This is a genomic window from Cellulomonas sp. H30R-01, from assembly GCF_010119915.1.
Taxonomy (GTDB): Bacteria; Actinomycetota; Actinomycetes; order Actinomycetales; family Cellulomonadaceae; genus Cellulomonas; species Cellulomonas algicola.
The window spans coordinates 749,730-807,106 of the sequence record NZ_CP048210.1; the positions used below are offsets into that span (position 1 = coordinate 749,730).

A 57,377-nucleotide genomic window follows, 5' to 3' on the forward strand; every position below is an offset into this window, starting at 1 on the left:
CATCACGGTCGCGACGACGGCGTGCAGCAGGAGCAGCCCGAGCACCCACGCGGCGGCACCGGCAGCGGCCGCTGCGACGTCCGCGGACGGACCTCGCAGCAGCGTGGGCGACCCGCCGCGCAGCACGCCGAGCAGCCCGGCCAGGCACCCGACGACGAGCAGCTGCACGACCCCCGCGGTGGCGAGCAGCCCGACGTTGCGGCGCCCCGCCCAGAACGGGCTGAGCGGGTTCGCGATGCGGCGGCGCAGGCGGCGCGACACGTCCTGCGCCGGGTGCGTCGGCCCGACGCGGTCGAACGGCGTTCCCGGGGTGTCCTTGGTGCGCATGCGCGACGCGGGCGGCGGCAGGACGAGGTGGTCGACGAGCTGGTCGGTGTCGCCGAGGTAGGCGCCGCCGAGCCCGCACGTCACCGCCTGGACCGCGCGCGGGTCGACGGCGTCGACGGAGCCGACGGAGCCGACGGAGCCGACGGTGCCGGCCGCCCCCGCCGGCCCGACGGTCCCCGGCGCCCGCGACGCGTACCGGGAGTAGACGTGCTGGTCGCCGCTGAGCCACAGCCGTACGCGCGCACCCGTGTCCTCACGCTCGCGCCGCCCGGGCACCTGCCGGTACCGCACGACCTCACGCTCGAAGAAGTGCAGCTGGTTGAACGCGTCGGGGTCGTGCCCCGCCTTCGCCCACGCGGGCTCGGCGGCGCAGACGACGACCGCGTCGCCGGGCCGCAGGTGCGCGGTGACGTGCGTGCGGAAGTAGTCGAGCTGCGGCTCGTCGATGTACTCGTCGAGCTGCGAGTCGAGGCCGAGCAACCACCAGCCGGGTGCCAGGCGCAGCGCGAAGTACGACCGTCGCTGCACGGTCCGCCACGCCCCGACGCTCGCACCGCGCGTGAAGACGCGCAGCCACGCGGTCAGGCCGTCGTACCAGTCGTGGTTGCCGGGGATCGCGAGCAGCGTCGGCTCGGTCGTCGCGTCGAGCACCGCGCCCGGACGGGGTGCCGGGAGTGCAGCCCCGTACGGGCCCGTCGTGCGGTGCTCGTAGCCGCGCGCGGACGCGGCCGGGTACACCTCGTCGCCGCCCATCACGAGCACGTGCCCGCGCGGCAGTGCGAGCGGCCCGCCGGGTCCCGCGACCTTGAGCTCGGGCTGCGCGAGCAGCGTCGCGACGGTGTACGTCGCGTCGAACCCGTCGCCCAGGTCGGCGACGAAGTCGAGCCACAGGTCGCCGTCGGGTCGGTGCGCGGGCTCGACGAGGCCGCCGGGCAGGGCGGCCTGCACCTCGCGACGGTCGCCGTACGTGGTGAAGACGGACGCGAGCACGACCTTGAGGGCGGTGCGCGCGAGCTCGGGCGGGTCGAGCCAGCGCACCTGCGGCTGCGCGACGAAGCCCAGGTCGCTGCTGCGGGGCACCAGGTCGCGACGCCTCATCGGCCGGCCCTCGCGGCGGCCCGTGCCGGAGCGGCGCGGCGCCCGGAGAGCTTGTCGGCCACGTACACGTCCCACAGCTCGCCGAGGAACAGCCGGCCGAACTGCGCGAGCGCGGCGGCACCGGCGTCGCCGTCGGTGCGGAACGTCGTGAGCTGCTTGGCCAGGTCGAACGGCTTGATCACGAGCACGCCCGCGCCGATCGTCCCGTCGGGCACGTCGTCGTCGCGCATCCGGTCGAGCACCGCGAGCGCCTGCGCGTGCGACGTGGCCTCGGGCGGTGCGACGTGCCCCGACAGGACGCGCACGAACAGCGTCGTGGTGTCGGCCCACACGTCGAGCCCGCGGTCGTCCTCGACCTCCTTGGCCCCGACGAGCGTGAGCGGCGAGCCGGCCGCGTCGCGGAGCCACAGCCGGTAGAGCATGCGGCGTCCGGGCGTGCCGCCGGGGTGGACGAACAGGTTGAACCAGCCGCGCTCGACGTCGAGCCGTCCGCCCAGGACGTTGCTCTCGACGAACCCCGTCGCGTCGGCGCGGTGCAGCGGGTCGGCGACGAACGCCGCGATGTCGGGTGCGGTGATCGTGAGGACGAACTGCAGGTGGTCGCCGAGGCTGCGGGCGATCTCGGCCCCGTGCCGCGGGTCGGTCTGGTCGAGCGTGAACGGCCCGACCATCCGCTCGGTGAAGGCGACCGAGGTGGCGCCGGGTGCGCGGGCGGCGAGCGCGCGTGCGGGTGCGGCGATGTGCGTGCGGCGGGGCCGCGACCAGTCCTGCTCGAGCATCCGGGTGGCCGCACGGTCCGCCATCGCGGCGATCGTGAGCGACGGGTTCGCGCCCACCGGGCCGGGCATCGCGGCGCCGTCGACGACGTGCAGACCCGGATGCCCGCGGACCTCGCCGTACTCGTCGCACACGCCCTCGCCGACGTGCCGCCCGATCGGGACGCCGCCGAGCGGGTGCACGGTGATGACGCGCTTGGCCCACCACAGCGGGTTGTCCTGGAACCGGGCGCCGAGCTGCTCGCCGACGCGCTCCATCGTCGAGCGGACGTCGTCGAAGTAGGCGCGCGAGGTCGACGTCGTCCAGCTCACCGCGAGCCGCCCGTCGTGCAGCGACATCCGTCCGTCGGGCACGTCGCGACCCATGCCGAGCAGGGGGAGCGACCCCGCGGACAGCCGCCCGTCACCGAGCAGCGCGGACAGGTCGGCGGACACGTTGGACCGGCCCTGCGCGAGCACGCGGTTGCGCACGACCTGCCACGCGAACGCCGCCGCGCGCCGGGCGGTCGAGCGCAGCTGCGCGGTCTCGACGAGCCACCCGAGGAACCCCGGGAAGCCCGCGTCCTCGACGTAGTACCCGCGCCCGGTCCAGCCGTCGCCGTCGAGCGCGTCGGGCCGCCGGATCGCGGTCGTGATGACGGGTCCGTTGCCGCCGTCGACGGGCAGCGCCTCGCCGTCGCGCGTGCAGTCGAGCAGCAGGGTCAGGAGGTCGCCGTTGCCGGAGAACCGCGTGCCGAGCGCCGGACCGAGGCCGGGCAGCGACGCGCGGCTGCGCAGCAGCAGGAACGTCGTGCCGAACGTGCCGGCGCCCAGGATGACGCGTCGGGCGACGATCGACCGCTCCGGCAGCGCGCGGGTGCGGGTGTCCGTGTCGCCGCGCGCACCCTCCGGGTGCACGACGTACCGGACGAGGTACCCGCCGCCGTCGAGCGGCCGCACCGCGCGCACCTCGTGCAGCGTCCGGACGTCGGCGCCGTGGTGCGCCGCGGAGGAGAGGTACGTGTGGTCGAGCGTGTTCTTCGCGCCGACGTTGCAGCCGATGTCGCACTCGCCGCACAGCGTGCAGGTCCGCCGGTGCGACCCGGGGTGCACGGTCCCGTACGTGGCGGCGGGCAGGTCCAGGCCGGGCGCGGCGTCCTCGTCGGGCCGGGCGAACGTCACCGCGAGCGGCGGCCGGATGGTCGGCATCCCGAGCGCGGCCGCGGCCTGCTCGACGGCCTGCGTCTTCGGGGTGTCGTCGTACGGGTAGGGCGTCGCGCCGAGCATCTTCTCGACGACGTCGTAGTGCGGGTCGAGGTCCGCGCGGCTGATCGGCCAGTGCTCGTAGCCGCCGCCCGGCAGCGGGGAGTCGTGCACGAACCAGTGCTCGTCCTTGCGCAGCAGCACGTTCGCGTAGATGAGCGAGCCGCCGCCGAGCCCGCTCGACACGAGCCCCTCCAGCCCGCGGAACGACCACGCGTCGAACAGCCCGTAGAGCTTCTCGCTGGGGTCCCAGAAAGCGCGGCCCATCTGGGCGGGCGTCCGCGCGAAGTCCCCGGGCCCGTAGCGCCTGCCGCGCTCCATGACGACGACCTGCTTGCCCGCCTCCGCGAGCCGCTGCGCCGCGACCGCGGCACCGAAGCCCGAGCCGACGACCACTGCGTCGACGACCTCGAGGCCGCCGTTCCGGATGTCCATGACGTCTCCCCGCCCGCGCGCGAACCCCGACTGCGCCCCCTGCACGGACAAGAGGTGTGATCTGGGCCACAGATACACGGCCCGTAGGCTGGGGGACCGTGCAGTGCCCCTACTACGACGCGGAGCGGTGCCTCTCCTGCACGTGGATGGGCCGGCCCTACGGCGACCAGCTCGCCGCCAAGCAGGACCTGTGCGTCGACCTGCTCGCCGCGCACCACGACCTCGTCTGGCTCGACCCTGTGGCCAGCCGCGAGGAGGGGTTCCGCAACAAGGCCAAGATGGTCGTCGGCGGGACCATCGACGCCCCGACGCTCGGCATCCTCGACGCGGCCGGCGTCGGCGTGGACCTCCAGGGCTGCGGCCTCTACCCGGCCTCCCTGTCGGCGACCTTCCCGGTGCTGACGGCGTTCGTCACCCTGGCCCGGCTCGAGCCCTACGACGTCCCTGCGCGTCGCGGCGAGCTCAAGCACCTGCTCCTCACCGAGTCGCCCGACGGCGACCTCATGCTGCGGTTCGTGCTGCGCTCGCAGGAGGCCGTCGCCCGCATCCGCAAGCACCTGCCGTGGCTGCGCGCGCAGCTCCCGCGCCTCGTCGTCGCGTCCGTGAACCTGCTGCCCGAGCACAAGGCCGTGCTGGAGGGGGAGCGCGAGATCCTGCTGACGTCGGACGAGACGCTGCGGATGCGCGTCAACGGCCTCGACCTGCACCTGCGCCCGCAGAGCTTCTTCCAGACGAACACCGACGTCGCCGCCGCGCTCTACCGGCAGGCGGCCGCATGGGTGTCCGAGAGGGCGCCCGCGTCGGTCTGGGACCTGTACTGCGGCGTCGGCGGGTTCGCGCTGCACGTCGCCGACGGCTCGCGCGACGTCGTCGGCGTCGAGACGTCCGCCGAGGCCGTCGCGAGCGCGACCCTCACCGCGCGCGACGCGGGCCTGACCCGCACCACGTTCCGCGCCGACGACGCGACCGCCTTCGCGCTCGGCGCGTCACCCGCCGACGTGCCCGACCTCGTCGTCGTCAACCCGCCGCGACGCGGCATCGGCCCCGACCTGGCCGGCTGGCTCGAACGGTCGGGCGTCGGGACGGTCGTCTACTCGTCGTGCAACGCCCGCTCGCTGGCCCGCGACCTCGCCGCCATGCCGTCCCTGCGTCCCGTCCGTGGCCGGGTCCTCGACATGTTCCCCCAGACGACCCACTACGAGGTCGTCACGCTGCTGACCCGCGAGAGCCGAGCGAGCTGACGTCGATCGTCACCGGTGCTCGGCCACGAGCGCATCGGTGATCACGTGGCCCTCGACGGGCATGAACGTCGGGAAGCCCTCGCGCACGGGGAGGTGGCCGGCCGAAGGCAGGCCGCGTCGTGGCAGCTCGTCGACGGCGCGAGCGAGCGTGATGTGCTCGTGCTGCGCGAGAGCGCGCGGCTGCTATCACGTCCTCGCCGAGGTCCGCGGTCGTCCTCATGACGGCATCCTCGCGCAGGCGGAGCTTGGCACCGCTTCGCGCGGGGATGCGGCGCCGCCAGCGGCTCGTGACCGGTCGGTGTCGGCGGATGCTGCGACGATGCCGGCATGACGGACCGGCCGGCGTACGAGTTCGACGCGCCGCTGTGGCGGTGGGACGCCCGCAAGACGGACTCGTGGGTCTTCGTCAGCCTGCCGACCGACGTCGCCGACGACGTGCTCGAGGTGGCGTCCGGGGTCACGCGCGGGTTCGGGTCGGTGCGGGTCGAGGTGACCCTCGGCGGTTCCGTCTGGCGCACGTCGGTGTTCCCCGACGACAAGGCCAAGACCTACGTGCTGCCGCTCAAGAAGGCGGTCCGCCGGGCGGAGTCGTGCGACGTCGGCGACACCGTGCGGCTGCGCGTCGTGCTGGTCGACGTGGGCGCCTGACGGATCGGGGCGTCAGCGGGACGGTCGTGTGAAGTCGACCTCGCCGGTGACGGGCGAGCCGGGCGTGCCGTCGGGCTGCTGCGGCACGACGTCGAACCGCAGGGACTCGAACCGCAGGGTGATCGTGTCGACCGGCAGGAAGTCCTCCGCCGTGACCGCGTAGCCCGACACGACGACGTCCTGCAGCCGCCACCGCAGGAACGGGCGTCCGCCGTTCTCCCCGGCCTGCACGACCTCGAGCTCCGCGACGTCGAACCGCTCGTTGCGCGCGCACGCGACCATGAGGCGCGGCGAGGCGACGCTGACGTCGGCGGTCACGACGAGGGGGCTCGCGGTGACGCGGCCGGACACGGCGGCATGCCCACCGGCGCCCGCGCCCGACGTCTCGGACCAGGTGAACGAGCGCACCTCGATCCAGCCCTCGTGATGCCGGTCCGTGGAGCCTCCCTCGACCGACTCGATCCGCACGTACGCGTGCGCGCTCATGGCACCCTCCCGACGACGCCGTCACCAACGAGTCTGTCACCACGCGTCCGCCGCGCGAACGACGTCTGGCGTCCCCGGACCAAGAATCGAACCGGATGGCTGACTCGTGGCCTTGCCTCGACACCCCGCCGCGTGGCACACGTCGACCGTCGCGCGTTGCTCCGTACTATGCCGACCGCTTACGATGAAGGTGTCCATCGCAGTAGCGGTGGGAAGTGGGCCCAAGACCCTGCCGGACGGCGGTGGCGCTTGGGCCTCGCGCTTTCTGGCTACAGGTCGCGTACGTCGACTACGACGTCTTTGGTCAGTGCCCGCCACGTCCCGCCCTTCGCGAATGCCCACGCGATCGCGTCTGGGACCACCAGCAAGGGCTCGGTCGTCGCCTTCTCGTGCCGGTAGAGCAGCCGGTCCTGGGCGCCGGCGGCGCGGATCGCGGCGTACATCAGGCGCAGGTCCCGGGTGACGAGCGTGTCGTCTCGGTCCAGGCACAGGTGTTCGTGGCCGGCGGCGGCGCAGTCGGCCACCAGCGCACGTAGGCACGCCTCGCGCCGCACCAGCTCGGTGCGACCGTCTCGAGGGGCACGGTAGATCGTCACCTGCGGGCGCAGAGCCATCACGGCGGCAAGGATCGTCTTCCTGCGCGCGTCGCTCGCCTCGTGCATGTGTGGCGCCGCCTCGCGTGACCTCCCCACTGCTTCCTGCGCAGGTGCAGCGGGGACGCGACGAGGCCCCAGGGCGTGCCACCCCGGGGCCTCGCGCGTGGTCGCGGTCGCGTCAGCCGACTGCGGCGGCGCCCACGTCGGGGTGGTCCGTGAAGAAGCCGTCCATGCCGGCGCGCAGGAAGGTGCGGATCTCGCCCTGCAGGTCGCCGTGCGCGTTCGGGTCGGTGCCGACGCGGAACTGGGTGGGCAGGAACTGGTTCTCGGCGCGGAAGGTCCAGCCGTGCACGGTGAGGCCTGCGCGGTGGGCGTCGCGGATCACGGGGGAGGGCTTCAGGAGCGCCCCTGACGCGTCGCGCGGGATCAGCACGTCCTTGCAGACGCCGACGCCGTCGGCGTAGCGGGCGATGTCGCGCAGGCCCTCGCGGGTGACGAGGTCGGCGTAGGTGCGGGTGTCGCCTGCGGCGACGAGGTCCCACGGTGCACCGGAGCAGTTGACGAGCTGCGCGAGCGGCAGCTTCGTGCGCGTCGACAGCTCGCGCAGGTTCGACGTCTCGAAGGACTGGATGATCACGGGCGCGCGGCGACCGTCGAACCCGTTGGCCGCGAGCGTGGCGAGCAGCGGCTCCTCGAGGGACAGGCCGAGGCCGTCGAAGTACGTCGGGTGCTTGGTCTCCGGGTAGACGCCGACGGGCTCACCCGCGCAGGTCCGGGAGTTCCGCGCGAGGTCGAGGACCTCGTCGAACGTCGGCACCTGGTAGCGGCCGTCGAACGCGGTGTTGCCCGGGCGGACCGCCGGGATGCGCTCCTTCGCCCGCAGCGTGCGGAGCTCGGCGAGCGTGAAGTCCTCGGTGAACCAGCCCGTGAGGCTGACCCCGTCGATCGTCTTGGTGGTCCGGCGCGACGCGAACTCGGCGCGGGCCGCGACGTCCGTCGTGCCGCCGATCTCGTTCTCGTGCCGGGCGACGAGCACGCCGTCCTTCGTGCTCACGAGGTCGGGCTCGATGTAGTCGGCGCACTGCAGGATCGCGGTCTCGTACGACGCGAGCGTGTGCTCGGGCCGGTAGCCGGACGCGCCGCGGTGGCCGACGACGAGCGTGTCGTCAGGCTTGGCCAGGCGCGCGCCGCGCAGGTCGACGACCACCATCTCGGTCGCGTCGGGGATGCCGGGGACGCGGGCGGCGTTGCCGGGGTAGTTGTTGTCGTTCGCGAGCAGCAGCCGGTCGCGGCCGAGCGGCACGATCGTCTCGAACGACTGGACCGGGAAGGCGAACGGGTCGCCGGTGCCGTAGCCGCCGCCGGTGCTGACGCCGCGCGGGTCGGCGATCTTGAGGGCGTCGAGGACGAGTGTCTTGCGGACGAACCCGTCGCGGTCCGTCGTCGACAGGTCGACCTCGTAAACGCGCTTGATGACGGACGCGGCGCCGTCGAAGTCGTCGCGCTCGATGAGCCACAGCCGGTCCTTGCCGACCCACTGCGCGTCGCCGATGACGTTCGCCTCGGCGTCGGTCTGGTACGGCCACGTGCGGCCCGTGTACTGCTGCGTGCGGGTGTCGAACTCGTAGACGAACCGGCGGCGCTTGTCGGCGTCGTCGGTGAACGCACCCTCGACGATCGGGTAGAGGCGGCGGCCGTCGGGCGACGCGGCGAGCGCCTCGAAGCCACGGCTGCTCGCGACGCGCGGGGTCTCGCCGGGCGCGAGGTACGGGTTGGCGGGCGACTTCCCGTCGGGGAACGGCACGGGCGCGGACAGCAGCACGCCGTCGGCGCTGAAGTGCAGCAGGAACGGCCCGAACTCCTCGCCGACCCAGAGCGTGCCGTCCTTGGCGCGCTGCACGGACTCGACGTCGAAGTCGGCGCCGGTGAGCACGCGGTCGGGGCGGGTCAGCGGGAAGTCGATGCGGTGGTCGGGGTCCTGGAACGAGATGTGCCGGCCGACCTGGATCGTCCCCGACCGCCAGTCGGGCGTGACGAGGTACATCCGGAGCAGGAAGTCGGCGGAGTTCGTCTTGCTGCCGAAGCCGTTGTCCGGCAGCCCCCAGAACGAGCCGTCGCCGTTGGCGAGGGCCCCCGAGAAGCCGGGGATCACCTGCCCGGCGAACGGGCCGGTCCGGCCGTTGGCCGGCGTGACGGCCGCACCCGACGGCGGGCCGTCGGCGAGGAAGTCGGCAGAGAGCGTGGCGCGGGAGACGAGGGCGGGACCGCGGTCCGCCGACGGGCCGTGGCCCGGGGACCCGCCGGCGGCGGCGGGGAGCGAGGCGGCGACCGATCCGCCCAGCACGGCGGAGACGGCGACGAGAGCGAGCGCGACAGCGCGACGGGTTCGCATGACGGCCAGTCGACCGCGTCCGGTTGGCCCCCGCATGTCCGGTCGGTCGACGCCGCGTGACCGCGCGGGGAACACCCAGGTCGCGCCTAGGATCCGCAGCATGGACGCCGTCGAGGTCGCCCACCGCCGCCTCCACCGCCAGCACCTGTCGGGCTCGCCGCTGCCCGACTGCGTGGCCGTCGTCCGCCACCTGGGAGCGTCGCAGGCGCAGGAGGTGCCGATGTCGCGGTGGTCGCTCGGCATGCGCAGCGGCACGGACGACGCGACCGTCCTCGCGGCGATCGACGACGGGCGGATCGTCCGCACGCACGCGCTGCGCGCGACCTGGCACTACCTCGCCGCGGAGGACCTGCGCTGGGTCCAGGCGCTGACCGGCCCGCGCGTCGTGCAGGTCAACCGGTCCGTCGAGCGGCAGGTCGGCATCGACGACGAGGCGGTCGCGCGGACGCACCGCGCCGTCACCACGGCGCTGCGCGGCGGCGAGCACCTCACGCGCGGGGAGCTCGGCGACGTCCTGGCGCGCGCCGGTGTCGAGGCGTCCGGCCTGCGGCTGGCCTACCTGCTCATGCGCCTCGAGCTCGACGCCGTGATCGCGAGCGGCGCGGTCCGCGGCGCGCAGCAGACGTACGCGCTGGTCGACGGGCGCGTCGCCGAGGGCCCCGACCTGCGGGGAGACGACGCGCTCGCGGAGCTCACGCGGCGGTTCTTCACCGGGCACGGGCCTGCGGCGGAGAAGGACATGGCGTGGTGGGCGACGCTCACGCTCACGCAGGTCCGGCGCGGGATCGCGCTGTGCGAGGGCGAGCTCGTCGAGGACGAGGTCGACGGCGTGCGGCTGTGGTCCGCGCCCGGGCCGGTGCCCGCCCGGGACCCGTCGCCGACCGCGCACGTGCTGCAGGGGTACGACGAGTACGGCGTGGCGTACACCGCGAGCCGGTTCGTCACCAACCTCGCCGGTCTGAGCATCGCGCCGCCCGGCTCGAACACGGTCATCGCACCGCTGCTCGTCGACGGGCAGGTCGTCGGGTGGTGGCGACGCGTGGTCGCGCGAGACGGGGTGGTCGCGCAGCCGCGCCCGGCCCGCGCCCTCACCGACTCCGAGCGAGCCGCCGTCGAGACGGCGTTCGCGTCGTACGCGCGGTTCGCGGGTCTGCCGGTCCGCGTCGACTGGGACGCCTGAGACCGGCCTGCGCGGGCGGGCGACGAGCGGTCTGGCTACCGTCGAACGGGTCGGTCGCCGCCCGTGCGACCCACCGAGGAGGACGCATGGACGTCGCCGACCTGCTCGTCGAGGCCCTGGGCCGCGTCGGACCCGTGCTGCACGGCACCGTCGACGGCCTGCCGCCCGAGGCCCTGACGTACCGGCCCGACCCCGGCGCGAACTCGATCGCGTGGCTCGTGTGGCACGCGGCACGCGGGCAGGACGCGCAGATCGCGCACGTCGCCGGAGTCGAGCAGGTGTGGACGGCTCGCGGCTGGGCCGAGCGGTTCGGGCTGCCGTTCACCGCCCGGGCGACCGGGTACGGGCAGTCGCCCGACGACGTGGCCGCGGTCGACGTGCCCGGTGACCTGCTGCTCGGCTACTACGACGAGGTCGCCGCGCAGACCGTCGCCTACCTCGAGCGCCTTCAGCCGGACGACCTCGGCAAGGTCGTCGACGAGTCCTGGGACCCGCCCGTGACGCTCGGCGTCCGGCTCGTCAGCATCGTCGACGACGACGTGCAGCACGCCGGCCAGGCCGCCTACGTGCGCGGGCTGTGGGAGCGCCGCACCGGCACCTGACGGCGGGTGAGATCCGCGGGCGCACCTACCGGCGTCGTCCGCCGTCGCCCTAGCGTGACGAGCGGGCGGGAGCATCCGCAGCGGGGAGGTGTGCCGTGGACGATCGCGTGGGCCCGGACGACCTGCTCGTCGTCGACGGGCTCGACGTCACGACCGGCACGTACCTGACCCCGCCGACCGCGCTCGGCGACCTCGCGGCGGCGCTGCGGGACGCACCGGTGCCGGGCGGTGGCGACGAGCGGCGGCTGCGGCGGCGGAGCCAGGCCGACGAGCGGCACCTCGGCGTGACCGTCGGCTTCGACGCCGAGGACCTCGGCTCCGTGGGGTGGGGCATCGTCACCGCTCCCGACGTCGACGCGGCCGTCCTGGCGGCGCTCGAGCCGCTGCTGGCTCGCCGGCGGCAGCAGGCCGGCGACCGGTACCGGCACCTCGTCGTCGAGGACGGGGAGGACGCCGACACGTTCCTCGTGCGGCACGGCGCGACGCCGACAGTCGTCGACCCCCGCGTCGTGCCGTACTACCTGCTGCTCGTCGGCGGGCCGGGCCCGCTGCCGTTCGACCTGCAGCACCAGCTCGGTGTCGCGTACGCGGTCGGCCGTCTGGACCTGCCCGACCCGGCCGCGTACGCCGCCTACGCCGCGTCGGTGCTCGCGGCGGAGGACCGGGACGCGGCGGCCGGCCCCGCACCGCGCGGCGCGCGTTCCGCGCGGCTGTTCGGCCCCCGCAACCCCGACGACACCGCGACCGAGCTCAGCAGCCGCCTCCTGCTGACGCCGCTGCTCGACGAGGTCGGCCGGTCGGCGTCGGCGTGGTCGGTCGCGGCGGACGCGGGCGAGCCTGCCACGAAGCAGCGGCTGCGCACCCTGCTGCACGCACCCGACGGTCCCGACGTGCTGTTCACGGCGAGCCACGGCCTCGGCGGCCCGCAGGCGACAGCGCTGGGCCTCGGCGGCGCGCTCGTCTGCCAGGACTGGCCCGGGCCCGTCCAGCAGCGCGGGCCGCTCACACCCGCCCAGTACCTCGCCGCGGGCGACGTCGACGCCGCCGCAGCCGTCCGCCCCCGCGTCGTCCTCGCGTTCGCCTGCTACGGCGCGGGCACGCCCCGGTACAGCGACTACCCGGCCGGACCCGGTGCGACACTCGTCGAGATCGCCGCCCAGGACGCCACGGCGCCGCTGCCCACGCGGCTGCTCGGCCACCCGGCGGGCGGTGCGCTCGCGTTCGTCGGGCACGTCGACCGGACCTGGTCGTGCGCGTTCCTCTGGCACGGCACGACCGCGCAGACGGGGGCGTTCCGGGGCGCGCTGCTCGGCCTGCTCGACGGGAGGCGCGTGGGGCACGCGCTCGAGGACCTGACCTCGCGGTACGCGTCGCTCGCGACGCTCCTGACCGCGCGGATCGACGCGTCCGAGCGGCTCGGCAGGCCGTTCCCCGACGCCGACCTGGTCGCGCTCTGGACCGCCGTGCACGACGCGCGCGGGCTCGTCGTGCTCGGGGACCCCGCCGTGCGTGCGGCTCCGCCGGGGGCAGGTGGTCTGGTCCCGCTGTGACCGGGCGACGGCGGCTCCCCGCGCCGACGGTGCGCGCGGTTCAGCCCGTCTCGACGAGCCGCGACGCGACCCGGTCCACCAGGCCACGGTCGTCCAGCGGCACCTCGACGACCTGGCCGCCCCAGAGCGTCACGACGACGTCGCCCGCGCGCCCCGACACGGTCGCGACGTCGAGCCACGTGCTCGACGGGATCTCCCGCACGACCCGACCGCGCCGGGCGTCGACGACGTCGATGCCACGCTCACCGGTCGCCACCACGAGGCCGTCGCTCGTGAACGCGAGCGCCTGCGGCCGCAGGTGCGGGAGCGACGTGCTCCACAGGAGCCGCCCGGTCGTCCGGTCGAAGAGCCCGAGCACGCCGGCCTGCGTGGTGACGGCGACCTGCCGCGCCCCGGAGCCGACCGCCACGTCGGACGGGGCGTCGCCGCGCGCCATCGGCATGCGCAGCCGCACCGGGATCCCGCCTGCGGTGGGCAGGACCTCGCCCACCTCCGCGACGGACGTCGCCGGGTCCGTCGAGGGGGCCGCGGCGTAGGCGACCACGGCCGCGGAGCCGTCCGGCAGGAGCTCGACGTGCCCGGCGTCCTCGGCCGGCTGGAGGGCGCCCACAGCTGCGCCGGTCGCGACGTCGACGAGCCGCACCTCGCCCGCGACCGCCAGCGCGAGCAGCCCGCCCGCGACGCTCGCGTCGTCCACGAAGGGCTGGTCGGGCCCGGACGGCACCTCGTGCAGCAGCGCCCCGGTCGTGGTGTCCCAGACGCGCGCGGTGCCGTCGGGGTTCACGGTCGCCACGCGGGCGCCCGGCTCGTCGGCGTCGATCGTCCACGGGCTGTCGGGTGCGACGACGGGCGTCGCGGTCGCGATCCCCGTGTCGTCGCTGTGGACGACGGTGCCGTCGGCCCGCACGCCGTAGGCGACCCCCTCCGACACGTCGACGGCGCGCGCGTCCCCGTCGTCGCCGAGCTGCCACACGCCGGTGCGCCCGTCCGACGCGAGCACGAGCGCCTGACGCGGCGTCGTCTCGTCGGGTAGCACGCCGCTCACGCCCGTGCCCGGCAGGAACGCCGTGCCGTCCCGCGCGCCGGTCGCGACGTCGAAGCGCTGCACGGCGCCCCACGAGGCGGACGCGAAGACGGTCGTCAGGTCGGGGCCGAACACGAAGCCGGTGAGGCCCGGGTCGGTCACGGTCGCGGACTTCGCGCCCGTCGCGACGTCCCACACGACGGCGCCGGAGTCGTCGGACGTGCCGAGCGTCGCGGCGCCGGGGCCGAACCGCAGCTGCTGCACGGCTCCGCCGACCTCCAGGCGCCGCAGGAAGCGGCCGGCCGCGACGTCCCACAGCTGGACGGTGCCGGAGTCGTCTCCCGTGGCGAGGGTCCGGCCGTCGACGCTGAACGCGGCCGTGAGCGGCCAGGCGGTCGCGGCGTCGGCGTCGCCGGCCTGCGCCGCGGTGACGTCGAGCACGCGGTGCCGGTCGGCGCGCCGGCCGCCGTCGACGGTCCACAGGGTGGCCGACGTGCCGGGTCCCAGCGACACGAGCGCGCGGCCGTCGGGCGCGGCGACGACGGTGTGCAGCCCGGCCGGACCCGCCCAGCGCGTCGTGGACCCGTCGGCCCGCTCCCACACGACGATCGTGCCGTCCTCGAGGCCCGCGACCACGACCGAGCCGTCGGCGCTCACGTCGGCGGCGACGGGCGACTCGCCGTCGAGGATCGTCGCGGCACGCTCGAACGTGGTGCGCCCGGCGTCGTCGACCTTCCGCGCCCAGACGGTCACGGCGGAGTCGACGGTGACGACCGTCTGCCCGTCGAGGGACTCGACGAGCACGTCGACGGGTCCGTCGGTGTCGAGCAGCGCCACGACGGGCGTCGACGTCGCGGCGAGGTGGAGCAGGTCGCGCGTGTTGGACCCCAGCGGCTCGTCGCCGCTCAGGTCGTCGCGTCCGACGTCGACGGCCGCGCGGGCGGCCCTCTCCGCGTCCTGGTCCAGGTCGGCGAGGGCCGTGAACAGCGTCCGCTCCCGGGCCCGGTCGGCCTTCGCCGTGTCGAGCACGCGTTGCGTCTGGCCGTAGAGCCCGATCGCGGCGACCAGGAGCACCGCGAGCGCGAGGACGAGCACCCGCATCCAGAGGCGTCGCCGCCGGTCGCGCCGCCGGTCGGCCTCGAGCGCCTGGGACGCCTCGAGGAACTCGCGCTCGTGCGGCTGCAGCGGTCGGCGCCGGGTGGCGACGTCGGCCGTCGCGGACGCGAGGTGGGAGCCGGTGAGCAGCAGGCGGCGCTGCCTCCCGTTCTCGTCCCACAGCGCGGCGGCCTGCTCGAACCCCGTGAGGTGCTGCGCGCGCCAGCGCGCGTTGCTGCGCCGGACGGGTTCGATGAACCGGTCGTGCGACAGCTCGTACCAGGTGGCCTGCCGTCGGGTCTCCGGGCGGATGAGGTGCTCGAGCTCGCGCAGGATCGGCCCGTCGGCCTCGGCGGTGCCGAGGGGGCCCTCGAGCACCTGGCCGCGCAGCCCCTGCGGCGTGATGAGGCGACGCTCGAACCAGTCCCGGATGACGTCCTCGCGCACGTCGGTGACGCGTGCGGCCTCGGCGACGCGCCGGTCGTAGTAGTCGGCGAGCGCCTGCTCGACGGATCCGCCGGCGACGCCGTCGGCCGTGGTGATCTCCGTGCTGCCGGGGTCGCGTCGCGCCCAGATGGTGGTGCACGCGAGCTGGAGCTGGACGGGCTCGACGTACGCGCCGAGGACGTCGACGGTGCCGTCGAGCCGCTGGGCGCGGACCTGGCGGAGGTCGTCGACGAGCGCGTGCGCCGCCTCGGCGCGGAACTCGACGCCGGCGTCCTGCGCGGGACGCACGACGGCGTCGAACGCCTCGTCGGCGGTGAGCAGGTCGAGCCGGTAGCGCGTGCGCAGCCGGGTCGGGACCGCGCGCAGGTAGGGCTCGAGCGCGGCGAGGTGGTCCTCGCGGATCGCGAACAGGGCCCACAGCCGGTGCGCGCGCAGCGCCTCGCCGACCTGCGCGAAGAACTCGCGCTTGGCGTCCTCGTCGGTCGGGTCGAGGCTGAGGACCTCTTCGAACTGGTCGAAGACGAGCACCTCGTTGCCGGGGATGCCGTCCTGGTCGGGCCGCTGCTCGAGGTACTCGGCGAGCGTCAGGTCGCGCAGCCGGTCGAGCGGCACCTGCTGCTCCTCGGGCACGTCGGACTCCAGCGACATGAGCGTGCTCATGAGGTACCGGTTGCGTGGCGGCGGCTGCATGGTCGCGACGTGCGGCGTGTTCACGCGCACGACGGGCAGCACCTCGAGGCCCTCGCGGTTCAGCTCGGGGATCAGGGCGGCGTTGATGAGCGACGACTTGCCCGCGCCGGAGGGGGAGTAGAGCAGCACGATGCGCTCGGCGACGACGAGGTTGAACAGCGTGTCGAGCGCGACGGCGCGCCCGTACAGGTGCTGCCCCGCCCGGAACGACTGCGGCCCGACGTAGGGGTTGCCGGTCTGCACGTCGGGCAGGACGCCCGTCACCGGGACCCCCACTGGTCGTGCAGCTCCTTGACGAACCGCTCGGTGCTGCCCCAGTAGAGGCTGACGCGCGCGCCGTCGCGGAAGTAGCCCTCGAGGTACGCGCGGGCGCGGGCCGGGTCGCTGGTCGAGCCCTCCTCGGGGTCGACCTGCACCGCGACGTGCGTGTGGTCGTTCGCCGACTTGCCCTCGTAGTTCATGACGCTGCGGTACAGGACGCGGAAGTCCCACTCGTCGAGCCGGAAGCCCACGAACATCAGGGCGGTCCGGGTGAGCGCGCCGCGGACGTGCCGGGGGACCAGCTCGCGGTTCTGGGTGACGCCGATGAGGTAGTCGAAGTAGTCGTCCTCGGTGAGGACCAGTGACTCGGGCACCTCGAGCAGCCCGAGCAGGTGGTAGACCAGCGGTCGCTGCACGCTGGGCCGGTACCCGGGCTCCCGCTCGTACACCGACTCGGGCCACTCGATGTCGTCGTTCCAGCGGCACAGCTCGACCTCGGGCTGCTTGCCGGCGGCTGCCAGGGCGTTCGCGAGCAGCCGGGTCGGCTGCGTCGTGATGTAGACGGGTGCGGTGAGGTCGGCGAGCACCGAGTACGGCTCGATCGCGCCGCGGTCGCGCAGCGCGTGCCAGCCGGCCGCGAGCACGTCCTCGATCGGCGGGCGGCCCGTGCGCAGCGGCTCCGGGATCTCGTCGCCGAACCGCTCGATCACGGTCCGCCGCACGTGCTGCTCGAGCTCGGAGCGCGGGAACGACCGGCTCTGGTTGATCGCCAGGTACTGCGCGACCTGCGGGAGGCTCTCGCGGTTGTGCGGCGCCATCGGGAACCGGTACCGGTTCGCCCACGCGCGCGCGACCTCCTGCCGCGACCCGAGCAGCAGGTCGCTGATCCCGGGCCCGATGATCGGCGTGCACTTCTCGTCCTCGATGTCGCGCACGACCGACGGCCACTTCTCGAACAGCCCCTGCGGGCCGCCCGAGTCGTACCACATGCGCCCGCTGCGCAGCCGCATGAACAGCGTGGGAACCCACCAGTCGTACCGGTCGCGCACGGCCGCCCGCCCGACCGCGCACGCGCGGTCGACGAGCCCGTCGCTGTCGAGGCTGCGGAAGAACGCGGACGCGAACGTGCCGGCCGTCGCCATGGTCACGTCGCCCTGCATCGCGACGACCGCGGGGACGCCCGCCGCGGCGAGCCGCGGACCGAGGGCCGCGAGCACGCCCGCGTCGTCGGACCGCGCGTCCTCGCCCTCGCCCGCGCTGCGGCACGACGCGAGGAACACGAGGCCGGGCGTCCGGGACAGCTCGCCGAGCTGCTGGACGAGGTCGCTGCCGAGCATCGGTGCGCCCGCACCGTCGTCGTCGACGAGCAGCAGCACGGGCTCGTGGTGCTGCAGGTAGCCGTGGCAGACCAGGTAGACGATGTCGTACCCGCGCCGGAGCTCCGCGACGACGTGCGCCGCCGTCGGCGTCGCCTCCCCGGGCAGCACGGTGACGGCCATGCCGCCGAGCGCCGTCCGCGCGCGTTCGACCTCCTCCTCGACGTCGAGCGGTGCGAGCGCACCCCGGCCCTGCGGTGCGTACTCGCCGACGTCCGTGGGCGACGCGACCACGACGAGCGCGCGCAGGTCGCCGCGCGAGCGCGGCCGCACCGGGCGCCAGTCGCGGCTGCCGAGGAACCGGGAGAACAGCACGTTCTCGTCCGTGAGGAGCGTCCGGTCGTCGTCGGGGTCGCGCAGCGTCTCCCAGCGCACGCCGTGCAGGGCCGCGGCCTCGGGGGCCGGGTCGACGACGAGCCGCACGCGCAGCCGCACCCCGTTGCTGGACGCGGTCTGCACCGCCTGGCGGAACGCGGCGCCGAACCCGCCGCCGAGCAGTCCCTTGCCGAGCGCACGGCCGTACTCGGTCGGGTCCAGGTCGCGCAGCGCGTCGGGGTCGATGTGCGCCACGAAGCCCGCGCCGTCACCGTCGAGCCGCGCGTCCGCGTCGCTGCGTGGCAGCGTGAGGGCGGGCCAGATGCCGTAGGTGACGTCGTCCTTGCGGTACAGCTGGATCTCGAGATCGGCGTACTCGTCCATCACGGGCCCCCGCGCGGCCAGGTGGTCGGGCCCGGCGACCCCGCCCCCATGAGAGGCGCCGGCGTTCACCCTGGAAGGTGCTCCCCGCGCGGGCGCAGATACCGGGCGCCGGTGCCACGATCGACGCGTGGTCCCGGGCGGGACGCGGAAGGGGGAGCGGGATGACGCGCGTGGCGCGGCACGTGGTCGTGCACGGGTTCGTGCAGGGGGTCGGCTACCGGTGGAGCGCGGCGCGCGAGGCCGCGCGGCTGGGCGTCGTCGGGTGGGTGCGGAACCGGTCCGACGGGGCCGTCGAGGCGGTCGTCGAGGGCGACGCGGACGCGGTCGAGTCGTTCGTCGGCTGGGCGCGGCAGGGACCGCGCGGGGCGTCCGTGACGTCGGTGGACGTCACCGACGAGGCGCCCGGCCACCGGGCGTCGTTCGAGATCGAGCCCTGACCGTCGCGTCGGCGGCGCCGGTCGGGCCGGACGTGCGCGGGGTCGGCCGGACGCGCGGGACCGGGCACCGCGTGGCACCCGGTCCCGGTCGGGCGTCAGGGCACGAGGTGCGGCGTGGGCTCCTCGGCCATCGCGCGGAGCAGCTCGATGACGACGGCCGCCGAGCGGTCCGCGGCGTCGTCGACGTGCGTGAGGAAGTCGTCGTTCGCGACCGGACCGCACAGGTCGGAGATGCCGCGCACCGACAGGAACGGCACGCCGTACAGGTGGCTCGTGTGCGCGAGCGCCGCGGACTCCATGTCCGTCGCGAGCGCGCCCGGGAACGACGACCGGATCGCGTCGACGCGCGAGGCGTCGATGAACGCGTCGCCCGACAGCACGGTGCCGGACAGGACGCGCAGGTCGACGGTCGCGGCGGTGGCCGCGTCGTGCAGCGCGTGCTCGGCGGCGTAGACCTCGGGCATGCCGGGGACCTGGCCGAGCTCGTAGCCGAACGCGCGTGCGTCCGCGCCGGAGTACACGTACTCCGACCCGACGACGACGTCCCCGACGCGCACCTCGACGCCCACCCCGCCGGCGCTTCCCGCGCTCACCAGGGCGCGCGGGTGGGTGGCGTTGATGGCCACGGCCGCGGCGGTCGCGGCGTTGACGAGCCCGATGCCGCTGACGACGAGCAGGACCTGCCGTCCGGCGAGCGTGAGCATGCGGTGCTGCGCGTGGCCCACGCGCGTGACCGGCCCGACGAAGTCGGCACGCGCGACGAACGGTGCCGCCTCGTCGGCCATGGCCGTGACGACGACGGCGTCGACGGCGATCACGCGGTCACCGTGCTCCAGCCGGCGCGCTCCGCGAGGAACCCGCGCGCGGCCTCCTGGGCACCCTCGAGCGTGTGGTTCGCGCCCCACCCGCACTGCACCTCGTTCGCGGCGGGCACCTCGGTCGCCTCGACGACGTCCTCGAGCGTCGACTGCACGAGGCCGAGCACGTCGTCGTAGTCCCACTCGCCCTGCAGGATGAGGTAGAAGCCGGTCTGGCAGCCCATCGGCGAGAAGTCGATCACGCGGTCCGAGTGGTTGCGCGAGTGCTCCGCGAACAGGTGCTCGAGCGAGTGCACGGCCGGCATCTCGAGGTGGCCCTTGTTGGGCTGCGTGAAGCGCACGTCGTACTTCTGGATCACGTCGCCCGCGGGCAGGACCTTCTGGTCCGCGAGGCGCACGTACGGCGCGGCGACGGTGCGGTGGTCGAGGTTGAACGACTCGACGTTCATACGAGGCTGGTTCACGGCACGCTTCCTGTCGGACGATGCGGAGACACCATTGTCAACCGTCCGGGCACCGTGCTGCTTCCGGCGGTCGCGGGCGTCCCGCGTCGTGGACGCCCGCGACCGCACGAGGTCAGGACGACACGTCGGCCGTCGTGAAGCGCGCCCACGCCAGCGACGCGAACACCGCGACCCACGCGGCCTGCACCCCGAGCCCGCCGAGCACCACGCCCCAGTCGGGGGAGAGGCGCAGCAGCTCCGCGAAGTCCAGCCAGTGGTGCGTGAGCAGGCCCGGCCGGATCGCGTCGAGCGCGGGCAGGGTGTCGAGGACGCCGGACACGATCGCGACGACGACGGTCGCCGCCATCGCGCCGACCGGGACCTCGGTGAGCGTCGAGAAGAACAGCCCGACCGCGACCAGGCCCGTCATGGACAGCCCGACGAACGCGACGATGCCCGCGACCCGCAGCGCGCCCGCCGCGAGCGGCACGGTGTCGCCCGAGAGCAGCACCACGTCGCGCAGCCCGAAGAGCAGCGCGCCCGCGACGAGCCCGACGACCGCGATCGCCAGCACCGCGGCCGCGACGAACGCGAGCGCCCCGATCGCCTTGACGACCAGCAGGCGGCTGCGACCGACCGGCGTGACGAGCAGGTAGCGCAGCGTGCCCGTCGACGCCTCGCCCGCGACCGCGTCGCCCGACGCGATGCCGACGGTCAGCGGCAGCAGGAACGGCAGGCAGACGAACACCGACGCGACGACGAGGAACAGCCCGTTCTCCGTGACACGGCCGATGAAGCCGGGCCCTTCGCCCGCCATCGCCGTGTCGCGCGTGAAGAACACGACGAGACCGAGCAGCAGCGGCACCGCGCCGAGCCCGGACAGCAGCACGAGGTTGCGGCGGCGGCCCAGGACGAGCCGCAGCTCGCTGCGCAGCAGGCGGCCGAACGCGCCGCGCACGGCTCGCAGCGGCGGTGCGGCGGTCGCGACGGCGGCCGCGGCGGTTCCCCCGGCGGATGCGACGCTCGGTCGCGGGTCAGCGTGCGACATCGAAACCCTCCCCGGTCAGCTCGACGAAGATCTCCTCCAGGCTGGGGTGCCGCACCTCGAACCCGACGAGGTCGACCCCCGCGGCGACGAGCGCCGCCGAGACCTTCTCGGGCGCGGTCTCACCGAGCAGCGCGTCGACCTGGAGCCCGTCGACGGTGACCTCGTCGAGCCCGAGCGTGTCGAGCACGCGTGCCGCGGCCCCCGCGAGACCGGTCGTCGTCGTGACCCGCAGCCGCGACGCACCGCGCGCGACGAGCACCGACCGGTCGCCCTGCAGGACCATCCGCCCCGCGCGCATGATCCCGACGTGCGTGCAGACCTGCTCGATCTCGGCGAGCAGGTGCGACGAGACGAGCACGGTCGTGCCCGCGTCGGCGAGCTCGCGCACCAGGTGCCGCACCTCGCGCGTGCCCTGCGGGTCGAGGCCGTTCGTCGGCTCGTCGAGCACCAGCAGGTCGCGCGGGCGCAGGAGCGCGGCGGCCAGCCCGAGCCGCTGCTTCATGCCCAGCGAGTACTGCCGGTACCGCTTGTCCGCCGCGGCGCCGAGCCCGACGCGGTCGAGCGCCTCCGCGGCGCGGCGGTCGGCGGTCCGCGGGTCGGCGGTCGCGTCGGCGGCCTCGAGCCGGGCCAGGTTGTCCCGCCCGGACAGGTACGGGTGGAACGCGGGCCCCTCGACGAGCGCGCCCACGCGCGGCAGCACCGACGCGGACGCCTCGGGCACGGGGGCGTCGAGCAACCACGCGGAACCCGCCGTCGGCCGCACGAGTCCCAGCAGCATGCGGATCGTCGTCGTCTTGCCCGACCCGTTGGGCCCGAGGAAGCCGTACACCGCGCCGCGCGGCACGCGCAGCGCCAGGTCGTCGACCGCGACCTGCCCGCCGCGGAACCGCTTCGTCAGCCCTTCCGTGCGCACGGCCAGGGGCCCGGCGTCGTCACCGGACCCCTGGCCGACCCGCGCGGGGTCGAGCACGGTCGTGCTCACGCCAGCCCTTGCAGCGTCTCGGGGGACACCGCGCCGACCAGCACCCGGCCGTCGTCGGTCAGCAGGACGCTGAACAGGTCGGAGGTGACCACGCGCCCGCCCGGGACGGGCTTCGCGATCGAGTCGAGCAGGGCCGACGGGTCGATCTCGCCCATGTTCGCATTGTCCGACGGGTCGCCGCCGAAGTCCTCGAGCAGCGCCTGCGCGCTGTCCGACCCGATCGTCGGCTCGTGCTCCTCGAGCTCGGCCAGCGCCTGCGGGTCGCCCGCCAGCGCGCCGGTCACGTCGACGCCGCTCACCTCGACCACCGTGTCCCAGCCCTCGCCGTGCACGGTGACGCCCTGCGGCAGCGCGCCGTCGGTGTGCTCCGCGTGCGCGGCCGCCATCTCGGCGTCCGTCGGCAGCGGCACGACGACCTCGCGGACCTGCGCGCCCGCGGGCGGGGAGAACGTGAGGACGGAGTCGGACGGCGTGGAGAACGACACGTCGGTGAACCCGACCTCGAGCGCGGGCTCGGTGTCGTCCGACGCGCTCCACACCTGCACGCGCAGCGGCGTCCACTCGGTCGCGTCGACCGCGACCACGACGCGCCCGACGAGCGTCGTCGTGCTCTTCGGCGTGACGACGAGCTGGTAGGCGTCGCGCCCGGCGACCGTCGTCTGGCCGTCGACCGACACCGTCGAGAGCTCCTGCGCGTGCGCCAGAGCCTGCTCGGCCGCGTCCTGCGGCGTGGGCAGGTCGCCCTGGACGGCAGGCCCCTCGGTCGCGAGCTTCTCGAGCGTCGCGGCGTCCGCCGGGTCGACCGTGTAGTGCACGACCTCGTCGTCGTCGCTCGAGTACGTCCACGCCTGCGTGCCGTCGTGCACGACGGAGTACTCGGACGCGGCGCCGAGCAGCGCGACGCGCGAGCGCTGCTCGCCGTCGGACCACAGGCGCAGCGTCGACGAGCCGGACATGAGGTTGACGGGGTCGGCGCTCGCGCCGCCGGGGCCGAACGGCAGCGACGGCAGGCCGAGGCGCGCGGTGTAGACGACCGTGCCGGACAGGGCGGGGGCGTCCTTCTCGACGACCTTCGCGACGAGCTGCTCGGGCGTCACGGGCGGCAGGCCGTCGTCGCCCGCGCTGGCGAACAGCGGCGGGCCCATCACGGCGGCGCCGACGGCGACGGCGGCCACGGCGGGCACCGCCCACCGGGCTCGGGGGGACAGGGACCGGCGTGCCGGGGCCGCCGGTTGCGGGGTGGGCTGTGTCTCGGTCATGAGACCACTGTGCGGCACGGCCCCTGTGGGCATCCTGAGACGCACTCCGTCCGCCGCGCGGCCCCCGGCGTGCGGCGGGTGGCATGCTGCCGACGTGCGGGTACTCGTGGTGGACGACGAGCGCGGGCTGACGAGCGCGCTGCACCGCGGCCTGTCCGCGGAGGGCTTCGCGGTGGACGTGGCGCACGACGGCGAGACCGGTCTGCGCATGGCGCTCGACCACGAGTACGACGCGATCGTCCTCGACATCATGCTGCCGCGGCGCAACGGCTACGACGTCGTCACGGCGCTGCGCGCGCAGGACGTCTTCACGCCCGTGCTGCTGCTGTCCGCGAAGGACGGCGAGTACGACGTGGCCGACGGGCTCGACGTCGGCGCCGACGACTACCTGACGAAGCCGTTCGCGTTCGTGGTGCTCGTCGCGCGGCTCCGTGCGCTGCTGCGTCGCCCGCCGCAGGTGCGGCCCGCGGTGCTGACCGTCGGCGACCTCGTGCTGGACCCGTCGGCCCGGACCGTGACACGCGGGGGTGCGGAGGTCGTCCTGACGGTCCGCGAGCTCGCGCTGCTCGAGTACCTCATGCGGCACGCCGACCGTGTCGTCGGCAAGGTCGAGCTGCGCGACCACGTGTGGGAGGGGACCGGCGAGGACGTCAACGTCGTCGAGGTCTACGTCGGGTACCTGCGCCGCAAGCTCGGCCGCGACACCGTCGCGACGGTCCGCGGTGCCGGGTACCGCGTGGCCGGCTGACGCCGTGGCGCGCCGACGGGTCTGGCGCGGGTCGCTGCGGACGCGGCTGACCGCGCTCACCGCGGGGCTGCTCATGGTGACGCTCGCGGTCGGGGCGGTCGTGCTCACGTCGGTGCTGTCCGCGGGCCGGGTGTCCGCGCTCGACGAGACCGTGCGCGACCGCGTCGACACCGTCGCCGACCTCGCCGACGCCGACCGCGTGCCCGACCCGCTGCCCGTCGCCGAACGCGGCGAGATCGCGCAGCTCCTCGACGCCGACGGACGGGTCCTCGCGACCTCGGCCAACGCGTCCCGCACCCTGCCGCTGCTGCCCGCCGACACCCTGGCGGCGCTGCGGCCGCACGGTGACGAGGTGATCGTGTCGACCACGACCGACAGCGGCTACGACCCCGACGCGCGCGTCGCGCTGCGCAACGCCACCTACCGCGGCGAGCCGGTCGTCGCCGTCGCGACCGTGCCCCTCGACGAGGTCCGTGGCCTCGTCGGTGCGTTGCGGCTCGCGCTCGTCGTCGTCGTGCCCGTCCTCACCGTGCTGCTCGCGGTGACGATCTGGGCCGTCATCGGCCGTGCGCTGCGCCCGGTCGACGAGCTGCGCCGCGCCGCCGCCGACGTGGCCCGCACCGGCGGCTCCGGGTCGCTGCCCGTGCCGCCGGTCGACGACGAGCTCGCCGCCCTGGCCCGGACGCTCAACGACATGCTCGACCGCCTCGAGACGAGCGCCGCGCGCCAGCGGTCGTTCGTCGCCGACGCGGCCCACGAGCTCCGGTCCCCGCTCGCGTCGCTGCGCGCAACCCTCGACGTCGCGCGCGCCCACCCCGACGCCTACCCCCAGGCGGAGGTCGTCGCCGACGCCGAGCGCGAGGCGGCGCGTATGCAGTCGCTCGTCGACGACCTCCTGCTCCTCGCGCGCGTCGGCTCCGCACCGCTGCGCACGGAGGACGTCGACCTGGCCGCGCTCGTGGCCGACGTGGTCGACGGCGAGACGGCGGCGTTCCCGGCGGTGACGGTCGAGGTGCACGGTGCCGGGCACGCGCGGTGCGACGCCGTCGCGACCGGGCGCGTCGTGCGCAACCTCGTCGGCAACGCGCTGCGGCACGCCGCGTCGCGCGTCGTCGTGACCGTCGCCGACGGGTCCGTCGTGGTCGAGGACGACGGCACGGGTGTCCCGCCCGAGGACCGCGAGCGCGTGTTCGAGCGGTTCGTGCGCCTCGACGACGCCCGCGAGCGCGAGGCGGGCGGCAGCGGCCTGGGCCTGGCCATCGCCCGTGAGATGGCCCGTGAGCAGGGAGGCGACGTCGGCCTGGCCGACGCGGTCCTCGGCGGCCTGCGCGCGGAGGTCCGCCTGCCCGGCTGACGTCCTCGCGCTGCGCCCGGGGCGGGCCGGAGGGCCCACGACAGGGCAGGCCCGGACCGGACGGGGGTCGGCTTCCGCGTCCGGTCCGGGGGCGTGGGGTCAGACGCGGGTCGGGACCGCGTCGTCGGCGGGGTTCGCCTGCTGCGGGAGCAGGGCCCCGGTCGGGTCGTCGTCCGCGGCCGCGTCGTCGTCCGTGGCGGCCACGCCCTGGGCGTCGGTCGGCGTCGCGCGCGACTCGATGCGCATGCCGTAGAAGGACCGGTGCACGAAGTAGGTCGACGCGAGGAAGAACACCCCGGCGAGCACGAGCACGAGCGTGTGCCGCCCCTGCCCGGACAGCTGCACGGCGAGGTCGACGGCGAGCAGGCCGAAGAGCGTCGTGAACTTGATGACCGGGTTGAGCGCGACGGACGAGGTGTCCTTGAACGGGTCGCCGACGGTGTCGCCGACGACGGTCGCGTCGTGCAGCGGCGTGCCGTTGGCGTGCAGCTCCGTCTCGACGATCTTCTTCGCGTTGTCCCAGGCGCCGCCCGCGTTGGCCATGAAGATCGCCTGGTAGAGGCCGAACAGCGCGATGGAGAGGAGGTAGCCCACGAAGAGGTACGGCTCGACGAACGCGAACGCGAGGGTCGTGAAGAACACGCCGAGGAACATCGTGAGCATGCCGCGCTGGGCGTACTGGGTGCAGATCTCGACGACGCGGCGCGAGTCGGCCTCGCTGGCCGCGGCCGTGCCGTCGAGCCGGATGTGCGTGCGGATGAACTCGACGGCCCGGTAGGCGCCGGTGGTGACGGCCTGCGTCGACGCGCCCGTGAACCAGTAGATGACCGAGCCGCCCGCGACGAGGCCGAGCAGGAACGGCGGGTGCAGCAGCGAGAGGTTCTCGAGGCCCGTCGTGAGCCCGTCGGTGAGGCCCATGATGATCGAGAAGATCATGGTCGTGGCGCCGACGACGGCGGTGCCGATGAGCACGGGCTTGGCGGTCGCCTTGAACGTGTTGCCCGCGCCGTCGTTCTCCTCGAGGAGCTGCTTGGCGTGCTGCCAGGTCGGTGCGCCGCCGAGCTCCTCGGCCAGCGCGTGCTCGTCGACCTGCTCGATGCCGGACAGCTCGTACACGCTCTGCGCGTTGTCGGTGACCGGGCCGTAGGAGTCGACCGCGATGGTCACGGGACCCATGCCGAGGAACCCGAACGCGACGAGACCGAACGCGAACACCGCGGGCGCGTGCATCACGTCGGCGAGCCCGAGCTCGCTCACGAGGTAGGCGGCGCCCATGAGGACGACGATCGCCATGCCGAGCCAGTACGCGGAGAAGTTGCCGGCGACCAGGCCGGACAGGATGTTGAGCGACGGGCCGCCCTCGCGGGACGACGCGACGACCTCGCGCGTGTGCCGGCTGCCGGTGCTGGTGAACACCTTGACGAGCTCGGGGATGAGCGCGCCGGCCAGGGTGCCGCACGAGATGATCGTCGCGAGCTTCCACCACAGGCCGGGCGTGCCGTCGGCGAGGACCAGCCACGTCGTCGCGAAGGTCGCGGCGATGCAGACGGCGGACGTGAGCCAGACGAGCGACGTGAGCGGCTTCTCGAAGTCCATGCGCTCGGCACCCGCGTACCGGCGGGACGCCCACAGGTCGTTGACGGTGTAGGAGACGCCGGACGCGGCGATCATCACGGCCCGGACGACGAAGATCCAGACGAGCAGCGCGGCCTGGACGCCTGGGTCGGGCACGCCGAGCAGCACGAACGTCACGAGCGCGACGCCGGTGACGCCGTACGTCTCGAAGCCGTCCGCGCTGGGCCCGACCGAGTCGCCCGCGTTGTCGCCCGTGCAGTCGGCGATGACGCCGGGGTTGCGGGCGTCGTCCTCCTTGATCTTGAACGCGATCTTCATGAGGTCGGAGCCGATGTCGGCGATCTTGGTGAAGATGCCGCCCGCGATGCGCAGCGCCGCCGCGCCGAGCGACTCGCCGACCGCGAACCCGATGAAGCACGCGCCCGCCAGGTCACCGGGCAGGAACAGCAGGATGACCAGCATGATCGCGAGCTCGAGGCTGATGAGCACCATGCCGATCGCCATGCCGGACCGCAGCGGGATCCGGTGCAGCGGCAGCGCGCGGCCCCGCAGCGCCGCGAACGCCGTGCGGGAGTTCGCGTAGGTGTTGACGCGGATGCCGAACCAGGCGACCGAGTAGGAGCCCGCCATGCCGACGAGGCTGAACGCGATGACGACCGCGACGCGTCCCCAGTCGAACCCGACGAGGACGCGGTAGTAGACGACGATCACGGCGGCGATGAAGCCCCACAGCACGAGCAGGAAGCGTCCCTGCTGCACGAGGTACGCCTTGCACGTCGTGTAGATGAGCTCCGACACGGCCCGCATCGACCCGTGCACCGGCAGCCGCTTGAGCTGCGCGACGACGGTCACGCCGAAAGCGAGTCCCAGCGCGCACACGACGAGGCCGACGCCGAGCCACACGCGCCCGGGAAGCCCGGCGATCGTGACGGTCCCGAGGTCGGGGAGCGCGAGGCCGGCCTCGCCGCCGTGCGGCGTGGCGTCCTCGGAGCCGGTGGAGGTGGTGCCGGCGCACCCGGACAGGAGGGCGACCAGGGCGGCGAGGGCGACCCAGCCGGCGGTCGTCGTGGCGGTGCGGGCGCGGCCGGCCGTGCGAGCCGGGGGAGGGGTGTGTCGTGCGACGGGACGGGCGACGGGACAGGTGGTGGTCGCGCTGTCGCGCGACGGTGTTGTGGACACGGTCTTCCTCGGCTCGTGCGGAAACCCTTTGCTCGTTCTTCGAACGTAGAGCGGTGGGTCTTGGCGCACGTGTGACCAAAGTCTCGGGCGCTCGGCCGTGCGGGGGAGCCCGGGCAGGCTCACTCGGCGTGTCGGTCGGGACACGCCGTCTGCGCAGGTCAGCGGGTGGGTGCGGACGTCCAGTGCGTGGGACGCGGCACGCGGCCGGGCAGTCGTGTCGTCGCGTCGCCGCGCGCCGCGGCGGCCTGCGGGCCCGTGACGAAGAGCGCGTCCGAGAGGTCCGCGCCGCGCAGGTCCGCGCCGCGCAGGTCGGCACCGACGAGGTCCGCCAGCCGCAGGTCCGCACCGCGGAGGTCCGCGCCCATGAGCCACGCGCCGCGCAGGTCGACCGTGCGCAGGTCCGCGTCGCGGAGCCGAGCACCGGCCAGGTCGGCCCGTCGCCGGTCGCGTCGAGGTCCGGGCAGGGACCGTCGTGCGGCGCCCCGGACCGCCGCGCTCACGCGGCCGAGCACGTCGACGACACGTCCGTGCAGGTCGTCGACGTCGTCCCGCACGGGCGCGTCGGGCGCCGCGTCGGCGACCGCGGTGACACGGGCGAGCAGCGCACGGGCCTCGTCCTGCAGCGCGGCGTCGACCGGGCGGTCGACCGCGTCGACGAGGTACCACGCGAGCTCGTGCAACCGCCGCTGCACGCCGAACGCCGCGAACATCGGCCCTGCGACGTCGGGGCCGTCGCGCCAGTCCCGCCCGACGAACGCGGCCGTGACGTGCTGCCCGGCGCCGAAGCAGTCGAACACCGTGCACCCGGCGAACCCGCGCTCGCGCAGCTGCGCGTGCACACCGCACCGCAGGTCGTCGCGCAGGTTCCGGCACGGCATCCCACCGGGCTTGTCGAACGCGAAGTCTGCGGACCGCTGGAACGGCAGGCTCACGCAGCACAGCGCCACGCACCGCGCGCAGTCGGCACGGAGCTCGAGGACGGCCCGGCCGTCGGGCGTCGCCGCCATCGGCGTCACCTCCCTGTCGTCCGACCGCGCGAGCCTACTCGTGGACCCGCCGCCGGCCGGGGTCGGTCGTGCTGCGGGAGGGCGGTGCCGGTCGCACGATGGGAAGGAGACCGGTCCACGCGAAGGAGCCGCACCGTGCCCAAGACGAAGCGCAACGGCGAGCCGATCCCCGACGAGCTGCCCAGCACCCTGCAGCGCTCGGACGACAAGGCGCAGCGGACGTTCGCGCACGCGCACGACGCCGCGCTCGAGCAGTACGACGGCGACGAGGAGCGGGCTTACCGCGTCGCGTTCGCTGCGCTCAAGCACACGCACGAGAAGGTCGGCGACAGCTGGCGGCCCAAGGAGGAGTACGGGCCTTCGGACGCGCGCGCCGAGGAGGGCGGGCGCGACAGCGACGCCCCGACCGCCGGGGGCGTCGACGCCCACGCCTCCAAGGCGCACCTGTACGACGTCGCGACCGAGCTCGAGGTCCGCGGGCGCTCCCGCATGACGAAGGCCGAGCTCGTCGACGCGATCCAGCGCGAGAACGACCGCCGGTCGCGCGCCGCCCTGCGCTGACGGCCCGCGCGGCCAGCCCGACCAGGGCGTCGGGCGCACGGTTCGCCACCGGCCGCGACGGCGGCTGACGGTGCCCGCTCGCCCGGACGGCCTCCGCACAAGGGTGGAGGCCGACCCGCCCGACGGCTGACCTGCGCCGCGGGTGCCGCCTCTACGCTGGCGGCATGTCCTCCGTCGTCGCCGCGCTCCCGACGCCCGACGTCTGGCTGCACCCACGGTGGCGGGGGTGGTCGCGCGCGTGGCGGTACCTCCTGGCCGCGGGCCTCGGCGTCGCGCTGTGGATGGCGCAGGTCGTCGCGCTCGCCATGCCCGAGGCCGTCGGCGAGACCGCGTCGCCGCCGCCCGACGAGGTCGTCGGCGGCGCGATCGTGCTCGACCTCGCGCTCGGCGTCGTCACGCTCGCGCTCCTGCCGCTGCGGCGCCGCTACCCGCTCGCGATCGCGGTGGCGACCACCGCGGCGACCGCCGTCTCCGTCGTGGCCGTCGGGCCCGCGACCTTCGCGATCGTGTCGCTCGCGACGTGGCGCCGCGGCCGCTGGCTCGTCGTCGCCGGCCTGACGTGGCTCGCCGCGACCCTGTACTCGACGTTCGTCCACGTGCCGCGCGTGTGGGCGACCAGCACGTCACCCGTCACGCACCTCACCGACGTCCTCATCGGCGTCCTGGTGCTCGCCGTCACGATCGGCACCGGTCACGGGATCGCGACCCGCCGCGAGCTCGTCGCGTCGCTGCACGCCCGTGCGCAGGCCGCCGAGCGCGAGCAGGCGCTCGCGGCGGAGGTCGCGCGCGAGGCGGAGCGCACCCGCATCGCGCGCGAGATGCACGACGTGCTCGCGCACCGCATCTCGCTCGTCGCGCTGCACGCGGGTGCGCTCGCGTACCGGGACGACCTCTCGCGCGAGCAGGTCGTCGAGACCGCCGGCACGATCGCGGCGGCGGCGCACGCGGCGCTCGCCGAGCTGCGCGACGTGCTCGGCGTCCTGCGGGACCCGTCGCAGCCCGAGGCGGTCGAGCGGCCGCAGCCGACGCTCCAGGAGATCCCGGCGCTCGTCGCCGAGGCGCGCGAGGCGGGCGCGGAGGTGAGCCTCGACACGGATGCCCTCGCGCCCGAGGCGACGCGCGACCTGGCCGCGTCGGTCTCCCGCACGGCCTTCCGCGTCGTGCAGGAGGCCCTCACGAACGCCCGCAAGCACGCCCCCCGCCAGCCCGTCGAGATCGTGCTCGCGGGAGCGCCGGGCGGCGCCCTCGCGGTCGAGGTCCGCAACCGTGCGCTGCTCACCGTCGGCGCGGGGCACCGGCCCGGCGTCGGGCTCGTCGGCCTCACCGAGCGTGCGACGCTCGCGGGCGGCGAGCTCGAGCACGGCTACCGGGCCGACGGCACCTTCGTGGTCCGCGCGCGGCTGCCGTGGCCGGCATGACGGCGACCGTCCGGGTCGTCGTCGTCGACGACGACCCGCTCGTGCGCACCGGGCTCGGGCTCATCCTCGGGGGCGCGCCCGACCTCGAGCTCGTGGGCGAGGCGGCCGACGGTCAGCAGGGCGTCGACGTCGTCGTCCGGACCGCGCCCGACGTCGTCCTCATGGACGTCCGGATGCCGCGCATGGACGGGCTCGCGGCGCACCGGCGGCTGCGCGACCTCGGCTCGCGGGCCCGCGTCCTCGTCCTCACGACGTTCGACGCCGACGACCTCGTCCTCACCGCGCTGCGCCAGGGGGCGGCGGGGTTCCTGCTGAAGGACACCCCGCCGCCCGACCTGGTCGCCGCCGTGCGGCGCGTCGCGCAGGGCGAGCCCATGCTGTCGCCGAGCGTGACGTCGCAGCTCATCGCCGCCGTGACCGCAGCGCCGGTCGGCGACCCGCCCCGGGCGCGGGCGCGCGCCCTCCTCGCGACGCTGACCGAGCGCGAGCGCGAGGTCGCCGAGGCCGTCGGCGCGGGCATGTCGAACGCGGAGATCGCGCGGGCGCTGCACCTCGGTGTCGCGACCGTGAAGACGCACGTCGGGAACGTCCTCACCAAGCTGGACGCGACGAACCGGGTGCAGATCGCCCGCTGGGTGCACGAGGCGGGCGACGAGCGGGTCTGAGGCGTCAGCGCCCCAGACCCACCCGCCAGACCTCGCCGCCGAGGGTCACGACCCACGCCGTGCCGTGCACGACCTGGAACGACGTCGGCTGGTCGAGACCGTCCGCGACGAGCCGCAGCGTGCCGTGGTGGTCGACGGAGTACAGCCGGCCCGTGCCGGGGGCCGCGGGGGAGCCCGCCTCGCCGCCGAGCGGCCAGTCGCCCTGTGCGAGCGCGTACAGCCGGTTCCCGCCGGCCCGCTCGACGTCCACCATGAGCGGACCGCCGGCCGCGACGGTCGTGGCGCTGGACGCGCGCGGGCCGAACGCGACGACCTTGCCGTCCTGCGGCAGGTGCGGCAGCGGTCCGGACTCGGCGACGAACACCGTCGACCCCTTCAGCGCCAGGCCCGTCGGGACGACGTTCGCGAGCGCGAGGCGCACCGACACGGTGCCGTCGTGCCGCACCTGGTAGATGCGGTTGTGGTGACCGTCGGAGACGAGGAACCCGTCGCGGTACGGCTCGAACGCGAACTGCACACCGGTCGGGACGAAGAAGTCGGTCGCGGGCGGGTTCGCGGTCGCGAAGGCCCCGATGTCCGCGACCACCGTGAAGGCGCTGGGGCCGTCGATCCGGTAGATCCCGTCGACCGCCGACCCGCCGACGTCGGCGCTGACGAACGTCACGAGCGCGTACGCGGTGCGGCCGCGGAACGCGACGTCGAACACCCCGCCACCACCCGCGGGACGCGTGGGCAGGCCTGACGCGAACGTCGTGACCGCACCCGTGCGCGGGTCGACGCGCGAGATCACGCCGCTCGCGGGCGATGCGACGTACAGGGCCCCGTCAGGGCCGATCGTGCTGCCCATCCCGCTGCCGAGCCCCGTCACGACCCGGACGGGGTCGGTGCCGGGCGACGGGTGGTGCGCGGACGCCGTGGTGGGCACGAGCGCGAGGAGAAGTGCGGATCCGAGGAGGAGCAGCAGTCGTCGAGGTCCCATGGGACCCCTCCTTCCAGCAACCGAGGCACGTGCGTGGTCGGATGCACGAGGCGTCGTCGCGTCGCCGCGTCGTCGCACCCGGACGAGAAGCCCTTCGCCGCCGGGACCGACGCTAGTCCTCCCGGGTGGTCGGGATCCACGGCCTCCCGACGGCCCGTCCGCGACGGCCGGACGCGCCTGACGGGCGCCCGACGGTGGTTCGATGACGGGCGTGAGCAAGGCCGTCGAGGACACCAACCGGCGCATGCTGCGCGCCCGCGACGCGATGGACCGCGCGTACGCCGAGCCGCTCGACGTGCCGTCGCTCGCGCGTGTCGCACACGTGTCGGAGGCGCACTTCATCCGCACGTTCCGCGCGACGTTCGGCGAGACCCCGCACCGCTACCTGCAACGTCGTCGCGTCGAACGCGCGATGCTGCTGCTGCGCGAGACCGACCGCAGCGTCACCGACATCTGCCTCGCCGTCGGCTTCACGAGCCTCGGCACGTTCAGCCGCACGTTCCGCGACGTCGTCGGCGAGTCGCCCACCGAGCACCGTGCGCGCGGGCCGCTCGCGATCGCACCGACGTGCTTCACGAAGGCGTGGGTCAGACCGAGCAGTTTCGGAGAAGCGTCGTCCTGACGGCGCTCAGTAGCGTCGGCGGCATGCTGAACTCCATCTCCATCTCCCAGATCTACGTGCTCGACCAGGACGAGGCGCTCGACTTCTACGTCGGCAAGCTCGGCTTCGAGATCGGGACCGACCAGGACCTCGGCTTCATGCGCTGGCTCACGGTCCGCGTGCCCGGTGCTCCGGACCGGGAGGTCCTGCTGGAGCGCCCCGGTCCTCCGTCGCTCGACCCGGCGACCGCCGAGCAGGTGCGCGAGCTCGTCGCGAAGGGCGCGACGGGCGGCCATCTGTTCCTCACGACCGACGACGCGCACCAGACGTACGCGACGCTCAAGGAGCGCGGGGTGGAGCTCACCGAGGAGCCGACCGAGCGGCCGTACGGCATCGACTTCGGCCTGCGCGACCCGTTCGGGAACCACGTCCGGATCGCGCAGACGCACCGCTGACGGGCGCGCCCGGCGCGGGTGAGCGTCCGCGCCGCGCCGGGCTCGCCGCTCTGCCGTCGAGCCCGGCGGGGTCGCCGGACCGGTGCGGTCAGTCGCCCTCGAGCGCCGGCAGGATCGTCGTCGGGATCATGAACGACAGCGTGATCGACGCGATCGCGCCGACGAACGTCCAGTGGCTCCAGTCGGGACCCTGGAACGACAGCGCGAACAGCACGATGCCCGCCGCGAACAGCAGGAACGCGAAGAACGCGCCGACGACGCGACCTGCGGACTCGGTCCGCTCCTCGTCGCGCGGCGCGATGACCGGATAGCTCATGGGACCCACCTTTCGTCGGGGTCGATCCTGCCCCGTGGCGCGCGACGTGGCCAACCGCGCACCGGCCGCACGTCGGCGCACGAGGGCCTCAGCGGGGAGACGTCAGCGCAGGGGGAGCGCGCGCGGTGAGCGTGGCCCGAACTTCGGGGCGCGACCCGCGAGCGTGGTCTCGACCAGCCGGATCACGCGCTGCCGGTGCCCGCGCCACGGCTCGAGGAGCTCGAGCATGCCCGCGTCGTCCGTGCGGCGGCCCGTGAGCGCCCACCCGACGAGGTGCGCGAGGTGGAAGTCGCCGACCGACACCGCGTCGGCGTCGCCGAGCGCGCGCGACGTCGTCTCGGCGACGGTCCACGGCCCGATGCCCCGGACCGTGAGGAGCCGTCGGCGCGCCTCGGTGAGCGGGAGGTCGACCGCCTCGTCGAGCCTCCGACCGACCTCGGCCGCGCGCCTGATCGTCGACGAGCGCTGGTCGTCGACGCCGGCCTGCCGCCACTCCCACACCGGCATGTCGCGCCACACGACCCACGGCGGCGGCACCCGCATCGACGCCGGCACCGGGCCGGGCGCGGGCGTGCCGTGCCGCGTCACGAGCCGTCGCCACGCGGCGCGCGCGTCAGCGCCGACGACGCGCTGCTCGAGGATCCCGGCGACGAGCGCCGCGACCATGTCACCGCTCGCGCCGATCCGCAGCCCCGGCAGCCCGCGGTGGGCGTCCCGCACGACGGGGTGCAGGGTCGGGTCGAAGCCCGACGGGTCGTCGTGCGCCCCGAGCAGGCGCGGCATGCCCGCGACGGCACGCTCGGCGCCCGGCCCCCACGCGGCGACGTGCACACCGTCGCGGTGCACGGCCAGCCGACGCGTCGCCGGGCCGTCGGGCGTCGCGAGCGCGTGCCACAGCGCGCCGTCCGGCGCGGTCCACCAGCACGGGTCCGCGGCACCGCGACGGTGCGGCGCGACCGTGCGCCGCACGTCGAGCCGACCGTCCGGACGGTAGACGTCGACGAGCACCGGGGCCGTCGCGCCGTCCTCAGGGCCACGCGCGGGGGAGCTCTCGACCGTCACCCGACCAGTGTGCGCCCTTCCGGATGCCGGTCCGGCGTCCGCCGTGCAGGCTGTGCCGGTGGCCATCCGGGTCGGGATCAGCGGCTGGCGCTACGCCCCCTGGCGTGGCGTCTTCTACCCGCGCGGACTGCCCCAGCGGCTCGAGCTCGACTACGCCGCGCGTCGGCTCACGAGCATCGAGATCAACGGCTCCTTCTACTCGCTGCAGCGCCCCGAGAGCTACCGCGCGTGGGCCGAGCAGACGCCCGACGACCTCGTCTTCTCCGTCAAGGGTCCGCGGTTCGTCACGCACATGCGCAAGCTCGCCGACGTGGAGAAGCCCGTCGCGAACTTCCTCGCGAGCGGCGTCCTCGCGCTCGGCGCCAAGCTCGGGCCGGTCCTCTGGCAGCTCCCCCCGAACCTCGGCTTCCACCCCGACCGGCTCGCCGCGTTCTTCGACCTGCTGCCGCGCACGACCGCGGCCGCGGCCGAGATGTCGACGCGGCACGACGAGCGTCTCGACGGTCGGGCATGGACGACGACCGACGCCGACCGTCCGCTGCGGCACGTCCTGGAGGTCCGGCACGCGTCGTTCGACACGCCCGAGCTCGTCGACCTGCTGCGTGCGCACGACGTGGGGCTGGTCGTCGCCGACACGGCCGGCCGGTGGCCCGTGATCGAGGACGTCACGTCCGACGTCGTCTACGTGCGCCTGCACGGCGACACCGAGCTGTACACGAGCGGCTACGAGGACGACGCCCTGGACCGGTGGGCCGCGAAGGTCCGCACCTGGGCAGACGGGGGCGATCCACCCGACGCCCGACGGCTGCGCGGCGCGGCACCCGCGTCGGACGGCCGCGACGTGTTCGTCTACTTCGACAACGACGTGAAGGTCCGCGCGCCCGTCGACGCGATGGCCCTGTCGGCCCGGCTCGGGCTGCGGACGGAGGTGAGCGCGTGAGCGGCGGCATCGTGGTGTCGACCGAGGGGTCGGTGCTGCGCATCACCCTCGCCGGCGCCGTCGACCTGGCCGTGCGCGAGTCCGCCGCACCCGTGTGGGCGGCGCTCGCCGCCGGTGACCAGGACGTCGTCGTCGACTGCGCGGACGTGACGTTCGTCGACTCGACCGGGTTGTCGCTGCTCGTGCGCCTCGTCCGCGACGCGACGGAGGCCGGTCGCCGTGTGCGACTCGACGGCGCCCCGCGCCCGGTGACCGAGATCCTCGCCGTCACGGGCGTGGACGCCTGGATGCGCGCGCAGGGCGTCGAGGGGGCCTAGCGGTCAGTGGCCGCGGAGGCGTTCGATGAGGCGGCGGTCCCGCTTGGTCGGGCGGCCGGCGCCGCGGTCGCGCTGGCCGGCGACGGCGACGTGCTCCTTGGGCGGGACCGCGGGGGAGCGGTCGAGGTAGCAGGCGACGGCGACGTCCGCGCCGACCCGCTTCACGATGAGGCGCTGCACGATCACGACGCGCTCGCGAGCGCCCCCGCGCACGTGCACCTCGTCACCGGGCACGACCTGCGTCGCGGGCTTGGCGCGCTCACCGTTGACGCGCACGTGACCGGCCCGGCACGCGGCCCCCGCCGCGGAGCGCGTCGGGAACAGTCGCACCGCCCACGTCCACGCGTCGACGCGGGCTCGGGTCACCTCCGGCATGCCACCGACTCTCTCACGGGTCGGCGCGGGCGCCGATCGGGGCGGTGAAACGCTTCGTCGAAGCGCTCCAACTGGCCTTCGGGCGGGACGCCCCAGCACTCTTCGACGAGGCGGGCCGTGGTGCCCCGCCGGCGCCCGGGACCACCCGCACGCCGCCCCTACCGGAGGACCTTCGACGATGACGACGACGCTCTCGCGGCGGCTCGCGGGCGCCCTGACCGCCGTGCTGCTCCTGCTCACCGGTGCGCTCGCGCTGGCCGGGCCGACGCAGGCCGCGGACCCGGTGCGGATCATGCCGCTCGGCGACTCGATCACCGGGAATCCGGGGTGCTGGCGGGCGCTGCTCTGGCAGAAGCTCCAGCAGAACGGGTACACGAACATCGACATGGTCGGCACGCAGGGCCCGCAGGGCTGCGGGATCGCGCACGACGGCGACAACGAGGGCCACGGCGGCTACCTCGTGACGAACGTCGCCGCGCAGGGCCAGCTCGTGCCGTGGCTCGCCGCGACCAGGCCCGACGTCGTCCTCATGCACTTCGGCACGAACGACGTGTGGAGCGCGCGGTCGACGCAGCAGATCCTCGACGCCTACACGACGCTCGTGCAGCAGATGCGGGCCAGCAACCCGCACATGGCGGTGCTCGTCGCGCAGATCATCCCCGTCGCACCGCCGACCTGCGCCGACTGCCCCGGCCGGACCGCCGCGCTCAACGCCGCGATCCCCGCGTGGGCCGCCGGCCTGTCGACCGCGCAGTCGCCGATCATCGTCGTGGACCAGGCGACCGGGTGGGTGCCGGCGACCGACACCTACGACGGCGTGCACCCCGGCGACGCCGGCATCGTCAAGATGGCCGACCGGTGGTACCCCGCGCTCGCGGCGGTCCTGTCGGGTTCGACGCCGACACCGACGGTCACACCGACCCCGACGGTCACACCGACGCCGACCGTGACACCGACGCCGACCGTGACACCGACGCCCACCCCGACCCCGACCCCGACCCCGACGTCGGGCGGTGCCGCCTGCACCGCGCGCTACACGCTCGCGAGCACGTGGCCCGGGGGCTTCGTGACGAGCGTGCGGGTCACTGCGAACCAGCCGATCGCAGGCTGGAAGGTCGCGGTCACGCTGCCGAACGGCACGGTCGCGAACGCGTGGAGCTCGCAGAGCACCGTCAGCGGTTCGACGTGGACGTTCACGAACGCGCCGTGGAACGGGACGCTCGCGGCGGGCCAGGCCACCGAGCTCGGCTTCCAGGGCACGGGCTCGGGCGAGCCGTCGTCGGTCACCTGCACGGCCACCGCCCGCTGACCTCGACGGCTCGACGGCTCGAGCGCTCGACGGCTCGCCGCGGTCGCGAGCGCCACCTGGAGCGCCTGGCGCCGCCGGAGCAGCACGGATGGCGCGTTCGTGGGCGCCGCGGGTCGCGGCGGTCGTCGACGGGGGGCGGACCGGCGGGCGGTGGGCCGTCTGGCGGCGGGCCGGCTGGTGGTGGACCGTCAGGCGGTGCGGGTGATCTTCACGTGCCAGGCGTCGGGGCCGTCGACGAGCACCTCCGACTCGATCGGCGCGCGCTCGGCGAGCTGCGCCAGCAGGGGGCGCGGCAGGTGCGGGGCGACGAGGACCAGCGACTTCCCGGGGGCGATCGCCTCGAACGCGCCGAAGACGGTCGCGTGCCGGATGGCGTGCGGGATCGTGCGGACGTCGAGGACGGGGTCCGCCTCGTCGTGACCGCCGCAGCCGCACGTGTGCCCGGCGGGCTCCGCGGACGCGGGGGCGGTGGTGAGGATCTCGACGTTCTCGGCTGCCATGGGGGTCTCCCTCTCGGTGCGGGGTGCTGCGGGTGGTCCGGCCCGTGCGGGTCGGACGTGGTGGTGCAGGTGGTGCGGCTGACGCCGTCGCGCGGACGTCGTCCCGGGCGCCGCCGTCAGCGTGTCATCGGTGCTCCGCCGGAGCCCCGGGACGTTCGGCCCGTTCCCAGCCGCGGCGCGCGACACGCGTCCCACGCTGGGCGTCGCGCGTGCGGTAGACGACGTAGGGGCGGACCAGGTAGCCGACGGGCGCGGACAGCACGTGCACGAGCCGCGTGAACGGCCAGATCGCGAAGAGGAGCATCGCGGAGAGCACGTGCGCCTGGAACATGCCGGGCACGTCGGCCATCAGCGCGGCGTCGGGACGCAGCGACATCAGCCCGCGGATCCAGGGCGCGATCGAGCCGCGGTAGTCGTAGCCGTCGCCGACGACCTGGAAGAGGACGGTCGCGGCGGTGCCGCAGGACAGCGTCACTGCGAGGACGACGTACATGACCTTGTCGGAGGTCGTGGTGGCCCGGCGGACGGCGGCGACGACCCGACGCCGGTAGACGAGGATCGCGAGCCCGGCGATCGTCAGCACGGCCGCGATGCTGCCCGCCCACGTCGCGACCAGGTGGTACGCGTGCTCGTGGATGCCGACCGCCTCCAGCCAGGCGCGCGGGACCAGCAGCCCGACGACGTGCCCGCCGATGACCATGAGGATCCCGACGTGGAACATCGGCGACCCGATGCGCAGCAGGCGGCTCTCGTGCACCTGCGACGAGCGCGTCGTCCAGCCGAACTGGTCGTGGCGGTACCGCCACACGTGCCCCACGACGAACACCGTCGCGGCGACGTACGGGACCACGACCCACAGCAGCACGGCGGTGGACGTCATGCGGGCACCTCCGTCGGGCGCACGGTCGGGAAGGGGAGCAGGGGCGCGGACAGCCCGACGGTCTCGCCGGGCGGCCCGGACGCGACGAGGTCGGCGAACCGCTCGGCGGTCGCGGCGTCGACGGCGGGCAGCGTGCGGCACACCGCGTCGAGCACGTGCGCGTACGGGCTGCGGGCGTCGTGCAGCGCGGACCGCAGGAGCTCGAGGCCCTCGCGGTGCGTGCCGAGCAGCGCGTCGACGACGGGACCGGGAGCCCGTGCGGACAGCTCCAGGACCGCGGGCAGGAAGTCGGGCAGCTCGTCGTCGCTCGCCTCGAACCCGCACGCGCGGTACGCCTCGCGGAACGTCACGAGCGCCATGCCGCGACGGCGCGTGTCGCCCGCCGAGTAGTACGACAGGTAGAGCGCGCAGCGTCGCCGCAGGTCGAACGTCGCGACGTAGTGCCCCTGCTGCGCGGCGAGGTCCATGGCTCCGACGGCGTCGAGGTGCGCCAGGAACGCGTCGGCGACACCGTGCGGCAGCCCGGCCACGGTCGAGCGCAGCAGCTCGTGGTGCGCGCGCACGTGCTCGCTCGGGTAGTCGAGCAGCATCGCGGCGGCGAGGTGCGTGACCGCGCGCTCTCCCGGCGTGACGCGCACCGGGTCGAGGAACGGCAGCGTGCGGCGGCTCATGCGTGCGCCCCCGTCGGGCCGTCGCCGTAGCCGGGCTGACCCTTCGTGGGTGGGAAGAGCCCCGCGTCGCGCTTGTCGCCGCCCCAGTTCAGCAGGTTGACGCGCGTCGGCCGGTCGGACGCGGACGCCGAGTTCGACGGGTGGAACGTCTCGACGCCCACCGTCGGCTGCGCGAGCGCGGCCGGACGCTCGCCGCGTGCCCGCGGTCCGCCCATGCCGGGGCCGCCGACACCGTCGAGCGAGCAGCCGAGCCCGCCCTCGGCGATCTCGTCCAGCGCCCGGGCGGACTCGGCGTGCGCGGGCGGGACGACGTAGCGGTCCTCGTACTTCGCGATCGCGAGCAGCCGGTACATCGCCTCGACCTCGTCGCCGGTCATGCCGACGGTCGCGGCGATCCGCGGGTCCTGCTCGACGCCGAGGTTGACGTTGCGCATGTGCGCCCGCATGGCCGCGAGCCGCCGCAGCACCGCGGTCACGGGGCGCGTGTCGCCCGCGGTGAACAGCCCGGCGAGGTACTCGACGGGGATGCGCAGCCGGTCGATCGCGGCGAACAGCGTGCGCGCGTCCTCGCCGTCGTTGCCGGAGCCCGACACGACGTCGACGACGGGCGACAGCGGCGGGACGTACCAGACCATCGGCAGCGTCCGGTACTCGGGGTGCAGCGGCAGCGCGACCTCGAACCGTGAGATCAGCGCCCACACGGGCGAGCGCTGCGCGGCGAGGACCCAGTCGTGCGGCACGCCGTCGCGCTCGGCGGCGGCCATCACCTCGGGGTCGGACGGGTCGAGCAGCACCGAGCGCTGTGCGGCGAGGAGCTCGTGCGGGTCCTCGACCGACGCGGCCTGCAGCACACGGTCGGCGTCGTAGAGCACGAGGCCGAGGTACCGCAGCCGGCCGACGCACGTCTCCGAGCAGACGGTCGGCAGGCCGATCTCGAGGCGCGGGTAGCAGAGCGTGCACTTCTCGGCCTTGCCCGTGACGTGGTTGAAGTAGACCTTCTTGTACGGGCAGCCCGACACGCACATGCGCCAGCCGCGGCACGCGTCCTGGTCGACCAGCACGATGCCGTCCTCGGCGCGCTTGTACATCGCGCCCGACGGGCACGACGCGACGCACGACGGGTTGAGGCAGTGCTCGCAGATGCGCGGCAGGTAGAACATGAACGCCTGCTCGAGCTCGGCCTTCACGCGGTCGCTCATCTGCGCCAGGACCGGGTCCTTCTGCATCGTCGCGGCCGACCCGCCGAGGTCGTCGTCCCAGTTCGCCGACCACGTGATCTTCGTGTCCTCCCCGGTCAGCAGGGACTTCGGCCGGGCGACGGGCGTGTGCTCGCCCTGAGGCGCCGAGAGCAGGACGTCGTAGTCGTAGGTCCACGGCTCGTAGTAGTCGCGGACCTCGGGGAGCCGGGGGTTGGCGAAGAGGTGCGACAGCTTGGTGAACCGACCGCCCGAGCGCAGGCGCAGCCGGCCGCGCTTGTTCAGCGTCCAACCGCCGCCCCAGCGGTCCTGGTCCTCGTACGTGCGCGGGTAGCCCTGGCCGGGCCGCGTCTCGACGTTGTTGAACCAGGCGTACTCGACGCCCGCGCGGTTCGTCCACGCCTGCTTGCAGGTGACCGAGCACGTGTGGCACCCGATGCACTTGTCGAGGTTCATGACCATCGCCATCTGCGCCATGACCTTCACCGCAGCCACCCCCCGTGCGTCCCGACGGAGCCCATCAGTACGTCACCTCCTGCGACCGGCGGCGGATGGTCGTGACCTCGTCGCGCTGGTTGCCCGTCGGACCGAGGTAGTTGAACGCGAACGACAGCTGCGCGTACCCGCCGACCAGGTGGCTCGGCTTGAGCAGCACGCGCGTCAGCGAGTTGTGGATGCCGCCGCGCAGGCCCGACGTCTCCGAGCGGGGGACGTCCACCGTGCGGTCCTTCGCGTGGTACATGAACACCGTCCCGGCGGGCATGCGGTGCGAGACCACCGCCCGCGCGACCACGACGCCGTTGCGGTTGTACGCCTCGACCCACTCGTTGTCGGTGACCCCGATGGTCGCGGCGTCCTGCGGCGACATCCAGATCGTCGGGCCGCCGCGCGACAGCGTGAGCATGTGGAGGTTGTCCTGGTACTCCGAGTGGATGGACCACTTGGAGTGCGGCGTCAGGTAGCGGACGGCGACCTCGGCGTGCCCGTCGGAACCCGGAGCTCCCGACGCGGCGGTCGAGCCCGGGCGCGCGTCGCCGAACAGCCGGTGCAGGTCGAGCGGCGGCCGGTACACCGGCAGGTTCTCGCCGAGCTCGCTCATCCAGTCGTGGTCGAGGAAGAAGTGCTGGCGCCCCGTGAGGGTGTGCCACGGCTTGAGGTGCTCGACGTTGATCGTGAACGCCGAGTAGCGCCGCCCGCCGTGCTCCGACCCCGACCACTCGGGCGACGTCACGACGGGCACGGGCCGCGCCTGCACGTCGGCGAACGTGATCCGCTTGCCCTCGTGGTCGCGGGCCAGCGACGCGAGCTCGGTGCCGGTGCGCTTCTCGACGCGCTCGAAGCCCTGCACCGCGAGCCGGCCGTTGGTCGTGCCGGACAGCGCGAGGATCGCCTCGCACACGTGCGTGGCGTCGTCGAGGCGCGGCTGCCCGGCGGCGACGCCGTCCCGGACGGTGCCGTTGACGCGGCCGAGCTCGGCGACCTCGACGTCGGGGGAGAACGCGACGCCCTTCGTCACCATGCCGGCCTTCGCCGTGAGCGGCCCGAGCGCGGCCCACCGGTCGGCGAGCGTCGCGTAGTCGCGCTCGACGACGACGAGCCTCGGCATCGAGACGCCCGGCACGCGGCCCACCGCGTCGGGCACCGCGCCGTGCGGCGTCGCGAGCTCGTCGGGGGTGTCGTGCAGCAGCGGCACGGCGACGAGGTCCTCGCGCGTGCCGAGCCGGTCGGCAGCGAGGTCCTGGAACGCGCGGGCGAGGGTGTGGAAGACGTCGAAGTCCGTGCGCGTCTGCCACGGCGGCGCGATCGCCGGGTTGAACGAGTGCACGTAGGGGTGCATGTCGGTCGTCGACAGGTCGTGCTTCTCGTACCAGGTCGCCGCGGGCAGCACGACGTCGCTGAACAGCGTCGTCGACGTCATCCGGAAGTCGCTCGTGACGAGCAGGTCGAGCTTGCCGCGCGGCGCCTCGTCCCGCCACGTCATCGACTGCGGCCGCCGGTCCGGCTCGGACTCGGGGGCGCGCACCGCGGAGTCCGTGCCGAGCAGGTGCCGCAGGAAGTACTCGTTGCCCTTGCCCGACGAGCCGAGCAGGTTCGCCCGCCAGACGGTGAGCACGCGCGGGAAGTTCGCGGGGTCGTCGGGGTCCTCGCACGCGTACCGCAGGCGACCGGCCTCGAGCTCGTCGACCACGTGCTGCGCCGGGTCCACCCCGGCGGCGCGCGCCTCGTCGACGAGGTCCAGCGGGTTGCGGTCGAACGTCGGGTAGGACGGCATCCAGCCGCGCTGCGCGCTCTCCACCAGGCAGTCGGCGGTCGTGCGGCCCGCGAACCGGCCCTCGGCCAGCGGGGACGCGAGCGCGTCGGCGGGCAGGCCGTCGTAGCGCCACTGGTCGGTCGCGAGGTACCAGAACGCGGTGCCGATCATCTGCCGCGGCGGCCGCACCCAGTCGAGCCCGAACGCGTACTGCGCCCAGCCGGTCACGGGCCGGCACTTCTCCTGCCCGACGTAGTGCGCCCAGCCGCCGCCGTTGACGCCCTGGCAGCCGGTCATCGACATGAGCGCGAGGAACGTGCGGTAGATCGTGTCGGAGTGGAACCAGTGGTTGGTCCCCGCGCCCATGAGGATCATCGAGCGGCCGCCCGAGTCCTCGGCGTTCTGCGCGAGCTCGCGCCCGATCCGCGCCGCCGTCGCCGCGGGCACGGACGTGATCTCCTCCTGCCACGCGGGCGTGCCGGGCGTGGACGCGTCGTCGTAGCCGGTCGGCCACTCGCCCGGAAGGCCGTCACGGCCGACGCCGTACTGCGCGAGGAGCAGGTCGAACACGGTCGTGACGACGCGGCCGCCGACCCGCGTCACGGGGACGCCGCGGCGCACGACGCCCGCGCCGCCCTGGTGCTCGGCGCCCGCCTCGGGGGCGAGGTCGAAGCGAGGAAGATCGACGGCGACGGCCTCGCGCGCCCCGACGGCGGCGTCGAGGTCGCGGACCGACAGCACCGGCTCCACACCGCCCAGGTCGAGGTTCCAGCGACCCTCCTGCGCGGGGTCGAACCGGCGCCCCAGCGAGCCGTTCGGCACGTGCGGGGTGCCGGCGGCGTCGAGCACGACGGTCATGAACGCGGCGTCCCGGGCAGCGGCGTCGGCACCCGCGGCGTCACCCAGCGCGTCGGCCGTGAGGAACTTGTCCGGCACCCACGCGTCGCCGCGCTGCTTGAGCGTGACGAGGTGCGGCGCGTCGGTGAACGTCTGCAGGTAGTCGACGAACCGCGCGGTGCGCTTCTCGACGAGGAACTCGCGCAGCACGACGTGCCCCATCGCGAACGCGAGCGCACCGTCCGTGCCCGGGTGCGGGGCCAGCCACTCGTCGGCGAGCTTGGTGTTCGCCGCGTAGTCGGGGGAGACCGCGACGACCTTCTGCCCGCGGTAGCGCGCCTCGGCCAGGAAGTGCGCGTCCGGCGTGCGCGTCACCGGGACGTTCGAGCCCCACATGACGAGATACGAGGCGTTCCACCAGTCGGCCGATTCCGGCACGTCGGTCTGGTCGCCGAACACCTGCGGCGACGCGACGGGCAGGTCCGCGTACCAGTCGTAGAACGACAGCATCGTGCCGCCGAGCATCGACACGAACCGCGCGCCCGAGCCGTGCGACACCATCGACATCGCCGGGATGGGGGAGAAGCCCGCGACGCGGTCCGGCCCGTACGCCTTGATGGTGTGCACGTGCGCCGCCGCGACGATCTCCGCGGCCTCGTCCCACGTCGCCCGGACCAGCCCGCCCTTGCCGCGCGCCGCCTTGTACGCACGCGCCGTCTCGGGGTCGGACGTGACCTGCGCCCACGCGGCGACCGGGTCGCCCGTGCGGGCCTTCGCCTCGCGGTACGCGCGCAGCAGCACGCCCCGCACGTAGGGGTAGCGGACGCGCGTCGGCGAGTACGTGTACCAGGAGAACGACGCCCCTCGCGGGCAGCCCCGCGGCTCGTACTCGGGGGAGTCCGGGCCGACCGTCGGGTAGTCCGTCTGCTGCGTCTCCCACGTGATGATGCCGTCCTTGACGTACACCTGCCACGAGCACGACCCCGTGCAGTTCACGCCGTGCGTCGACCGCACCACCTTGTCGTGCGACCAGCGGTCCCGGTAGAACGCGTCGCCCTTCCGACCGCCCTCCAGGAACAGGCTGCGCAGGTCCGGCGACACCGTGCCGGGCCGCAGGCGCGAGCCGAGGCGCAGGAGCGCGTCGACGGCCGGGTGGTCGGTCCCGGGCGGGGACGACGCGGGGGCGGCGGGCTGGTGACGTGCGGGCACGGAGACCTCCGGGGGGAAGAGGGCGGACCGGGTCAGCTGGGGCGCGGGGCGCCGGGACGCGCGTACTGCACCCAGGTCAGGACGGTGCAGGCGGCGAAGTAGACGACGCACCCGGCGAAGAACGCGGTGGGCGACCACGCCGACAGCGCCATGCCGACCAGGAACGGTCCGAACGCCGCGCACGCGGACGTGAACCCGATGACGCCGCCCGCACGCCGGCGGTCGAAGATCATCGGCATCTGCTTGAACGTGCCCGCGTTGCCGATGCCCGCGAACGTGAAGATCAGCAGCATCCCGGCGAGGAACCAGCCGAACGACGCCGTGTCCGTCGGGCGCAGGAAGAACAGCGTGAAGACGGTGCTGACCGTCATGCCGATGCCCGAGACGAGCGTCCACACCGCACCGCCGAACCGGTCGCACAGCGGACCCCAGGCGGCGCGCGTGATCGAGCCGAGCAGCGGGCCCAGGAACGCGAACTTCAGCGGGTCGGGGGCGTTCTCGAAACCGCCGAACAGGTTGAGCGTCAGCAGGCCGAGCTGCGCGGCGAACCCGGAGAACGCGCCGAACGTCATGACGTAGATCGCCGTCATGAACCACGTGTGCTTGTCGCGGAAGATGTCCGCCTGCTCGCGGATGTTCGCCGTCACCGGCACCCGCTTGAGGTACAGCGCCGCGAGCCCGATGCCGAGCAGCACCCACGGCACGAGCACCAGGCCCGCGTTGTGCAGCCACAGCTGCCCGCCGCCGTCGGCCTTCTGCTGCGGCGTCAGGACGGCCGTGCCGAGCAGGCCGAACCCGATGACCCACGGCACCAGGAACTGGATGAGGCTCACGCCGAAGTTCCCCAGCCCCGCCTGCAGGCCCAGCGCGGTGCCGGCCATCCGCTTGGGGAAGAAGTAGCTCGTCGACGGCATGAAGCCGGCGAACGCGCCACCGCCCAGGCCGGCCGCCACCGCGAGCAGCAGCAGCACCGCGTACGGCGTGGACGGGTCCCGGACCGCCATCGTCCAGCCCGCCATCGGCAGCAGCATGAGCGTCGCCGTGCCGCCCACCAGCGTGCGCGTCCCCAGCATCGGCGGCAGGAACGTGTACGCCATCCGGAACAGGCCGCCCGCGAGGCCCGGGATCGCGACCAGCCAGTACAGCTGCTCCTTCGACAGGTCGTACCCGATGACGTTCAGCCGGGGCGCGATCGCGCTCACCAGGTACCAGACGCAGAACGCGAGCGTCAGGTTGTACGTCGTGATCCAGAGCGTGCGCCACGCGAGCTTCTTGTCCCACGTGGACTCGTCCTCGGGGTTCCAGTTCGCCAGGTCGGGCGCGAGCGCCGTCGTTGCCGCCATCGGGTCCTCCTCGTGCGTGCGCCGGGGTGTGGCGCCGGGGACCGGTGCCGGTCCCCTCGGCGTGAGCATCGCGGCTGCCCGGAACCCCTCTCCACACGGAGTGCCGTGGAAAAAGGCACGGGGGTGCGGGTCAGGCCGGGGTGGGGGTGCGGAGGGTCAGGACGCAGTGGTGGGGCTCGACGAACGGGTGCAGCTCCGCCGCCTCGACCGGGCCGCCGACCGCGTCGAGCACGCCCTGCGCGAGGCCCAGGTGCACGCTGCACACGACGTCCGGGCGCTCGCGGGCGAGGTCGAGGAACGGGCACCGCCACAGGTGGAACCGCAGCGGGTCGTCCTCCAGGTCCGGGTCGAAGCCGAGCCGGTCGAGGTGCGCCGTGAGCGCGTCGAGCTGGCGCTGCTCGGGCGGCGCGTCGGGCGACGAGCGCGGCGTCGGCGTGTGCAGCGCGGTCACCGCACGGGCGGCGAGCTCGCGGCCCGCGGCCCGGGCGGTCTCGGGGACGGACTCGACGGGCTTGCCGTAGCCCTGCAGCAGCACACGGCTCAGCGCGGCGCCCGCGATCGCGTCCTCCAGCCGGCGTGCGGCGACGGGGTCGGTGCGCACGTCCTGCGACGTCACGGCCCGGTAGACGATCCGCGGGCGACCCCGCGTCGTGCGGACCTCGGGCTCGCGGTGCACGAACCCGTCGAGGACCAGCCGCTGCAGGTGCTCGCGCGCGGTGTTCTCGTGCAGGCCGGTCCGGTCGGCGAGCTCGCCGACCGTCTGCGGGCCGCCGCTCTGCAGCAGGTGCAGCAGGTCGACGCGGCTGCCCGAGCCCAGCGTGCGGGCCGCTGCGGTGCGTCGGGACATGCGCCGATCATCGAGGGGGAGTGACGTGCGCGGCTCGGGACCTCCGTCCCATCCGCAGGCCAGGGGCACAAATCTACGGTCGAGCCGTGAATACTCCTGGCCTGCGCGGACGGACCGCCCTCATGGTCCCCGTCGCGGTCGCGCTGCTCGCGGGACTCGACGCCGCGCTCGTCCTGCTGGGCCTCCCGGCACCCGTCACGACGCAGCGGCTGCCCGACGTGCACGGCGCGCTCATGGTGCTCGGCTTCGTCGGTGCGCTCGTCGCGCTCGAGCGCGCGGTCGCCGTCGGGCGGCTGCTCGGCTACGCCGCGCCCGCGCTGCTCGGTCTCGGAGGGCTCCTGCTGCTCTCGCCGCTGCCGCTCGTCGCCGGACGTGTGGCGCAGCTCGGCGGGACGGTCGTGCTCGTGGGTCTGTACCGCGCGGTGTGGCGGCGTCAGCCCGCCGCCGCGGTCGCCGTGCAGGGCCTCGGCGCGCTGATGGCGGTCGGGGCAGCCGTGCTCTGGCTGGGCGACGTGCCCGTCCCGCGGCTCGTGCCGTGGTGGGTCGGGTTCCTGGTGCTCACGGTTGCCGGCGAGCGGCTCGAGCTCCTGCGCGTCGCGGCGCCGCCGCCCGTCGCGGAACGGGGCGTCGTGGGCGCCGCGCTCGCGTTCCCGGTCGCCGCCGCGCTCGCGCTGCTGTGGCCGACCGCCGGATACGCGGCCCTGGGCGTCGCCCTGCTGGTGCTCGTCGGCTTCCTGGTCCGCTACGACGTCGCGCGCCGCACCGCGCGGGCGACAGGGCTGCCGCGGTTCATGGCCGTCGCGATGCTCGCCGGGTACGGGTGGCTCGGCGTCGCGGGCACGCTGTGGCTGGTCGGCGGGCCGCAGCTCGCCGGACCGGGGTACGACGCGGTGCTGCACGCCGTGTTCCTCGGCTTCGTGATCTCGATGGTCATGGCGCACGCGCCCGTGATCCTGCCCGCGGTGCTGCGCCGGCCGCTGCCGTACCGCCCGCTGATGTACGGACCGCTCGTCGCGCTGCACGTGACGCTCGCGCTGCGGGTCGCCGTGGGGGACGCGCGCGACCTGCCCGTCGTCGTGCAGGTCGGCGGTGTCGGCAACATCCTCGCCGTCCTCGCGTTCCCGGTCGTCGCGGCGCTGTCCGCCCGCGCGGCCCGCCGGCCCCGACCCGGTCCGGCGACCGCCGACGGCCACCCCGACCGCCCCGTCGCCGTCACCGCTGACCCGGCGACGGGGCTCCCGACCACCGCGACCGGTGCGGACGAGACCCCGGACGACGATCGCGCGCCGTCCCGTCCGCCCGCCGCGAGGCAGCGCGCGCAGGCGGGCGCCCCCGGCCGGCCCGACCCCGCGGAGGTGACCGCGTGACCCGGGCGTCGTGGCACCTGCGGGCCAACGCGCTCGTGGGTGCGTGGCTCGTCGCGGCCGTCGCCGCGACGCTCGTGCACCGGAACGTCCCGGCGGCGCCGTGGCTCATGGTGCACCTGCTGCTCCTCGGCGCCGTGAGCACCGCGATCCTGGTGTGGAGCCAGCACTTCGCCGACACGCTGCTGCGCCGACCTGCGCCCGGCGGCCGCCGCGGCCACACCGCCCGGCTGGCGGCCCACACGCTCGGCGCGGTCCTCGTCGTCGCCGGGCTGCTCGCGTCCGTCTGGGCGCTGGTCGTCGCGGGCGGCGTGCTCGTCGCGGCCGGCGCGCTCGCGCACGTCGTCGTCCTCGCGCGGCAGGGTCGTGGCGCGCTGCCGTCGCGGTTCGGCCCGATGGTCCGCTACTACGTCGCAGCGAGCGCGCTGCTGCCCGTCGGCGTGACGCTCGGCGTGCTCATGGCGCGCGGCGACCTGTCCGACGAGGCGCACGGCCGCGCGTACGTCGCGCACGTCGCGCTCAATCTGCTCGGCTGGGTCGGCCTGACGGTGCTCGGCACGCTCGTCGTGCTGTGGCCGACGGTCCTGCACGCCCGGATCGACGAGCGCGCGGAGAAGGCGGCGCCGCGCGCGCTGCCCGTCGTGCTCGCCGGGCTCGCGGTGGTCGGTGCCGGGTCCGCGACCGGGTGGCGGCCGCTCGTCGGCGTCGGCTGCCTGGTCGTCGTCGCAGGCTGCGTCGTCATCGTGCGGTCCATGGTCGACCAGGCGCGCACGGCGGCCCCCCGCACGTACGCGGCCTGGACCGTCGGCGCCGCGGTGCTGTGGCTCGTGGGCTGCACGCTCGCGTACGGCGTCGTCGTCGCGACCGCGCCGTCGTGGGGCGCTGCGGTCGACGACGTGAAGGTGCTCGTCGCGCCCTTCGCGGTCGGGTTCGCCGCCCAGGTGCTCGTCGGGTCGCTGTCGTACCTGCTGTCCGTCGTCCTCGGCGGCGGCCCGTCGACGGCCCGCGCGACCGCCGCCGAGCTCGACCGCGGCGCGCTCGTCCGGCTGGTGCTGGTCAACGGCGGGCTGCTCGTCTACGTCGCCCCCGTGCCTGCTGCCGTCCGGGTCGGGTGCTCGTTCGTCGTGCTCGGCGCGCTCGTGACGTTCCTCGTGCTCGCCGTGCGGGCTGCGCTCGTCGCCCGACGTGCCGCGCCGCCCTCGCCGGTGTCGCGACCGGGCGCAGGCGCGACGTCCGCCGCGACCGAGCCGCGCCCCACCGACGGTCCGAGCCCTCGCGCTGCCGCGTCGGGGTCCGCCCGGGGTGCGACGCGCACGACGGTCGGGTCACAGCATCACCGGTCCGGCGCTGCGGCTGTCGGTGTCGGGGTGCTCGCGCTCGTCGTCGCGGTCGGTGTGGCCGTCGACCCGCCCGCGGCGGGGATCGGCCTCGTGTCCGCCGCCGGCGCGGACGGCGTCGCGCCCACGGGGCGCACCACGACCGTCCAGGTCGAGGCGCGCGACATGCGCTTCTCGCCCGACCGCATCGAGGTACCCGCCGGCGACCGGCTCGTGATCGAGATCGTCAACGCGGACGACGACGTGCACGACCTCACGCTCGCGACGGGGGCGACGACGGGGCGGGTCACCCCGGGGCAGTCCGCGACGCTCGACGTCGGCGTGGTCGGGCGGTCCGTCGACGCGTGGTGCGCGGTCGCCGGGCACCGGTACATGGGCATGACGCTCGACGTCGTCGCGGTCGGCGGGCCGGTGACGGCGGACGGGGCGGACGGCGCGCACGGCGAGGGCAGCGGCGTCGACCCGACGGGCACCGCGCACGCCGAGCACCCGGGGCACGGCGCACCGGACGGCACCGCGACAGGCCCGTCGGCGGCGGACGACCTGGACCTGATGGCCGCACCGGACGACGGCTTCGTCGCGCGCGACGCCGCGGCACCGCCGTCGGAGGCCGCCGGCCGCACGCACCGCCGCACGCTCACGGTCCGCGAGGTCGAGCGCGAGGTCGCCCCGGGCGTGACGCAGACGCTGTGGACGTTCGACGGCGCCGCGCCCGGGCCGGTGCTGCGCGGCCAGGTCGGCGACCGGTTCGAGATCACGCTCGTCAACGACGGGTCGATCGGCCACTCGATCGACTTCCACGCGGGCGAGCTCGTGCCGGACGACACCATGCGCACGATCGCACCGGGGACGTCCCTCACGTTCTCCTTCACGGCGACGCGCAGCGGGATCTGGATGTACCACTGCTCGACGATGCCGATGAGCCTGCACATCGCGAACGGCATGTTCGGCGCGGTCGTGATCGACCCGCCGGGGCTGCCGCCGGTCGACCACGAGTACGTCGTCGTGCAGTCGGAGCTCTACCTCGGGCCGCAGGGCGGCGTCGCGGACCCGGCGCGCATCGCGTCGCGCGTCCCCGACCTGGTCGTCCTCAACGGCTACGCGCACCAGTACCGCGACCGCCCGCTCGAGGTGACCGCGGGGGAGCGCCTCCGGTTCTGGGTGCTCGACGCGGGACCGAACCTGTCGTCGGCGTTCCACGTCGTCGGCGCGCAGTTCGACACGCTGTACCGCGAGGGCGACTGGGTGCTGCGCGACGGCGGCTCGACAGGCACGGGCGGCGCGCAGGTGCTGTCGCTGGCCCCCGCCGAGGGCGGGTTCGTCGAGCTGACGATCCCGCAGCCGGGCACCTACCCGTTCGTGTCGCACGCGATGAGCGACGCCGAGTCCGGCGCGTCCGGCCGGCTCGTCGTCACCGCCCCCTGACACCCGGCGCCGGCGTACCCCCGGGCCGGCGCCGGGCCCGCCGCCACCCGACCCGAGGCGTCGGGCGGCGGCGACGTACGGTGGACGGCATGACCACCAGCACCTCGTCGTCGTCCCCTGCCCATCGTCCGGACCGCACCGTCGCGATCACCGGCGGCTACGTGGTGCCGGTGTCGGGGCCGCCGGTCGAGGGCGGCACGGTGCTCGTGCTCGACGGCCGGATCGCCGCCGTCGGGACGGACGTCGAGGTGCCCGAGGGGACGCGCGTGATCGACGCGACGGGTCGCTGGGTCCTGCCCGGGTTCATCGACGGGCACGCGCACGTCGGCCTGCACGAGGAGGGCGAGGGCGCCGCCGGCAACGACACCAACGAGATGGTCACGCCGAACACCGCGGGCGTCCGGGCGGTCGACGCCGTGAACATCGAGGACGAGGGCTTCCGCGACGCGCTCGTCGGCGGCATCACGGCGGTCGTCGTGAAGCCCGGCTCGGGCAACCCGATCGGCGGCCAGTCGGTCGCGATGAAGACGTGGGGCGGCCGCACGGTCGACGAGCAGGTGATCTCGGGGTCGGTGAGCGTGAAGTCGGCGCTCGGCGAGAACCCGAAGCGCGTGTACGGCGAGCGCAAGCAGCTCCCGTCGACGCGCCTCGGTACGGCGCTGGTCATCCGTGAGGCGTTCACCCAGGCCCGGCACTACGCCGCCGCACGGGCCGCCGCGGCGACCAAGGGTGAGCCGTTCAAGCCCGACCTCGCGCTCGAGACCCTGGCGCGCGTGCTCGACGGCGAGCTCGTGTGGGACCAGCACACGCACCGGCACGACGACATCGCCACGGCGCTGCGCCTCGCCGACGAGTTCGGCTACCGCCTCGTCGTGAACCACGGCACCGAGGCGCACAAGATCGCCGACGTGCTCGCCGAGCGCGACGTGCCGGTGATCTTCGGCCCCATGTTCACGAGCCGCTCCAAGGTCGAGCTCCGCGACCGCGCGATCGAGAACCTCGCCGCCATCGCGGCCGCGGGCGTGCGCGTCGCGATCACGACCGACCACCCGGTCGTGCCGATCAACTTCCTCGTGCACCAGGCGACGCTCGCGGTCAAGGAAGGGCTGCCGCGCCAGACCGCGCTCGAGGCGCTCACGACCAACCCGGCGTCCTTCTTCGGGCTCGACGGCCGCGTCGGTGCGCTCGAGCCCGGCCGCGACGGCGACGTCGTCGTGTGGTCCGGCGACCCGCTCGACGTGCACGCGCGCGCCGAGCACGTCCTCATCGACGGCCGCACGGTCTACACGTGGGACGAGGCCGCGCACCGCGGACGCGTGGTCGAGCGCGCGGAGCGATTCACGCGCTGACCGCACCGACGTCCGCCCACGACGGGCAGAGGTCGACCGGACGACGACCGGACGACGACGACCGACGGCACCGTCCCGGGAGCGTGGGACGGTGCCGTCGGTCGTGCGGGACGTCAGGCGGGACCGGTCACCGGTCCGCGCCGAGGTCGGCTCACCGGTACGTGATCGACGACGTCGAGTAGCCGCACGCGGCGGACGGTCCGGACGAGACCTTGCTCGGCTCGCCCGACGTCACGCCCTTGTACTCCTCGCAGATCGCGATCTTCTTCGACGAGTCGCCGATGATCGTGACGCCGCTGATCGTCGCCTTGTCGCCGAGGTTGGAGTTGATCCCGACCAGCGACTTGCCGGGCGCGGTCACCTGCACGTTCTGCACGACGACCGTGCGGGCGTACTGCTTGGAGCAGTTGCCGCACGAGCGGTAGAGCTTGCCGAAGTCGGAGACCTGGACGTTCTTGATGACGAACGTCCCGGGCCCGTTGTGCTGGAACACCTTGTCCGACGCGGAGCGCGCACCGCCGCCGTTCACGGTCATGACCTGCGACGACGAGGTGCCCTTGAACGTCGCGGCGTCCTCCTCGACGTCCTCCCACCACACGTTCTCGAGCGTGCACGTGCCGGTGCAGTGGACACCGTCGCCCGCACCCGAGCCGAGGATGACGTTCTTGAGGACGGCGCCGTCGGACAGCAGGAACATCGGGGGCTGCGACTCGCTCTGCCCGCCGGACGAGATGCCGTAGTAGCGGACCAGCCCGCCGTCGAGCGTGCCGCTCACGGTGATGGTCGACGACACCTTCTTCTCGCCCGTCGCCGTCGGCCACGACGGGAACGAGCCGGGGTTCGACGTGGTCGTGGGCTTCGGGGTGGAGGTGGCGGTCGCCGTGGGCTTCGGGGTCGACGTCGCCGTGGCCGTCGGCTTCGGCGTCGACGTCGCGGTCGGCGTGCTGCCCGAGCCGACCTTCACGAGCTGCCACTGCTGGTGGTACGACTTGCCGTCCGTGAGCTGCACGACGGCCGCGCCGGCGGACGTCGAGGCGCCGGCGATCGACACGACCTTGCCCGAGTTCCGGTTGACCAGGCGCACGTAGTCGCTCTGGTCGACGAGCGAGAACTGCTGCGACCAGCTGCTCTGGTCGGTCGCCTGGACCAGCGCCGCGCCGTCGGACGTGCTGGCCGACGCGACCGCGAGCACCTTGCCGGACGCGCGGTTGTGCAGCTCGTACCAGCCGCTGCCGACGGACACGAACTGCCACTGCTGCGACGGCGCGTCGGTGCGGTTCGCGGTCACGGCCGCGGCACCGTCGGACGTCGAGGCGCCCTGCACGTCGACGACCTTGCCGCTCTTGCGGCTGACGAGCACGTACGTCGCGCTGCCGTCGGGCGTCGCCGCGGACGCGGCGGGAGCGACGGCGAGGGCGGTCGCGGTGGCGAGCACGCCGGCGACGGCGAGTGCGACGGCCTGGCGGGCTCGGCGCGTGGGGCGGGATGTCATGGACGACCTCCGGGTGGGGGAAAGCGATTGCTGGGACACCCAACCACCGCAAATCGCCCAGCGGGAGCGCTATGAGATGTTTCTCATGGCTCTACCGGTCCAGACTTTCGATACCGCCTCCGACTGCGTCACGGGCTGTGCAGCGCCTGCCGCCGGTACCGCACGCACCTCGGCTGACCTGGGCAGATACCGGCCGCCGTGCGCAAAGGGCGCCGCCCGGCGATCCGGACGGCGCCCTCGGGGCAGACGGCGGGGTCAGCCGCGCAGCTCCAGGTACTTCGCGATGAGCGCCTTCGTCGACGGGTCCTGCGCGTCGAGCGCGGACGTGTCGCCCTCGACCGCGGGCGCGATCTCGAGCGCGAGCTTCTTGCCGAGCTCCACGCCCCACTGGTCGAACGAGTCGATGCCCCACACGACGCCCTGCACGAACGTGATGTGCTCGTACAGCGCGATCAGCTGTCCCAGCACGGACGGCGTGAGGGACGGCGCGAGGATCGACGTCGTGGGCCGGTTCCCGGAGAACACGCGCGCGGGCACGATGTCCTCGGCGGTGCCCTCGGCGCGCACCTCGTCCGCGGTCTTGCCGAACGCGAGGGCCTTCGTCTGCGCGAAGAAGTTCGCGAGGAAGAGCCCGTGCACGTCGGTCTCGCCGTCCTTCAGCGGGTGCGCGGGGTTGGCGACGGCGATGAAGTCCGACGGGATCAGGCGCGTGCCCTGGTGGATGAGCTGGTAGAACGCGTGCTGCCCGTTCGTGCCGGGCTCGCCCCAGAACACCTCGCCGGTCTGCGTCGTCACGGGGGAGCCGTCCCAGCGGACCGACTTGCCGTTCGACTCCATGGTCAGCTGCTGCAGGTACGCCGGGAAGCGGTGCAGGTACTGCGCGTAGGGGAGGACGGCGTGCGTGTGCGCGCCGAGGAAGTTGACGTACCAGACGTTGAGCAGGCCCATGAGGACGGGCACGTTCTGCGCGAACGGCGTCGTCGCGACGTGGGTGTCGACCGCGTGGAAGCCCGCGAGGAAGTCGCGGAACGCGTCGGGCCCGATCGCGATCGCGAGCGACGTGCCGATCACGGAGTCGACCGAGTAGCGGCCGCCCACCCAGTCCCAGAACCCGAACGCGTTCGCCGGGTCGATGCCGAACGCCGCGACCTTGTCGAGGGCCGTCGACACCGCGACGAAGTGCTGCGCGACGGCCGCGTTGCGCGCCTCGTCCGTGTCCTGGGTGCCGAGCTCGCGCCACAGCCAGTCGCGCGCGAGGCGCGCGTTGGTCAGCGTCTCGAGCGTGCCGAACGTCTTCGACGCGACGACGAACAGCGTCGTGCGCGGGTCGAGGCCCTTGACCTTCTCCGCCAGGTCGGTCGGGTCGATGTTCGACACGAACCGCACCTCGAGCCCGTCCTGCACGTACGGCTTGAGCGCCTCGTACGCCATGACCGGCCCGAGGTCCGAGCCGCCGATGCCGATGTTGACGACCGTGCGCACCCGCTCGCCGGTCACGCCCGTCCACTCGCCCGACCGGACGCGGTCCGCGAACGCGTACATCTTCGTGAGCTCGGCCTGGACGTCCGCGTCGACGTCCTGCCCGTCCACGACGAGCGCGGGCGACGCACCCGCGGGCCGGCGCAGCGCCGTGTGCAGCACCGCGCGGTCCTCGGTGACGTTGATGTGGTCGCCGCGCAGCTGCGCCTGCAGCCGGTCGCTCAGGCCGACCTCGTCGGCCAGACGGACCAGGAGCGCGAGCGTCTCGTCGGTGACGAGGTTCTTCGACAGGTCGACGTGCAGGTCGGCGAGCGGGAACGACAGCCGCTCCGCGCGCGCCGGGTCCGCGGCGAACCAGCCGCGCAGGTCGGCGTGCAGCTCGGACTCGTGCGCGGACAGGTCCTGCCACGCGCTCGTGCTGGTGGCGTCGATGGGGTGCGAGGACACGGGTCTCCCTCTCGGAGCGGGTGATGGGTGCGCGACCGCGCTGGCCGTCCCAACCTAGCCCGGGCGGCGACCCGCCCGCACAGGACGTCCGTCGGTCCTCGCGCTGGTCCGACCGGGTACGGTCGCGGTCCTCCGTCCGGGTGACCGGGCCGCGCGGCCGGTGGGACGCGCCGCGGGGGAACCGGACGGATCCGGCATCATCGACGGATGCCCCAGCGGACCCGCCCTCGCCCCGCGCGCCGTCGCGCGACGCTCGCCGCCCTGCTCGTGCTCGTCGCCCCGCTCGCGGCGTGCACCGGCGGGTCCGACCCGGAACCCGGCCCGACGAGCGCGACCCCGACCGCTGAGGCCGGCGGCGGGGGAGGCGGCACGGCCGCGGTCGTCGCGGAGGCGGAGGCGACGCTCCCGAAGGGCATCGGGACGGTCGACGTCGCGGTGCGCTCGCTCACCCTCGACGACAACGGCTCGACGATGACGCTGCGCGTGGCCTTCACGCCGCACCTGACGAACGCCGACGACGAGGTCTCGCTGTCGGAGATGAACGACTTCTTCTTCGTGCACCCGGTGCTCCTGGACCGGCAGAACCTCAAGCGCTACTCCGTGGTCGAGGGCGAGGGGGTCCAGGACTGGCTGACCAACGACGACGCCGTCACGCGCGACGGCGAGCCGCTGGAGTCGTGGTTCGTGTACGCGGCGCCCGAGGACGACATCGACGAGATCACCTTCACGATCGACGA

The 57,377-nt window shown here is 74.4% G+C and carries 47 protein-coding genes (2 of these 47 cut by a window edge); 20 read left to right on the forward strand and 27 right to left on the reverse strand.

The genetic code is table 11. The features are described from left to right. Both GXP71_RS03290 and GXP71_RS03295 read right to left on the reverse strand, forming a co-directional pair. On the reverse strand, window positions 1-1,425 hold the 5' portion of the coding sequence (locus GXP71_RS03290) for a hypothetical protein (protein ID WP_162351487.1). 456 nt of this gene lie to the left of the window's left edge; only the first 1,425 of its 1,881 coding nucleotides appear in the window; its start codon is at window positions 1,423-1,425; its stop codon lies beyond the left edge, outside the window. Further along, window positions 1,422-3,878: a GMC oxidoreductase gene (locus GXP71_RS03295; RefSeq protein WP_162351488.1), complete on the reverse strand. Its 2,457-nt coding sequence runs from the start codon at window positions 3,876-3,878 to the stop codon at window positions 1,422-1,424. Before GXP71_RS03295 ends, GXP71_RS03290 begins: the two co-directional genes overlap by 4 nt. A 98-nt stretch (window positions 3,879-3,976) precedes the next feature. Here GXP71_RS03295 and rlmC point away from each other — a divergent pair, with 98 nt between their 5' ends. Together rlmC and GXP71_RS03305 are read left to right on the forward strand one after the other, a co-directional pair. Further along, on the forward strand, window positions 3,977-5,119 hold the full coding sequence (gene rlmC, locus GXP71_RS03300; protein WP_162351489.1) for a 23S rRNA (uracil(747)-C(5))-methyltransferase RlmC: 1,143 nt from the start codon (window positions 3,977-3,979) through the stop codon (window positions 5,117-5,119). 327 nt (window positions 5,120-5,446) lie between these two features. Next, window positions 5,447-5,767, forward strand: coding sequence for a DUF1905 domain-containing protein (locus GXP71_RS03305; RefSeq protein ID WP_162351490.1), 321 nt, complete (start codon window positions 5,447-5,449; stop codon window positions 5,765-5,767). A 12-nt stretch (window positions 5,768-5,779) separates the two neighbouring features. Here GXP71_RS03305 and GXP71_RS03310 read toward each other — a convergent pair whose 3' ends face one another. The 3 genes from GXP71_RS03310 to GXP71_RS03320 form a co-directional block, all read right to left on the reverse strand. Continuing rightward, complete coding sequence (locus tag GXP71_RS03310) at window positions 5,780-6,253, reverse strand: type VI secretion system tube protein Hcp (protein ID WP_162351491.1); 474 nt, start codon at window positions 6,251-6,253, stop codon at window positions 5,780-5,782. 269 nt (window positions 6,254-6,522) lie between these two features. Next, a complete protein-coding gene (locus GXP71_RS03315; protein WP_162351492.1) occupies window positions 6,523-6,915 on the reverse strand; it encodes a hypothetical protein in 393 nt (130 codons plus the stop codon). 112 nt (window positions 6,916-7,027) lie between these two features. Next, complete coding sequence (locus GXP71_RS03320) at window positions 7,028-9,241, reverse strand: esterase-like activity of phytase family protein (RefSeq protein ID WP_162351493.1); 2,214 nt, start codon at window positions 9,239-9,241, stop codon at window positions 7,028-7,030. Window positions 9,242-9,341: 100 nt separating this feature from the next. Between GXP71_RS03320 and GXP71_RS03325 the strand changes: the two genes are divergently transcribed. From GXP71_RS03325 to GXP71_RS03335, 3 genes are all read left to right on the forward strand, one after another. After that, on the forward strand, window positions 9,342-10,421 hold the full coding sequence (locus GXP71_RS03325; protein ID WP_162351494.1) for a winged helix DNA-binding domain-containing protein: 1,080 nt from the start codon (window positions 9,342-9,344) through the stop codon (window positions 10,419-10,421). An 86-nt stretch (window positions 10,422-10,507) separates the two neighbouring features. Continuing rightward, the gene (locus tag GXP71_RS03330; RefSeq protein WP_162351495.1) at window positions 10,508-11,023 is read left to right on the forward strand and encodes a DUF664 domain-containing protein; all 516 of its coding nucleotides are present in this window, start codon (window positions 10,508-10,510) and stop codon (window positions 11,021-11,023) included. A 95-nt stretch (window positions 11,024-11,118) separates the two neighbouring features. After that, entirely contained in the window at window positions 11,119-12,573 is a 1,455-nt protein-coding gene (locus GXP71_RS03335; protein WP_162351496.1) for a hypothetical protein, read from the forward strand. 40 nt (window positions 12,574-12,613) lie between these two features. Here the strand turns inward: GXP71_RS03335 and GXP71_RS03340 are convergent, their stop codons facing one another. Next, entirely contained in the window at window positions 12,614-16,105 is a 3,492-nt protein-coding gene (locus tag GXP71_RS03340) for a WD40 repeat domain-containing protein (RefSeq protein WP_162351497.1), read from the reverse strand. Beyond that, the gene (locus tag GXP71_RS03345; RefSeq protein WP_162351498.1) at window positions 16,090-18,165 is read right to left on the reverse strand and encodes a CHAT domain-containing protein; all 2,076 of its coding nucleotides are present in this window, start codon (window positions 18,163-18,165) and stop codon (window positions 16,090-16,092) included. The genes GXP71_RS03340 and GXP71_RS03345 overlap by 16 nt, the downstream gene beginning before the upstream one ends. Before the next feature lie 161 nt (window positions 18,166-18,326). On the opposite strand from GXP71_RS03345, the gene GXP71_RS03350 reads away from it, so the two are divergent. Beyond that, the gene (locus tag GXP71_RS03350; RefSeq protein ID WP_162351499.1) at window positions 18,327-18,602 is read left to right on the forward strand and encodes an acylphosphatase; all 276 of its coding nucleotides are present in this window, start codon (window positions 18,327-18,329) and stop codon (window positions 18,600-18,602) included. 95 nt (window positions 18,603-18,697) lie between these two features. On the opposite strand, the gene GXP71_RS03355 is transcribed toward GXP71_RS03350, so the two are convergent. The 5 genes from GXP71_RS03355 to GXP71_RS03375 all read right to left on the reverse strand — a co-directional run bounded on the left by GXP71_RS03355 (window position 18,698) and on the right by GXP71_RS03375 (window position 23,152). Beyond that, window positions 18,698-19,420, reverse strand: a complete 723-nt coding sequence (locus tag GXP71_RS03355; RefSeq protein ID WP_162351500.1) for a 5'-methylthioadenosine/adenosylhomocysteine nucleosidase — start codon at window positions 19,418-19,420, stop codon at window positions 18,698-18,700. Then, the gene (locus GXP71_RS03360) at window positions 19,417-19,869 is read right to left on the reverse strand and encodes an S-ribosylhomocysteine lyase (RefSeq protein ID WP_124343425.1); all 453 of its coding nucleotides are present in this window, start codon (window positions 19,867-19,869) and stop codon (window positions 19,417-19,419) included. The genes GXP71_RS03355 and GXP71_RS03360 overlap by 4 nt, the downstream gene beginning before the upstream one ends. Window positions 19,870-19,996: 127 nt before the next feature. Then, complete coding sequence (locus GXP71_RS03365) at window positions 19,997-20,911, reverse strand: ABC transporter permease (RefSeq protein WP_202924326.1); 915 nt, start codon at window positions 20,909-20,911, stop codon at window positions 19,997-19,999. Next, window positions 20,898-21,893 (reverse strand): ABC transporter ATP-binding protein, encoded by a 996-nt coding sequence (locus GXP71_RS03370; protein ID WP_162351501.1) that lies wholly within the window; start codon window positions 21,891-21,893, stop codon window positions 20,898-20,900. The genes GXP71_RS03365 and GXP71_RS03370 overlap by 14 nt, the downstream gene beginning before the upstream one ends. Next, window positions 21,890-23,152: a hypothetical protein gene (locus GXP71_RS03375; RefSeq protein WP_162351502.1), complete on the reverse strand. Its 1,263-nt coding sequence runs from the start codon at window positions 23,150-23,152 to the stop codon at window positions 21,890-21,892. The genes GXP71_RS03370 and GXP71_RS03375 overlap by 4 nt, the downstream gene beginning before the upstream one ends. 94 nt (window positions 23,153-23,246) lie before the next feature. Between GXP71_RS03375 and GXP71_RS03380 the strand changes: the two genes are divergently transcribed. Continuing rightward, entirely contained in the window at window positions 23,247-23,900 is a 654-nt protein-coding gene (locus GXP71_RS03380) for a response regulator transcription factor (RefSeq protein ID WP_162351503.1), read from the forward strand. A gap of 4 nt (window positions 23,901-23,904) precedes the next feature. Next, on the forward strand, window positions 23,905-25,254 hold the full coding sequence (locus tag GXP71_RS03385) for a cell wall metabolism sensor histidine kinase WalK (protein ID WP_238402602.1): 1,350 nt from the start codon (window positions 23,905-23,907) through the stop codon (window positions 25,252-25,254). 99 nt (window positions 25,255-25,353) lie between these two features. Here the strand turns inward: GXP71_RS03385 and GXP71_RS03390 are convergent, their stop codons facing one another. Further along, window positions 25,354-28,008 carry a sodium-translocating pyrophosphatase gene (locus tag GXP71_RS03390; protein WP_370520975.1) on the reverse strand — a complete coding sequence of 885 codons (2,655 nt, stop codon included), beginning with the start codon at window positions 28,006-28,008 and terminating at the stop codon, window positions 25,354-25,356. A gap of 158 nt (window positions 28,009-28,166) precedes the next feature. Further along, a complete protein-coding gene (locus tag GXP71_RS03395; protein WP_162351504.1) occupies window positions 28,167-29,015 on the reverse strand; it encodes a pentapeptide repeat-containing protein in 849 nt (282 codons plus the stop codon). Window positions 29,016-29,150: 135 nt separating this feature from the next. Here GXP71_RS03395 and GXP71_RS03400 point away from each other — a divergent pair, with 135 nt between their 5' ends. The 3 genes from GXP71_RS03400 to GXP71_RS03410 all read left to right on the forward strand — a co-directional run bounded on the left by GXP71_RS03400 (window position 29,151) and on the right by GXP71_RS03410 (window position 31,659). Further along, window positions 29,151-29,576 (forward strand): ChaB family protein, encoded by a 426-nt coding sequence (locus GXP71_RS03400; RefSeq protein ID WP_162351505.1) that lies wholly within the window; start codon window positions 29,151-29,153, stop codon window positions 29,574-29,576. 164 nt (window positions 29,577-29,740) lie between these two features. Further along, window positions 29,741-30,994: a sensor histidine kinase gene (locus GXP71_RS03405; RefSeq protein ID WP_162351506.1), complete on the forward strand. Its 1,254-nt coding sequence runs from the start codon at window positions 29,741-29,743 to the stop codon at window positions 30,992-30,994. Beyond that, window positions 30,991-31,659, forward strand: a complete 669-nt coding sequence (locus GXP71_RS03410) for a response regulator transcription factor (RefSeq protein WP_162351507.1) — start codon at window positions 30,991-30,993, stop codon at window positions 31,657-31,659. The genes GXP71_RS03405 and GXP71_RS03410 overlap by 4 nt, the downstream gene beginning before the upstream one ends. A gap of 4 nt (window positions 31,660-31,663) precedes the next feature. Here the strand turns inward: GXP71_RS03410 and GXP71_RS03415 are convergent, their stop codons facing one another. Beyond that, window positions 31,664-32,638: a ScyD/ScyE family protein gene (locus GXP71_RS03415; RefSeq protein WP_162351508.1), complete on the reverse strand. Its 975-nt coding sequence runs from the start codon at window positions 32,636-32,638 to the stop codon at window positions 31,664-31,666. A gap of 202 nt (window positions 32,639-32,840) precedes the next feature. On the opposite strand from GXP71_RS03415, the gene GXP71_RS03420 reads away from it, so the two are divergent. Beyond that, window positions 32,841-33,260 (forward strand): helix-turn-helix domain-containing protein, encoded by a 420-nt coding sequence (locus GXP71_RS03420; RefSeq protein ID WP_162351509.1) that lies wholly within the window; start codon window positions 32,841-32,843, stop codon window positions 33,258-33,260. Between the two features lie 23 nt (window positions 33,261-33,283). Continuing rightward, window positions 33,284-33,694, forward strand: a complete 411-nt coding sequence (locus GXP71_RS03425; protein WP_162351510.1) for a VOC family protein — start codon at window positions 33,284-33,286, stop codon at window positions 33,692-33,694. An 88-nt stretch (window positions 33,695-33,782) separates the two neighbouring features. Here GXP71_RS03425 and GXP71_RS03430 read toward each other — a convergent pair whose 3' ends face one another. Further along, window positions 33,783-34,010, reverse strand: coding sequence for a hypothetical protein (locus GXP71_RS03430; RefSeq protein ID WP_124344125.1), 228 nt, complete (start codon window positions 34,008-34,010; stop codon window positions 33,783-33,785). 102 nt (window positions 34,011-34,112) lie between these two features. Next, on the reverse strand, window positions 34,113-35,072 hold the full coding sequence (locus GXP71_RS03435) for a DNA-3-methyladenine glycosylase (protein ID WP_238402603.1): 960 nt from the start codon (window positions 35,070-35,072) through the stop codon (window positions 34,113-34,115). 52 nt (window positions 35,073-35,124) lie between these two features. Between GXP71_RS03435 and GXP71_RS03440 the strand changes: the two genes are divergently transcribed. Beyond that, window positions 35,125-36,012 (forward strand): DUF72 domain-containing protein, encoded by an 888-nt coding sequence (locus GXP71_RS03440; RefSeq protein WP_162351512.1) that lies wholly within the window; start codon window positions 35,125-35,127, stop codon window positions 36,010-36,012. Then, window positions 36,009-36,329, forward strand: coding sequence for an STAS domain-containing protein (locus GXP71_RS03445; RefSeq protein ID WP_162351513.1), 321 nt, complete (start codon window positions 36,009-36,011; stop codon window positions 36,327-36,329). The genes GXP71_RS03440 and GXP71_RS03445 overlap by 4 nt, the downstream gene beginning before the upstream one ends. A 3-nt stretch (window positions 36,330-36,332) precedes the next feature. Here the strand turns inward: GXP71_RS03445 and GXP71_RS03450 are convergent, their stop codons facing one another. Next, window positions 36,333-36,704 carry an RNA-binding S4 domain-containing protein gene (locus GXP71_RS03450; protein WP_162351514.1) on the reverse strand — a complete coding sequence of 124 codons (372 nt, stop codon included), beginning with the start codon at window positions 36,702-36,704 and terminating at the stop codon, window positions 36,333-36,335. Window positions 36,705-36,882: 178 nt separating this feature from the next. Here GXP71_RS03450 and GXP71_RS03455 point away from each other — a divergent pair, with 178 nt between their 5' ends. Next, a complete protein-coding gene (locus GXP71_RS03455) occupies window positions 36,883-38,013 on the forward strand; it encodes a GDSL-type esterase/lipase family protein (RefSeq protein WP_162351515.1) in 1,131 nt (376 codons plus the stop codon). A gap of 188 nt (window positions 38,014-38,201) precedes the next feature. Here the strand turns inward: GXP71_RS03455 and GXP71_RS03460 are convergent, their stop codons facing one another. The 7 genes from GXP71_RS03460 to GXP71_RS03490 form a co-directional block, all read right to left on the reverse strand. Further along, the gene (locus GXP71_RS03460; RefSeq protein WP_162351516.1) at window positions 38,202-38,513 is read right to left on the reverse strand and encodes a DUF2249 domain-containing protein; all 312 of its coding nucleotides are present in this window, start codon (window positions 38,511-38,513) and stop codon (window positions 38,202-38,204) included. Window positions 38,514-38,637: 124 nt separating this feature from the next. Continuing rightward, window positions 38,638-39,393, reverse strand: coding sequence for a respiratory nitrate reductase subunit gamma (narI, locus tag GXP71_RS03465; protein ID WP_162351517.1), 756 nt, complete (start codon window positions 39,391-39,393; stop codon window positions 38,638-38,640). Beyond that, complete coding sequence (gene narJ / locus GXP71_RS03470; protein WP_162351518.1) at window positions 39,390-40,064, reverse strand: nitrate reductase molybdenum cofactor assembly chaperone; 675 nt, start codon at window positions 40,062-40,064, stop codon at window positions 39,390-39,392. The genes narI and narJ overlap by 4 nt, the downstream gene beginning before the upstream one ends. Further along, window positions 40,061-41,746 carry a nitrate reductase subunit beta gene (gene narH / locus GXP71_RS03475; RefSeq protein ID WP_162354185.1) on the reverse strand — a complete coding sequence of 562 codons (1,686 nt, stop codon included), beginning with the start codon at window positions 41,744-41,746 and terminating at the stop codon, window positions 40,061-40,063. Before narH ends, narJ begins: the two co-directional genes overlap by 4 nt. A 34-nt stretch (window positions 41,747-41,780) precedes the next feature. Beyond that, a complete protein-coding gene (locus tag GXP71_RS03480) occupies window positions 41,781-45,557 on the reverse strand; it encodes a nitrate reductase subunit alpha (RefSeq protein WP_162351519.1) in 3,777 nt (1,258 codons plus the stop codon). Between the two features lie 32 nt (window positions 45,558-45,589). Continuing rightward, entirely contained in the window at window positions 45,590-46,900 is a 1,311-nt protein-coding gene (locus tag GXP71_RS03485) for an MFS transporter (RefSeq protein ID WP_162351520.1), read from the reverse strand. Window positions 46,901-47,030: 130 nt separating this feature from the next. Further along, a complete protein-coding gene (locus GXP71_RS03490; RefSeq protein WP_162351521.1) occupies window positions 47,031-47,747 on the reverse strand; it encodes a metalloregulator ArsR/SmtB family transcription factor in 717 nt (238 codons plus the stop codon). A gap of 86 nt (window positions 47,748-47,833) precedes the next feature. On the opposite strand from GXP71_RS03490, the gene GXP71_RS03495 reads away from it, so the two are divergent. The 3 genes from GXP71_RS03495 (at window position 47,834) to GXP71_RS03505 (ending at window position 53,222) form a co-directional block, all read left to right on the forward strand. Then, the gene (locus GXP71_RS03495; RefSeq protein WP_238402605.1) at window positions 47,834-49,114 is read left to right on the forward strand and encodes a hypothetical protein; all 1,281 of its coding nucleotides are present in this window, start codon (window positions 47,834-47,836) and stop codon (window positions 49,112-49,114) included. Next, on the forward strand, window positions 49,111-51,873 hold the full coding sequence (locus tag GXP71_RS03500) for a multicopper oxidase domain-containing protein (protein ID WP_162351522.1): 2,763 nt from the start codon (window positions 49,111-49,113) through the stop codon (window positions 51,871-51,873). Before GXP71_RS03495 ends, GXP71_RS03500 begins: the two co-directional genes overlap by 4 nt. An 89-nt stretch (window positions 51,874-51,962) precedes the next feature. After that, the gene (locus GXP71_RS03505; protein ID WP_162351523.1) at window positions 51,963-53,222 is read left to right on the forward strand and encodes an amidohydrolase; all 1,260 of its coding nucleotides are present in this window, start codon (window positions 51,963-51,965) and stop codon (window positions 53,220-53,222) included. Window positions 53,223-53,373: 151 nt separating this feature from the next. On the opposite strand, the gene GXP71_RS03510 is transcribed toward GXP71_RS03505, so the two are convergent. After that, the gene (locus tag GXP71_RS03510; RefSeq protein ID WP_162351524.1) at window positions 53,374-54,714 is read right to left on the reverse strand and encodes a pectate lyase; all 1,341 of its coding nucleotides are present in this window, start codon (window positions 54,712-54,714) and stop codon (window positions 53,374-53,376) included. Between the two features lie 255 nt (window positions 54,715-54,969). Beyond that, the gene (gene pgi, locus GXP71_RS03515) at window positions 54,970-56,640 is read right to left on the reverse strand and encodes a glucose-6-phosphate isomerase (protein ID WP_162351525.1); all 1,671 of its coding nucleotides are present in this window, start codon (window positions 56,638-56,640) and stop codon (window positions 54,970-54,972) included. Window positions 56,641-56,847: 207 nt separating this feature from the next. Here pgi and GXP71_RS03520 point away from each other — a divergent pair, with 207 nt between their 5' ends. Further along, window positions 56,848-57,377, forward strand: the 5' portion of a protein-coding gene (locus tag GXP71_RS03520) for a hypothetical protein (protein WP_162351526.1). 40 nt of this gene lie beyond the right edge of the window; 530 of the gene's 570 nt are visible here — the first part of the coding sequence; it begins with the start codon at window positions 56,848-56,850; the stop codon falls past the right edge of the window.

Bases quoted from the DNA above. Each gene is read 5' to 3' on its own strand.
- GXP71_RS03460 (WP_162351516.1), bottom strand. From the start codon at position 38,513: ATGGCAGCCGAGAACGTCGAGATCCTCACCACCGCCCCCGCGTCCGCG.
- GXP71_RS03375 (WP_162351502.1), bottom strand. From the start codon at position 23,152: ATGACCGAGACACAGCCCACCCCGCAACCGGCGGCCCCGGCACGCCGG.
- GXP71_RS03490 (WP_162351521.1), bottom strand. From the start codon at position 47,747: ATGTCCCGACGCACCGCAGCGGCCCGCACGCTGGGCTCGGGCAGCCGC.
- narJ (WP_162351518.1), bottom strand. From the start codon at position 40,064: ATGAGCCGCCGCACGCTGCCGTTCCTCGACCCGGTGCGCGTCACGCCG.
- GXP71_RS03325 (WP_162351494.1), top strand. From the start codon at position 9,342: ATGGACGCCGTCGAGGTCGCCCACCGCCGCCTCCACCGCCAGCACCTG.
- GXP71_RS03420 (WP_162351509.1), top strand. From the start codon at position 32,841: ATGACGGGCGTGAGCAAGGCCGTCGAGGACACCAACCGGCGCATGCTG.
- GXP71_RS03320 (WP_162351493.1), bottom strand. From the start codon at position 9,241: ATGCGAACCCGTCGCGCTGTCGCGCTCGCTCTCGTCGCCGTCTCCGCC.
- GXP71_RS03310 (WP_162351491.1), bottom strand. From the start codon at position 6,253: ATGAGCGCGCACGCGTACGTGCGGATCGAGTCGGTCGAGGGAGGCTCC.
- narI (WP_162351517.1), bottom strand. From the start codon at position 39,393: ATGACGTCCACCGCCGTGCTGCTGTGGGTCGTGGTCCCGTACGTCGCC.
- GXP71_RS03410 (WP_162351507.1), top strand. From the start codon at position 30,991: ATGACGGCGACCGTCCGGGTCGTCGTCGTCGACGACGACCCGCTCGTG.
- GXP71_RS03305 (WP_162351490.1), top strand. From the start codon at position 5,447: ATGACGGACCGGCCGGCGTACGAGTTCGACGCGCCGCTGTGGCGGTGG.
- GXP71_RS03350 (WP_162351499.1), top strand. From the start codon at position 18,327: ATGACGCGCGTGGCGCGGCACGTGGTCGTGCACGGGTTCGTGCAGGGG.
- GXP71_RS03295 (WP_162351488.1), bottom strand. From the start codon at position 3,878: ATGGACATCCGGAACGGCGGCCTCGAGGTCGTCGACGCAGTGGTCGTC.
- GXP71_RS03450 (WP_162351514.1), bottom strand. From the start codon at position 36,704: ATGCCGGAGGTGACCCGAGCCCGCGTCGACGCGTGGACGTGGGCGGTG.
- GXP71_RS03405 (WP_162351506.1), top strand. From the start codon at position 29,741: ATGTCCTCCGTCGTCGCCGCGCTCCCGACGCCCGACGTCTGGCTGCAC.
- GXP71_RS03315 (WP_162351492.1), bottom strand. From the start codon at position 6,915: ATGCACGAGGCGAGCGACGCGCGCAGGAAGACGATCCTTGCCGCCGTG.
- GXP71_RS03510 (WP_162351524.1), bottom strand. From the start codon at position 54,714: ATGACATCCCGCCCCACGCGCCGAGCCCGCCAGGCCGTCGCACTCGCC.
- GXP71_RS03415 (WP_162351508.1), bottom strand. From the start codon at position 32,638: ATGGGACCTCGACGACTGCTGCTCCTCCTCGGATCCGCACTTCTCCTC.
- GXP71_RS03365 (WP_202924326.1), bottom strand. From the start codon at position 20,911: ATGTCGCACGCTGACCCGCGACCGAGCGTCGCATCCGCCGGGGGAACC.
- GXP71_RS03430 (WP_124344125.1), bottom strand. From the start codon at position 34,010: ATGAGCTATCCGGTCATCGCGCCGCGCGACGAGGAGCGGACCGAGTCC.
- GXP71_RS03345 (WP_162351498.1), bottom strand. From the start codon at position 18,165: ATGGACGAGTACGCCGATCTCGAGATCCAGCTGTACCGCAAGGACGAC.
- GXP71_RS03485 (WP_162351520.1), bottom strand. From the start codon at position 46,900: ATGGCGGCAACGACGGCGCTCGCGCCCGACCTGGCGAACTGGAACCCC.
- GXP71_RS03360 (WP_124343425.1), bottom strand. From the start codon at position 19,869: ATGAACGTCGAGTCGTTCAACCTCGACCACCGCACCGTCGCCGCGCCG.
- GXP71_RS03330 (WP_162351495.1), top strand. From the start codon at position 10,508: ATGGACGTCGCCGACCTGCTCGTCGAGGCCCTGGGCCGCGTCGGACCC.
- GXP71_RS03455 (WP_162351515.1), top strand. From the start codon at position 36,883: ATGACGACGACGCTCTCGCGGCGGCTCGCGGGCGCCCTGACCGCCGTG.
- GXP71_RS03395 (WP_162351504.1), bottom strand. From the start codon at position 29,015: ATGGCGGCGACGCCCGACGGCCGGGCCGTCCTCGAGCTCCGTGCCGAC.
- GXP71_RS03505 (WP_162351523.1), top strand. From the start codon at position 51,963: ATGACCACCAGCACCTCGTCGTCGTCCCCTGCCCATCGTCCGGACCGC.
- GXP71_RS03425 (WP_162351510.1), top strand. From the start codon at position 33,284: ATGCTGAACTCCATCTCCATCTCCCAGATCTACGTGCTCGACCAGGAC.